At 70.5% G+C, this 56,017-nt stretch carries 57 protein-coding genes (1 of these 57 cut by a window edge); 35 read left to right on the top strand and 22 right to left on the bottom strand.

Translation table 11 applies throughout. From position 1 onward, the window contains the following. Window positions 1-100: 100 nt before the first annotated feature. From ACFYQ5_RS31455 to ACFYQ5_RS31475, 5 genes are all read right to left on the bottom strand, one after another. Entirely contained in the window at window positions 101-1,357 is a 1,257-nt protein-coding gene (locus ACFYQ5_RS31455) for an ROK family protein (protein WP_389202490.1), read from the bottom strand. A gap of 58 nt (window positions 1,358-1,415) precedes the next feature. Next, window positions 1,416-2,714, bottom strand: coding sequence for a phytase (locus tag ACFYQ5_RS31460; protein WP_389202492.1), 1,299 nt, complete (start codon window positions 2,712-2,714; stop codon window positions 1,416-1,418). A gap of 181 nt (window positions 2,715-2,895) precedes the next feature. Next, window positions 2,896-3,483, bottom strand: a complete 588-nt coding sequence (locus tag ACFYQ5_RS31465; protein WP_389202646.1) for a DUF305 domain-containing protein — start codon at window positions 3,481-3,483, stop codon at window positions 2,896-2,898. Between the two features lie 56 nt (window positions 3,484-3,539). Further along, complete coding sequence (locus ACFYQ5_RS31470; RefSeq protein ID WP_389202493.1) at window positions 3,540-4,190, bottom strand: DUF3105 domain-containing protein; 651 nt, start codon at window positions 4,188-4,190, stop codon at window positions 3,540-3,542. Between the two features lie 116 nt (window positions 4,191-4,306). Further along, window positions 4,307-4,726, bottom strand: coding sequence for a hypothetical protein (locus tag ACFYQ5_RS31475; RefSeq protein WP_389202494.1), 420 nt, complete (start codon window positions 4,724-4,726; stop codon window positions 4,307-4,309). Window positions 4,727-4,797: 71 nt separating this feature from the next. Between ACFYQ5_RS31475 and ACFYQ5_RS31480 the strand changes: the two genes are divergently transcribed. Continuing rightward, a complete protein-coding gene (locus ACFYQ5_RS31480; protein WP_389202496.1) occupies window positions 4,798-5,724 on the top strand; it encodes a phospholipid scramblase-related protein in 927 nt (308 codons plus the stop codon). Between the two features lie 59 nt (window positions 5,725-5,783). Here ACFYQ5_RS31480 and pcaD read toward each other — a convergent pair whose 3' ends face one another. The 4 genes from pcaD to pcaH are packed head-to-tail and all read right to left on the bottom strand — an operon-like array spanning window position 5,784 to window position 9,614. Further along, entirely contained in the window at window positions 5,784-6,926 is a 1,143-nt protein-coding gene (gene pcaD / locus ACFYQ5_RS31485) for a 3-oxoadipate enol-lactonase (protein ID WP_389202498.1), read from the bottom strand. Then, a complete protein-coding gene (pcaB, locus tag ACFYQ5_RS31490) occupies window positions 6,923-8,251 on the bottom strand; it encodes a 3-carboxy-cis,cis-muconate cycloisomerase (RefSeq protein ID WP_389202501.1) in 1,329 nt (442 codons plus the stop codon). The genes pcaD and pcaB overlap by 4 nt, the downstream gene beginning before the upstream one ends. Beyond that, on the bottom strand, window positions 8,251-8,829 hold the full coding sequence (pcaG, locus tag ACFYQ5_RS31495; protein ID WP_389202502.1) for a protocatechuate 3,4-dioxygenase subunit alpha: 579 nt from the start codon (window positions 8,827-8,829) through the stop codon (window positions 8,251-8,253). The genes pcaB and pcaG overlap by 1 nt, the downstream gene beginning before the upstream one ends. Then, a complete protein-coding gene (pcaH, locus tag ACFYQ5_RS31500) occupies window positions 8,829-9,614 on the bottom strand; it encodes a protocatechuate 3,4-dioxygenase subunit beta (RefSeq protein ID WP_389202504.1) in 786 nt (261 codons plus the stop codon). The genes pcaG and pcaH overlap by 1 nt, the downstream gene beginning before the upstream one ends. A 172-nt stretch (window positions 9,615-9,786) precedes the next feature. On the opposite strand from pcaH, the gene ACFYQ5_RS31505 reads away from it, so the two are divergent. Further along, window positions 9,787-10,254: a MarR family winged helix-turn-helix transcriptional regulator gene (locus ACFYQ5_RS31505; RefSeq protein WP_389202648.1), complete on the top strand. Its 468-nt coding sequence runs from the start codon at window positions 9,787-9,789 to the stop codon at window positions 10,252-10,254. Between the two features lie 10 nt (window positions 10,255-10,264). Here ACFYQ5_RS31505 and ACFYQ5_RS31510 read toward each other — a convergent pair whose 3' ends face one another. Continuing rightward, entirely contained in the window at window positions 10,265-11,017 is a 753-nt protein-coding gene (locus ACFYQ5_RS31510) for a VOC family protein (RefSeq protein ID WP_389202506.1), read from the bottom strand. A gap of 159 nt (window positions 11,018-11,176) precedes the next feature. On the opposite strand from ACFYQ5_RS31510, the gene ACFYQ5_RS31515 reads away from it, so the two are divergent. From ACFYQ5_RS31515 to ACFYQ5_RS31550, 8 genes are all read left to right on the top strand, one after another. Next, window positions 11,177-12,865, top strand: coding sequence for an FUSC family protein (locus ACFYQ5_RS31515; RefSeq protein ID WP_389202649.1), 1,689 nt, complete (start codon window positions 11,177-11,179; stop codon window positions 12,863-12,865). Then, complete coding sequence (locus ACFYQ5_RS31520) at window positions 12,862-13,365, top strand: MarR family winged helix-turn-helix transcriptional regulator (protein ID WP_389202507.1); 504 nt, start codon at window positions 12,862-12,864, stop codon at window positions 13,363-13,365. The genes ACFYQ5_RS31515 and ACFYQ5_RS31520 overlap by 4 nt, the downstream gene beginning before the upstream one ends. Window positions 13,366-13,978: 613 nt before the next feature. Then, complete coding sequence (locus tag ACFYQ5_RS31525) at window positions 13,979-15,604, top strand: sensor histidine kinase (protein ID WP_389202508.1); 1,626 nt, start codon at window positions 13,979-13,981, stop codon at window positions 15,602-15,604. Continuing rightward, entirely contained in the window at window positions 15,601-16,008 is a 408-nt protein-coding gene (locus ACFYQ5_RS31530; protein WP_014049573.1) for a roadblock/LC7 domain-containing protein, read from the top strand. The genes ACFYQ5_RS31525 and ACFYQ5_RS31530 overlap by 4 nt, the downstream gene beginning before the upstream one ends. Then, window positions 16,005-16,373 carry a DUF742 domain-containing protein gene (locus ACFYQ5_RS31535; RefSeq protein WP_351280604.1) on the top strand — a complete coding sequence of 123 codons (369 nt, stop codon included), beginning with the start codon at window positions 16,005-16,007 and terminating at the stop codon, window positions 16,371-16,373. The genes ACFYQ5_RS31530 and ACFYQ5_RS31535 overlap by 4 nt, the downstream gene beginning before the upstream one ends. Beyond that, the gene (locus ACFYQ5_RS31540) at window positions 16,354-16,968 is read left to right on the top strand and encodes an ATP/GTP-binding protein (protein ID WP_389202509.1); all 615 of its coding nucleotides are present in this window, start codon (window positions 16,354-16,356) and stop codon (window positions 16,966-16,968) included. The genes ACFYQ5_RS31535 and ACFYQ5_RS31540 overlap by 20 nt, the downstream gene beginning before the upstream one ends. An 80-nt stretch (window positions 16,969-17,048) precedes the next feature. Next, on the top strand, window positions 17,049-18,548 hold the full coding sequence (locus tag ACFYQ5_RS31545; RefSeq protein WP_389202510.1) for a cytochrome P450: 1,500 nt from the start codon (window positions 17,049-17,051) through the stop codon (window positions 18,546-18,548). Window positions 18,549-18,630: 82 nt separating this feature from the next. Then, the gene (locus ACFYQ5_RS31550) at window positions 18,631-19,977 is read left to right on the top strand and encodes a 6-phospho-beta-glucosidase (RefSeq protein WP_389202511.1); all 1,347 of its coding nucleotides are present in this window, start codon (window positions 18,631-18,633) and stop codon (window positions 19,975-19,977) included. 85 nt (window positions 19,978-20,062) lie between these two features. On the opposite strand, the gene ACFYQ5_RS31555 is transcribed toward ACFYQ5_RS31550, so the two are convergent. Both ACFYQ5_RS31555 and ACFYQ5_RS31560 read right to left on the bottom strand, forming a co-directional pair. Beyond that, window positions 20,063-20,503: a hypothetical protein gene (locus ACFYQ5_RS31555; RefSeq protein ID WP_389202512.1), complete on the bottom strand. Its 441-nt coding sequence runs from the start codon at window positions 20,501-20,503 to the stop codon at window positions 20,063-20,065. Further along, window positions 20,497-20,955 (bottom strand): ATP-binding protein, encoded by a 459-nt coding sequence (locus ACFYQ5_RS31560; RefSeq protein WP_389202514.1) that lies wholly within the window; start codon window positions 20,953-20,955, stop codon window positions 20,497-20,499. Before ACFYQ5_RS31560 ends, ACFYQ5_RS31555 begins: the two co-directional genes overlap by 7 nt. A gap of 206 nt (window positions 20,956-21,161) precedes the next feature. On the opposite strand from ACFYQ5_RS31560, the gene ACFYQ5_RS31565 reads away from it, so the two are divergent. The 4 genes from ACFYQ5_RS31565 (at window position 21,162) to ACFYQ5_RS31580 (ending at window position 23,633) form a co-directional block, all read left to right on the top strand. Then, window positions 21,162-22,022, top strand: a complete 861-nt coding sequence (locus ACFYQ5_RS31565) for a helix-turn-helix domain-containing protein (protein ID WP_389202516.1) — start codon at window positions 21,162-21,164, stop codon at window positions 22,020-22,022. Beyond that, on the top strand, window positions 22,022-22,258 hold the full coding sequence (locus tag ACFYQ5_RS31570) for a DUF397 domain-containing protein (RefSeq protein WP_014049581.1): 237 nt from the start codon (window positions 22,022-22,024) through the stop codon (window positions 22,256-22,258). Before ACFYQ5_RS31565 ends, ACFYQ5_RS31570 begins: the two co-directional genes overlap by 1 nt. 63 nt (window positions 22,259-22,321) lie before the next feature. Then, the gene (locus ACFYQ5_RS31575; protein ID WP_389202518.1) at window positions 22,322-23,131 is read left to right on the top strand and encodes an SAM-dependent methyltransferase; all 810 of its coding nucleotides are present in this window, start codon (window positions 22,322-22,324) and stop codon (window positions 23,129-23,131) included. Between the two features lie 52 nt (window positions 23,132-23,183). Next, window positions 23,184-23,633 carry a YchJ family protein gene (locus ACFYQ5_RS31580; protein ID WP_389202519.1) on the top strand — a complete coding sequence of 150 codons (450 nt, stop codon included), beginning with the start codon at window positions 23,184-23,186 and terminating at the stop codon, window positions 23,631-23,633. Between the two features lie 12 nt (window positions 23,634-23,645). Here ACFYQ5_RS31580 and ACFYQ5_RS31585 read toward each other — a convergent pair whose 3' ends face one another. Beyond that, window positions 23,646-25,718, bottom strand: a complete 2,073-nt coding sequence (locus ACFYQ5_RS31585; protein WP_389202520.1) for an MDR family MFS transporter — start codon at window positions 25,716-25,718, stop codon at window positions 23,646-23,648. Window positions 25,719-25,773: 55 nt separating this feature from the next. Continuing rightward, window positions 25,774-26,610: a hypothetical protein gene (locus ACFYQ5_RS31590; protein WP_389202522.1), complete on the bottom strand. Its 837-nt coding sequence runs from the start codon at window positions 26,608-26,610 to the stop codon at window positions 25,774-25,776. 107 nt (window positions 26,611-26,717) lie between these two features. On the opposite strand from ACFYQ5_RS31590, the gene ACFYQ5_RS31595 reads away from it, so the two are divergent. After that, window positions 26,718-26,876: a hypothetical protein gene (locus ACFYQ5_RS31595; protein ID WP_389202524.1), complete on the top strand. Its 159-nt coding sequence runs from the start codon at window positions 26,718-26,720 to the stop codon at window positions 26,874-26,876. 17 nt (window positions 26,877-26,893) lie between these two features. Next, complete coding sequence (locus tag ACFYQ5_RS31600; protein ID WP_389202525.1) at window positions 26,894-27,421, top strand: DinB family protein; 528 nt, start codon at window positions 26,894-26,896, stop codon at window positions 27,419-27,421. A gap of 129 nt (window positions 27,422-27,550) precedes the next feature. Here the strand turns inward: ACFYQ5_RS31600 and ACFYQ5_RS31605 are convergent, their stop codons facing one another. From ACFYQ5_RS31605 to ACFYQ5_RS31625, 5 genes are all read right to left on the bottom strand, one after another. After that, a complete protein-coding gene (locus ACFYQ5_RS31605) occupies window positions 27,551-28,060 on the bottom strand; it encodes a hypothetical protein (RefSeq protein WP_389202527.1) in 510 nt (169 codons plus the stop codon). A gap of 94 nt (window positions 28,061-28,154) precedes the next feature. Beyond that, entirely contained in the window at window positions 28,155-29,369 is a 1,215-nt protein-coding gene (locus ACFYQ5_RS31610; RefSeq protein WP_389202529.1) for an acyl-CoA dehydrogenase family protein, read from the bottom strand. 4 nt (window positions 29,370-29,373) lie between these two features. Next, the gene (locus ACFYQ5_RS31615) at window positions 29,374-29,844 is read right to left on the bottom strand and encodes an SCP2 sterol-binding domain-containing protein (RefSeq protein ID WP_389202531.1); all 471 of its coding nucleotides are present in this window, start codon (window positions 29,842-29,844) and stop codon (window positions 29,374-29,376) included. 73 nt (window positions 29,845-29,917) lie between these two features. Continuing rightward, a complete protein-coding gene (locus tag ACFYQ5_RS31620) occupies window positions 29,918-30,181 on the bottom strand; it encodes a hypothetical protein (protein ID WP_389202533.1) in 264 nt (87 codons plus the stop codon). A 196-nt stretch (window positions 30,182-30,377) separates the two neighbouring features. Continuing rightward, complete coding sequence (locus ACFYQ5_RS31625) at window positions 30,378-31,592, bottom strand: helix-turn-helix domain-containing protein (RefSeq protein WP_389202534.1); 1,215 nt, start codon at window positions 31,590-31,592, stop codon at window positions 30,378-30,380. A 577-nt stretch (window positions 31,593-32,169) separates the two neighbouring features. Here ACFYQ5_RS31625 and ACFYQ5_RS31630 point away from each other — a divergent pair. From ACFYQ5_RS31630 to ACFYQ5_RS31710, 17 genes are all read left to right on the top strand, one after another. Beyond that, complete coding sequence (locus tag ACFYQ5_RS31630; protein ID WP_389202536.1) at window positions 32,170-32,808, top strand: hypothetical protein; 639 nt, start codon at window positions 32,170-32,172, stop codon at window positions 32,806-32,808. 249 nt (window positions 32,809-33,057) lie between these two features. Next, the gene (locus tag ACFYQ5_RS31635; protein ID WP_389202537.1) at window positions 33,058-34,536 is read left to right on the top strand and encodes a DUF6801 domain-containing protein; all 1,479 of its coding nucleotides are present in this window, start codon (window positions 33,058-33,060) and stop codon (window positions 34,534-34,536) included. A 72-nt stretch (window positions 34,537-34,608) separates the two neighbouring features. Next, window positions 34,609-35,562, top strand: coding sequence for a hypothetical protein (locus ACFYQ5_RS31640; RefSeq protein ID WP_389202539.1), 954 nt, complete (start codon window positions 34,609-34,611; stop codon window positions 35,560-35,562). Window positions 35,563-36,297: 735 nt separating this feature from the next. After that, window positions 36,298-37,281 carry an ABC transporter ATP-binding protein gene (locus ACFYQ5_RS31645; RefSeq protein ID WP_389202540.1) on the top strand — a complete coding sequence of 328 codons (984 nt, stop codon included), beginning with the start codon at window positions 36,298-36,300 and terminating at the stop codon, window positions 37,279-37,281. Then, a complete protein-coding gene (locus tag ACFYQ5_RS31650; protein WP_389202541.1) occupies window positions 37,278-38,126 on the top strand; it encodes an MlaE family ABC transporter permease in 849 nt (282 codons plus the stop codon). The genes ACFYQ5_RS31645 and ACFYQ5_RS31650 overlap by 4 nt, the downstream gene beginning before the upstream one ends. Window positions 38,127-38,129: 3 nt before the next feature. Beyond that, window positions 38,130-38,933, top strand: coding sequence for an MlaE family ABC transporter permease (locus tag ACFYQ5_RS31655; protein WP_389202543.1), 804 nt, complete (start codon window positions 38,130-38,132; stop codon window positions 38,931-38,933). Then, entirely contained in the window at window positions 38,933-40,246 is a 1,314-nt protein-coding gene (locus ACFYQ5_RS31660) for an MCE family protein (protein WP_389202544.1), read from the top strand. The genes ACFYQ5_RS31655 and ACFYQ5_RS31660 overlap by 1 nt, the downstream gene beginning before the upstream one ends. Then, entirely contained in the window at window positions 40,243-41,274 is a 1,032-nt protein-coding gene (locus tag ACFYQ5_RS31665; RefSeq protein ID WP_389202546.1) for an MCE family protein, read from the top strand. The genes ACFYQ5_RS31660 and ACFYQ5_RS31665 overlap by 4 nt, the downstream gene beginning before the upstream one ends. Next, window positions 41,271-42,287, top strand: a complete 1,017-nt coding sequence (locus ACFYQ5_RS31670; protein WP_389202547.1) for an MCE family protein — start codon at window positions 41,271-41,273, stop codon at window positions 42,285-42,287. Before ACFYQ5_RS31665 ends, ACFYQ5_RS31670 begins: the two co-directional genes overlap by 4 nt. Window position 42,288: 1 nt before the next feature. Beyond that, window positions 42,289-43,410 carry an MCE family protein gene (locus tag ACFYQ5_RS31675; protein ID WP_389202549.1) on the top strand — a complete coding sequence of 374 codons (1,122 nt, stop codon included), beginning with the start codon at window positions 42,289-42,291 and terminating at the stop codon, window positions 43,408-43,410. After that, a complete protein-coding gene (locus ACFYQ5_RS31680) occupies window positions 43,407-44,561 on the top strand; it encodes an MCE family protein (protein ID WP_389202550.1) in 1,155 nt (384 codons plus the stop codon). Before ACFYQ5_RS31675 ends, ACFYQ5_RS31680 begins: the two co-directional genes overlap by 4 nt. Beyond that, on the top strand, window positions 44,561-45,796 hold the full coding sequence (locus ACFYQ5_RS31685; RefSeq protein WP_389202552.1) for an MCE family protein: 1,236 nt from the start codon (window positions 44,561-44,563) through the stop codon (window positions 45,794-45,796). Before ACFYQ5_RS31680 ends, ACFYQ5_RS31685 begins: the two co-directional genes overlap by 1 nt. Then, the gene (locus ACFYQ5_RS31690) at window positions 45,793-46,314 is read left to right on the top strand and encodes a hypothetical protein (protein WP_389202554.1); all 522 of its coding nucleotides are present in this window, start codon (window positions 45,793-45,795) and stop codon (window positions 46,312-46,314) included. The genes ACFYQ5_RS31685 and ACFYQ5_RS31690 overlap by 4 nt, the downstream gene beginning before the upstream one ends. Continuing rightward, window positions 46,311-46,898: a hypothetical protein gene (locus ACFYQ5_RS31695; RefSeq protein WP_389202555.1), complete on the top strand. Its 588-nt coding sequence runs from the start codon at window positions 46,311-46,313 to the stop codon at window positions 46,896-46,898. The genes ACFYQ5_RS31690 and ACFYQ5_RS31695 overlap by 4 nt, the downstream gene beginning before the upstream one ends. A 13-nt stretch (window positions 46,899-46,911) precedes the next feature. After that, window positions 46,912-47,442 carry a nuclear transport factor 2 family protein gene (locus ACFYQ5_RS31700; protein WP_389202556.1) on the top strand — a complete coding sequence of 177 codons (531 nt, stop codon included), beginning with the start codon at window positions 46,912-46,914 and terminating at the stop codon, window positions 47,440-47,442. 38 nt (window positions 47,443-47,480) lie between these two features. Continuing rightward, entirely contained in the window at window positions 47,481-48,215 is a 735-nt protein-coding gene (locus ACFYQ5_RS31705) for a hypothetical protein (RefSeq protein WP_389202558.1), read from the top strand. Between the two features lie 19 nt (window positions 48,216-48,234). Further along, a complete protein-coding gene (locus ACFYQ5_RS31710; protein ID WP_389202559.1) occupies window positions 48,235-49,467 on the top strand; it encodes a lytic transglycosylase domain-containing protein in 1,233 nt (410 codons plus the stop codon). Between the two features lie 4 nt (window positions 49,468-49,471). On the opposite strand, the gene ACFYQ5_RS31715 is transcribed toward ACFYQ5_RS31710, so the two are convergent. Continuing rightward, the gene (locus tag ACFYQ5_RS31715; protein ID WP_389202561.1) at window positions 49,472-50,533 is read right to left on the bottom strand and encodes an ATP-dependent DNA ligase; all 1,062 of its coding nucleotides are present in this window, start codon (window positions 50,531-50,533) and stop codon (window positions 49,472-49,474) included. A gap of 95 nt (window positions 50,534-50,628) precedes the next feature. On the opposite strand from ACFYQ5_RS31715, the gene ligD reads away from it, so the two are divergent. Both ligD and ACFYQ5_RS31725 read left to right on the top strand, forming a co-directional pair. Next, window positions 50,629-51,639 carry a non-homologous end-joining DNA ligase gene (gene ligD / locus ACFYQ5_RS31720; RefSeq protein WP_389202651.1) on the top strand — a complete coding sequence of 337 codons (1,011 nt, stop codon included), beginning with the start codon at window positions 50,629-50,631 and terminating at the stop codon, window positions 51,637-51,639. Then, window positions 51,636-52,715, top strand: a complete 1,080-nt coding sequence (locus tag ACFYQ5_RS31725; RefSeq protein ID WP_389202563.1) for an ABC transporter permease — start codon at window positions 51,636-51,638, stop codon at window positions 52,713-52,715. The genes ligD and ACFYQ5_RS31725 overlap by 4 nt, the downstream gene beginning before the upstream one ends. Before the next feature lie 14 nt (window positions 52,716-52,729). Here ACFYQ5_RS31725 and ACFYQ5_RS31730 read toward each other — a convergent pair whose 3' ends face one another. Together ACFYQ5_RS31730 and ACFYQ5_RS31735 are read right to left on the bottom strand one after the other, a co-directional pair. After that, window positions 52,730-54,967 (bottom strand): OmpL47-type beta-barrel domain-containing protein, encoded by a 2,238-nt coding sequence (locus tag ACFYQ5_RS31730; RefSeq protein WP_389202564.1) that lies wholly within the window; start codon window positions 54,965-54,967, stop codon window positions 52,730-52,732. Next, window positions 54,964-56,017, bottom strand: partial view of a ThuA domain-containing protein gene (locus tag ACFYQ5_RS31735; protein WP_389202565.1) — the 3' end only. Its footprint extends 1,445 nt past the window's final position; only the last 1,054 of its 2,499 coding nucleotides appear in the window; the start codon falls outside the window, past its right edge — the gene reads right to left on this strand; its stop codon occupies window positions 54,964-54,966. Before ACFYQ5_RS31735 ends, ACFYQ5_RS31730 begins: the two co-directional genes overlap by 4 nt.

A 56,017-nucleotide genomic window follows, 5' to 3' on the forward strand; every position in this document is an offset into this window, starting at 1 on the left:
GGCCTTCGAAGCCCTCGACCAGCTCGCCATGGAACACCTCCTCAACGTCCGCTGACCCACCCCGGGACGCCCGGCCCACCACCACCGGGCGTCCCGGCCGTCAGGCGTCCACCGGCGCGGGCCGGGCGTACGCCACCGGATCGGCCAGCACGTCCTGCACCACCAGCGCCGCCGCGCCCCGTGCCGCGTCACCCGCGACGGACGAGGCGCGCAGCCGGCCGCCGCCCCGGGACCAGAGTCCGGACACCACGCGGCCGGTCAGCTCCGCGTCGGCGGGCGGCGAGAGCCACGGCATCAGGCCGCGGTATATCCCGCCGAGCACCACCGCGTCCGGGTCGAACAGATTCACCGCGCCGGACAGCACCTGTCCCAGCATCCGGCCCGCGTCGGCCACGGCGGCCAGCGTCACGGGGTCACCGGCCTGCGCCCGCCGCTCCAGCTCCATCACTCCCGCCGCCCCGCCCGCGGCCCCGTCGACGCCGGCCGCGCGCAGCAGGGCCGACTGGCCGGCGTACTGCTCCAGGCAGCCGCGCGAACCGCACCGGCACTCCGGGCCCGCCGGGTCCACCACCACATGCCCGATCTCCCCGGCGAAACCGTGGGCGCCGCGCAGCAGTTCGCCGTCGAGCACCAGGGCCCCGCCGACACCGATCTCGCCCGTCAGGTAGAGGAAGCTCCGGACCGTGCCGAGCCCGCCGAACCACAGCTCGGCCAGCGCCGCGAGATTCGCCTCGTTCTCCGAGCGCACGGGCAGCGGCGCGGTGCCGGGACGCAGACCGGCGAGTGCCTCCGCGAACAGTTCCTCGGCGGCGACCTGGTTCCAGCCCAGGTTCGGCGCCTGGCGCACCGAACCGCCCGAGACCAGCCCGGGCAGCGCGAGCGCCGTACCGACCGGGTACAGATCCTGCTCCCGCGCCGAGTCCAGGGTGCGGGCGGCGATCCCCGCCGCCCGGGCCAGGACCTCCTCGGGCGGGGCGCCGCGGTTGTCCAGGTGCTCCGTCTGCCGCACCCGGCCGGTGCCCGCCAGGTCCACGACGCACACCGACACGTAGTCGATGTTGATCTCCACACCCAGCCCGGCGGGCCCGGTGCGCGCCACCTTCAGAGCCGTCCCGGGCCGCCCGGCCTGCCCGCTGAACGTCTTGCCCGACTCGGTGACGAAGCCGCTGTCCAGCAACTGCTCGACCAGGGAGGACACCGCGGCCCGGGTGAGTCCGACCCGGGCCGACACCCCGGCCCGGGTCGCCTCACCGGTCTCGCCCTCGTCCCGTACGGCGCGCAGCACGAGGCTCAGGTTGTGGCGTCGTACGGTGTCCTTGTCGGCCTTGGACCCCAGGGGCGTGAGGTAGCTCTTCATATCGTCGACGAGCCTATGTGATGCCCGCCGGGGCAGAGCTCGCGGTGGTACCCGCGGATTACAGGTCCGCCGCGTCCTTCACCGCGCCGAGGTCGACGAACTTGAAGCCGGTCGCCTCCCGGCCCTCCTCGCCGCCCGCCGCGGAGGTCTCGTGTCCGTCCTGGACCACCAGCAGGCCACGCGGGTAGCGCGAGCCCAGCGGCTCGTCGAGCACGGCGGCACCGTCGCACTCCTCGCTGCCGTCGAGGTCGGCCGATACGGCGGTGACGCGGAAGCCGCCCTCGTACTCGTTGTCCTCGGACACCTCGCGGTCGTACAGCGCGAAGGAGTTGTCCCCCTGGCCGGACGCGAAGAGGTAGCCGTCACCGCCGGACTCCGGGAGCAGGGTCAGCCCCTCCACGTCGGCCGCCAGCCGCTTGCCGCCGAAGCCCGGGTCGGCGCCGGGCGCGCACTCCTCGGTCTCCGGGTCGTACGTCCCCGGGACGCCGTACTCCTTGACCTTGTCCACGAGGACCGGGCGCCCGGTCAGCGCGGCGGGCAGCCGCCAGATGCCGACGTCCTCCTGGCCCGCGTAGAGCGTGCCGTTCTCCGGGTCGACGACCATGCCCTCGACCTGCGGCAGCTCACCCGGCTCGCCGCACGGCGTCCACGAGGTGCCGTCCGGGAGCCGGAAGGACGACGGGAGCGAGAGGGTGCGCACCAGGCGGTAGCCCACCGTGCCCGCCGCCGTCGGCCGCAGCTCCAGCAGCGCGAGGTCCGTGGTGTTGCGCCGGCTGACCAACGCGTACGAACGCCCGCTGGAAGGGTCCTGCCAGGTGGCGAGACCGTACGCGGTCCGCTGCTCGTTGACCTCGGCCTGGCCGGACGAGAAGACCGGGGCGGCGGCGGGATCGGTGACGTCCTTCAGCGGTCCGCCCGGCTGCGAGGGGTCGACACGGTAGATGCGGAGACGGTCGTTGCCCCGGTCGCTCACCACGGCCACATCGGCGCGTCCGGCCGGGGTGCGGAGCCCGGTCACGAGGTCGACGTTGTTGAACCTGCCCGGGGCGTCGTCCTCCGCCGCGGGTGACGGGGCGGGGATCGACTGGACCAGGGACGCGTCCAGACCGTAGACCCGCAGGCCGCCCTCCTTGGCGGTGGCGACGACCAGGCTGCGCCCGGGGTCGGCGTCGTTGCGCCAGATCGCCGGGTCGTCGGCGTCGGCGTTGCCGCCCGCCTCGTCGTCGTACAGCGCGGCCGTCTCGGCCGTCGCGCCGACGGACGGCAGCGACCGTGCGTGCGCCGGGGAGAGCGGGACGAGAGTGATCAGTGCCGTACCGAGGAGGGCGGTGGCCGCCAGGCGAGGGGAGCGGTGCATGCGCACGGATGCTTCCTGTCGTGAGAGGGACATGTCCATGACTCGTCAGGAAGTGTCGGACGACGGGGCGCTGCCCTGGTGTCGCGTCCATGAGGGGGACGTGGGCACCAGGTGAATTCGCGGGGGCGGGCAGGTCCGGCGACGTCTGCCGCCGGACCCGGCCCGTCGCCCGCCCCGGGGCTCAGGGCCGCGCGCCCCGGGCCTTCAGCATGTCGGCCATCAGCGAGATCTCCGACTCCTGGGCGCGGTCCATGCCCGCCGCCAGGCTCCTGATCTCGTCCGTGCCCGCCGCGTCGGCCGCGGCCCGCGCCATGTCGGCCCCCGCACGGTGGTGGACGGTCATCAGCCGCAGGAACAGCACCTCCGCGTCCCTGCCCTCGGCCGCGCGCAGCTCGTCCAGCTGTGTGTCCGTCGCCATGCCCGGCATGAGGGAGCCGTCGGCCGGGGTGACCGGGTGGCCCATCCACTCCATCGGCGGCCGGTCCGAACTCTTGGGCCTCTCCCACGACTCCAGCCATCCCAGCATCATGCCCCGCTGGTTGGCCTGGGTGTTGATGATGTCGTAGGCGAGTCGCCGAACGGCCTCGTCATCCGTGCGGTCCCGGACGATGAACGCCATCTCCACCGCCTGCTGGTGGTGGACCGACATGTCCCGGGCGAACCCCACATCGGCCGAGCTCTCCGCGGGCACGGCACCGGGTGCTCCGGAGCCGGACGAGGAGGCCGCCGAGGGCCGTACGACCATGAGCAGCACGAGCCCCACGGCCATGACGAACACCACGGCCCCCGCCCACACCAGTGAACGGGGAACGCGTGCGGACGAGGTCACTTGGCGATCCCGCCCGAGCAGGCGGCGCCCGGCTCCGGGGTCTGCGCGCCCTGGACGTACTTGGTGAAGAACTGTGCGACGCGGGCGTCGGTGGCGCTCTTCACTGTGAGCTGCTTGCCCCAGGCGCTGAGCATCAGCGGATCCTTCTGGTCGGCGACGGGGCTCATCAGGGAGTAGGGAGTCCTGGCGACACGCTCGGAGAGCGCCTCGACGTCGGCATCCTTCGCCTTGTCGTTGTACGTGACCCAGACGGCGCCGTGTTCCAGGGAGTGGACGGCGTTCTCCTTCGGTATCGCCTCGGTGTAGACGTCGGCGTCGCAGTTCATCCAGACCGGGTCGTGGTTGCCGCCGACGGGCGGGTTCATCGGGTAGTCGACGGGCGTCCCGACGTGCTCCTGGGCCAGGTCGTCCCAGGACTTCTCGCCGGTGACGGGCGAGGTCCTGGCCTGTTCCTCGGCCCTGTCCTGCTCGTCGGCGGCCGACATCAGGTAGCCGCCCCCGGCGACGAGGCCGGTGAGCACGACGACGGCCGCGGCGATGGTGACGATGCGGCTGCGGCGCTCGCGGGCCCGCTCCTTGCGGCGGGCCTCGTCGAGTTTGGCGCGGCGCGCGGCGGATGAGCTGTTCTGGTTCTTGGCGGAAGCCATGTCAGGTCCTCGGGTTCGGTGGAGCGCGTGCGCGGAAGGCGCGCGACGCGGGGAAAAGGCACGCGGAAGTCCGCCTCCGGCGCATCGGCGGCGCGGAGGGCGGACCCGGGGGCCCTTTAAATCCGTTGGACCTGCAGACGCAGTTGGTCGACGGCGCCCACGCTGTCGTTGGACGGGCCCCGGATGGCCGCGGCGCCGGTGAGCGGGGCGGTTCCGGGTGCCGCCGAGGGGCAGGGCAGGGCGACCGGAGCGGGGTGGCAGGGCAGCACGGCGGCCGCGAAGTGGTCCGACGTGCCGTGACAGGAGCTGCCGATCCCGCGTTCGTCCGGGGCGTCGGCCACGACGACGGACGCGGCGGCCACGGGGGCCGGCGTGAACGCCATGACGGCGGTCGCGGAAGCGGCCTCGGTCCGGGGCGGGGCCGTGGCGGCCGGCGAGCAGCAGAAGAAGACGGCCACGAGCACCAGTGCCCAGACCGGCGCGAGGGGCAGGCCGCTGCCGCTCCGCCGGTCCGTCCACCTGCTCGCTCTGGTCATGGCCGCCATGGTAGATGGTGTGTGAAGTTTCAATGAGTTTGGCCCACAGCTTGGCGCGATAGTGTGCCCCGGTGACGACGCAATCGAACGTACCTGCGGGCTGGCACCCGGACCCTCACGGCGCACCCCAGCTGCTGCGCTACTGGGACGGCTCCCGGTGGACCGAGCACACGCACCCGGCCCAGGGGCAGGCGCAGGCCCAGGCGCAATCGCAGGTCACCCAGCCGTACGCGGGCCAGTCGCAGGCGTCGACGCCGCAGCAGGCCGCCCCTCAGCAGGCAGCCGGCCAGCAGTTCGCTCCCCAGCAGGCGGCCGCCCAGCAGTTCGCTCCCCAGCAGGCGGCCCCCGCGCAGGCCGTTCCTCAGCAGGCCGTTCCTCAGCAGGGCGCACCCGGCGCGGGCTCACTCTTCACCCAGCAGGTCCTGGTCGTGAACCAGAAGGCCAAGCTGCTCGAGCTCACGAACGAGTACAGCGTCTTCGACCAGCAGGGCACCACCGTCGGTTCGGTCGTCCAGGTCGGCCAGAGCGGCCTGCGCAAGGCGCTCAGGTTCGTCTCCAGCGTCGACCAGTACCTCACGCACCGCCTGGAGATCCGGGACGCCTACGGGCAGCCGCAACTGCTCCTGACCCGCCCGGCGAAGTTCATCAAGTCCCGGGTCGTCGTGCAGCGCCCGGACGGACAGCCCGTGGGCGAGATCGTCCAGCAGAACGCCATCGGCAAGATCAACTTCGCCATCATGGTCAACGGGCAGCAGGTCGGAGCGATCAAGGCCGAGAACTGGCGTGCGTGGAACTTCGCCATCGTCGACCACAACGACGCCGAGATCGCCAGGATCACCAAGACCTGGGAAGGCCTGGCGAAGACCATGTTCACCACGGCCGACAACTACGTGCTGCAGATCCACTACCAGCTGCCCGAGCCGCTGTTGAGTCTCGTCGTGGCGACGGCCCTGACCGTCGACACCGCGCTCAAGCAGGACTCCCGCGGCTTCGGCTGAGCCGACGTGGGGACGAGGGACGCCGTCCGGCCGGACCGTGCGTCTTCCCTCATCCACGTCTACTTCGTGCCCTCCGTCTCCATCTCCGCCAGCACCCTCTCGGCCACCGCGAAGGCCGAGTTCGCCGCAGGGACCCCGCAGTAGACCCCCGTCTGCAGCAGGGCCGCGCCGATCTCCTGCGGGCTGAGGCCGTTGCGTACCGCCGCGCGGACATGCATCGCCAGTTCGCCGTAGTGGCCGTGCGCGACCAGGGCGGTCAGTGTGATCAGGCTGCGCTCCCGCCGGGACAGGGCCGGGTCGGTCCAGATCTCGCCCCAGGCGTAGCGGGAGATGAAGTCCTGGAAGGGCGCGGTGAACTCCGTGGTCGCCGCCTGTGCCCGGTCCACGTGCGCATCGCCCAGGACCTCGCGGCGCACCACCGTCCCGCTCCCGCGCTCCCGGGGCGCGAAATGGGCGCGCAGGGCCTCCCGTACGGCCGCCGGACGTTCGGCGGGAGCGAGATGGGCGGCGCGCGGCAGCTCGGTCAGCGCGGCCCCCGGGATTCCGTCGGCGATCTCCCGGGCGTGCGCGGGCGGCGTCGCCGGGTCCTCGCGGCCCGCGATGACCAGCGTCGGCGCACGTACGCCGGACAGCCCGTCCCGCAGATCGCAGTCGGCGAGTGCGTCGCAGCACGCCGCGTACGCCGCGGGATCCGTGCCCAGCAGGTCGTCGAGCAGGCGGGGTTCGGTGAAACCGGGCGTGAACCAGCGGGTCGCCGCGCTCTCCGCGACCTTGCCGAGGCCCTCGGCGCGCACGAGCGAGGCCCGTTCCCGCCATGGCCCCGGGTCGCCGAAGTGGGCGGAGGAGCAGACGACCGCCAGGCGGTCGACGCGCTCCGGGTGGTGGACTGCGAGCCAGAGGCCGACCGCGCCGCCCAGCGAGACCCCGGCGTACGAGAACCGCTCCAGGGACAGCGAGTCGGCGAGTGCCAGGACCAGCGCGCCCAGATCGGCGATGTCCGCCCCCGGGCCGATCAGTCCGGCGGGCGAGCCCCCGTGTCCCGGCAGGTCCCACCGTACGACCCGATGGGCGGCCGACAGCTCGGGGGCGACTCCGTCCCAGAGCGCGGTGGAGGTGCCGAGCGACGGGCCGAGCAGCAGGGGGGGAGCGCTCGCCGCCCCTTCGGCGCGGTGGTGCAGGAGGCGGGCGGGTGTCGTGTTCATCGGCGCTCCAGAGCGCGGTCGGTGAGGGGCCCGGCGCAGCCGGTGTACCGGGCGGGGTCGGTCAGTTCTGCGAGATCCAGGCCGTCGAAGGCCGGCTCCCCGGCGAGGATCTCCGCGAGGGGCCTGCCCTCGTCACGTGCCCGGCCGGCGGCCTGGGTGAGGATCTCCTCGGCGCGGGGCCGGCCCACCCGGCCGGTGGCGACGGCAGCGAGCCGCTCCGACACGATCAGCCCGCCGGTCAGCCCCAGGTGGCTCCGCATGGCCGAGGGGAACACCTTGAGCCCCTCGGTGAGTTCCACCGCGTCCCGCGCCGCCCCGCCGACCAGGCGCAGCAGGTCGCGCAACGGCTCCCATTCGGCGTGCCAGGCCCCGGCGGGCCGTTCGTCCTCGGCTGCGAGCGAGCCGTACAGCGTGACCGCCGCTCCGGGCGCGCGGCGGGCCGCAGCGGCGATCAGGGTGGCGCGGACCGGATTGGCCTTGTGCGGCATCGCGGAGGATCCGCCGCCGGATCCTTCGGCGAGCTCGGCGATCTCCGTGCGGGACAGGGTGAGCACATCGACCGCCACCTTGCCGAGCGCGCCCGCCGTGAAGGCCAGCGCGCCGGCCAGGTCGGCGACCGGGGTGCGCAGGGTGTGCCAGGGCAGCTGCGGTTCGGCCAGGCCCAGTTCCCGGGCGTAGGCGGAGACGAGACCGAGCTCCGCCGCGTCTCCGGCGTCGGTGGTGAAGGCGGCCAGCGTGCCCGCCGCGCCGCCGAGCTGGACGGGGAGCGCACCGCGTACCGCCCGCAGCCGGTCCCGCGCGTCGAGCACCAGCGACCGCCAGCCCGCGGCCTTGAGCCCGAACGTCGTCGGCACGGCGTGCTGCGTCAGGGTGCGGCCGGGCATCGGCGTGTCGCGGTGCTCGGCCGCCAGTCGCTCCAGCGCGTCGGCGGTCCGGCCGAGGTCGTCGAGGACGAGCGCCAGGGTCCGGGACGCCACCAGCACGGCGGCGGTGTCGAGGATGTCCTGGCTGGTCGCGCCCCGGTGGACGAAGGGCCGTACGTCCTCGTCGACCGCCGCTGAGAGGGCGGCGACCAGCGGGATCACCGGATTGCCGCCGGACCGCGCCCGCAGCGCCAGCTCCCGTACGTCGAACCGGCCGGCGTCCGCCGCCGCGGTGACCGCCCGTCCCGCCTCGGCGGGGGCGAACCCGGAGACCGACTGGGCCCGGGTGAGCGCCGCCTCGGCGTCCAGCAGCGCCTGCAGGAAGGCGTGGTCGCCGGTGGCGGTCTCGGCGGCGGAGCCGGCCCGCCCGGGGGCGAGGAGGCCGGCATCGCTCTCGTGCATCAGCTGAACTCCAGGAAGACCGTCTCGTCGGCGCCCTGGAGACGGATGTCGAAGCGGTAGGTGCGGGGGTCCGTGCGTGTCGCGATCAGTGTGGCGCGCCGTTCCGCGTCCAGCGACCGCAGCAGCGGATCGCCCGCTTCCACACCCTCACCCTCGCTGAGTAGATCGGGGAGGTACACACGGGTGTAGAGGTGGTGGACCACGCCACGGGCGAACACGGCCGCGCAGAGGTAAGGGACACCGCCGGGTGGGAGCGTACGCACGAACCAGCGTCCGGCCGCGTCCGTCGACGCCCGTCCGAAGCCGGTGAAGTCCACCCCGTTGCGTCCGATCACCTTGCCCGTGGCGGGGTCGTGGCGCAGCGAACCGGGGAGGCCGGTGCGCGATCCGTCGGGTGCGGGCTGCCAGGTCTCGACGATCGCGTCGGGCACGGGGGCGCCCCGACCGTCGAGCACGTAGCCGTGCACCGTGATGCTGTCGGGATGCCCGGCCGGGGCGACCTCGCTGCCGCCGGGGAAGGGCAGCGCGTAGCCGTAGAAGGGGCCGACGGTCTGGGAGGGAGTCGGGGCGGGGGACATCAGGCGTCGCCTTCTTCCTCGGTCCAGGTGGCGCACGGTCCGTCGAGGACGATGTCCCAGCGGTAGCCGAGGGACCACTCGGGAACGGACAGGTCGTGGTCGTACGTCGATATGAGCCGCTCACGCGCCGCCCGGTCCGTGACCGAGCGGATCACCGGGTCGTAGGGGAGGAGCGGATCGCCGGGGAAGTACATCTGGGTGACGAGCCGCTGGCTGAACGACGTACCGAACAGCGAGAAGTGGATGTGCGCGGGGCGCCAGGCGTTGGTGTGGTTGCGCCACGGGTAGGCGCCCGGCTTGACGGTCGTGAACGAGTAGCCGCCGTCGTCGTCGGTCAGGCAGCGTCCGAAGCCGGTGAAGTTCGGGTCCAGCGGGGCCGGGTGCTGGTCGAGCTGGTGGGCGTACCGCCCCGAGGCGTTGGCCTGCCACACCTCGACGAGTTGCCCCCGCACCGGCCGGCCGGCCCGGTCCAGCACCCGGCCAGTGACGGTGATCCGCTCACCGAGCGGCTCGCCGTCGTGCTGGGCGGTGAGGTCCCGGTCCAGCGCGGTCACATCGGTGACGCCGAACGCCGGCCCGGACAGCTCGACCGCCTCCGGGTCGCGCACGGGGATGGGAGAGCGGTGCGGGTGGCGGAAGTGGCTGCTGCGGTAGGGGGGGTAGTCGCGCGGCGGATGGTGGGCCCCCGGCTCGGCTGCATCCTGGGCCCGCGCCACCTCGGAGTCGATCTCCTGCTGGCTCATTCCGTCGGGCAGTGGATGTGCGGGAAGGTCACGTGCGGTCATGTCACGGCTCCGTGAATGGCTGATAATGCTCAGTACACTGAGTAAATGCGATGCCCATGAAGCTATCCACGGCTTGCCGTTGCGGTCAAGACCCTCAGTACACTGTGTATCTTCGGCATCCCGGCCGATGTCCCAGCCGACGGCCGACGGCCGACAGAGAGAGGGCGGTGCCGTGCAGGCGGTCGACCTGAGCACCCACCCCGGGCACCTGGCCCGGCGTCTCCAGCAGGCACACCACCTGCTCTGGAACGCGATGGTCTCCCAGGAGATCACCTCGCCCCAGTTCGCCGTCCTCAACGCCCTGACCGCCGAACCGGGGCTCGACCAGCGGACGGTGGGGGAGCGGGTCGGTCTCGACCGGTCCACCGTCGCCGAGGTGATCGCACGGCTGCTGCGCAGGGAACTGCTGGACAAGGTGCGCGACCCGGACGACGGGCGGCGCTTCCAGCTGCGCCTCACCGATGACGGCGTCCGCACCCACCGGCGGCTCGCGCTCCTCACGGTCCGGATGAACCAGGTCTTCCTCGGCCCGCTCTCGGCGGACGAGCAGCAGACCCTCTTCGGCCTGATGCGCAGGGTGGCGGACGCCGCCGAGGCCTTCCGGGTGCCGGATGACGCCAGGCCGCCTGCGGGACGGTGAGGACGGGTCCTCAGGGCGTGTGGACGCCGAACCGTGCTCCCCGGGGATCGCGGAGCGTCGCGACCCAGGGCCCGCCCGGGATGTGCGTCGGGGGTGCGAGCGGCTCGCCGCCCGCGGTCAGGGCCCTGGCAGCGGTGGCCTCGGTGTCGGACACGGTGAAGTAGGGGAGCCAGTGCGGCGGCGCCTCGGTCCGCTCGTCGTCGTCCTGCTCCTTCATGCCGCCGAAGTCGGCCCCGTCCACACCCCAGTGGGTGAAGGGTCCGGTCGCGCTGACCGTCCAGCCGAACACGGCCGGGTAGAAGGCGAGCGCGCCCCGCGGATCAGGGGTGCGGAGTTCGGTCCAGCCCAGGGACCCCGGTTCGTTGAAGCGCCCGGCGCCCGGGAAGGCACGGGCCTGCCAGAGGGAGAACACCGCGCCGGACGGATCGGCGGCCGCCGCGAACCTGCCCTGGTCGAAGATGTCCATCGGCCCCGTCAGCACGGTCCCGCCCGCCTCCCGCACCGCATCGGCCGTGGCGTCCGCGTCCTCGGTGGCGAAGGAGACGGTCCAGGCCGGCTGCTGGTCCGGGCGGTAGAGGGGGCTGAAAGCCGCGACGGCGTCCTCACCGACGCGCGCCGTCGTGTATCCGCCTGCCTCGGGCCGCGGATCGGTCTCGGACCGCCAGCCGAAGAGCCCCGCGTAGAACGCCTGGGCGGCCGGCACGTCCGAGGTGCTCAGCTCGACCCAGCAGGGGCCGCCGGGCACCGGTTCCGTGAGCTTCATGCGGTTTCCTCCCGAGGCGCGCCACCAGTCACATTCCTACGCTGTTGTCCAGCACGCTATGACCGTGCGGAAGCGGCGGCTACCGGAGGCGGACGGCGCGTCCGGCAGATATTTTACGTGTGTAACACCTGTTAAGATAAATAGGTGAGTGATACAGCCATGCGATCCCGGAAGTCATCCGTCCACAAACTGCCGGTCACCGGTGTCCTGCGGCTGAAGAGCCCCGCGGAGATCTGGTACAAGCCCGCGCTGAGCGTCGTGGTCGCGTCGGCCGTCCCGAATCTGCTGCTGTACTCCCTCGACCGCCTCGACCTCGTCATGTACACCATGGCGGGATCGCTCTGCGCGCTCTACGGGCACAACCTGCCGTACGCCCGCAGGGCCCACACCGTCCTCCGGGTGATCCTGGGGATGGCCGCGGGCCTCGCCGTCGCCCTCGTCGCCGCCTCGCTCACCGACTCGACCGCCGTGCTGATCGCTGTCGGCGCGCTGCTCGCGGCCGTGCAGAAGACCTTCTGCGACGCGACCCGCATAGGCCCGCCCGGCAACGTGATCTTCGCTTTCGTCACCTCGGCCGCGCTCTTCGCCCCGCAGGAGATCGGTCAGATGCCGGGGCACATGGCGCTGATGCTGGCCGCGGGCGCCTTCTCCTGGCTGGTCACCGCGGGCCCGGCCCTGTGGCACCGGGAGGGACCCGAGCGTCTCGCCACCGCCCGCGCGCTCGACGCCGCCGCGGCATACGCGGCGGATCCCGACGCCCGGACCCGGCACGCCGCGGCCGCGGCCGTCCAGGCTGCCTGGCAGTCACTGCTGGCGGCCGGACGGCCCACTCCCGTACGCCAGGAACTGGAGCGGCTCGTCGTCCACGCCGAGCGGGCCCTCGCGACCACCGCGGCCGGCGGCCACGTCACCGGAGCGGACCCCGCCGAGCTGCGCCGATGGGCCACGGAGACCCGGGGCCGCGGCCCCGTCCCCAGCCCGCCTCCCGCACCCGGCACCGTCGAGCAGCTCTTCGGGATCGACGCCGAACGGGCCGGACTGCGGATGCGGCGGGGCCGGCGCGAGGCCCGGCGGAGGCTGCTGCGCGCACTCGGCCCCGGCTCCCCGGTGCTGCCCGTCGCCTTCCGTACCCTCGTCGGGTGCGCCCTGGCCGGCTACGTCTCCTCGGCGCTCGGGGTGGGCCACCCGTACTGGGCCATCGTCACCGCGGCCTCGGTCTACCAGCCCAATCTCGCCCTCTCCTGGAGCAGGGCGCTGCAGCGGACCGTCGGCAACCTGCTCGGTGTGCTGGTCTTCGCGGCCGTCATCCCGCTCGCCAGGGTCGGTCCGCTCGTCCTCGTCCTCTGCGTCCTGTTCTTCAACTTCGCCGCCGAGGCGCTGATCACCCGCAACTACTGGCTCGGCTCCGTCGCCGTCACCCCGATGGCCCTGCTGATCCTGGAGTTCGGCGGGTTCCAGCCGGCGGGTGAGCTCATCGCCGACCGTGCCCTGGACACCCTCGTGGGTGTCGCGGTCGGATTCCTCGCCGCGATCGCCGTCACCAACCGCCGGGCCTCCGGCCGCGTGGAACGGGCCCTCGCCGCGGCGGGGGAGGCCCGGGGCCGGGCCGAGCGGGCGGTCGCCGACCCGGCGGTCGACGCCTTGACGCTCGAAACGGCGCGCCGGAGGCTCACCGCCTCCCTCGTCGAGCTGCGCGACGCCGGCGACGTCGCATCGGGCGAATGGTGGCAGCGCGCCCTGCCCGAGGAAGAGCTGCTGGCGGCTGAGCAGGCAGGACACCGTACGCTCGCGGCGACAGCACAACGGCAGGGACTGATCACCCTGCCCCCGGCGAACGGAGCGGTGTGACCGACGACATCGTGGCCTCGGTGGTACGGCAGTGGCTTGCCGTCAACCCGGAGCTGGACACCGGGCCGATGGAACTCATCGGCCGCATCAACCGCTGCGCGGCCCTGCTCCAGCAGGCCGAGGACGCCCCCCTGCGGGCCGCCGGACTGACGCGAGCCGAATTCGATCTGCTCGGCGCGATGCGTCGCACCGACCGTGAGCTCACCCCGGGCGAGCTGGCCCGCGAGACCTTCTCGTCCGGAGCCGCAGTCACGAAGCGGCTGCGTGCCCTGCAGGAGTCCGGCCTGATCGGCCGCCGCAGCGATGCCAGGGACCGCAGGGTCGCCCACGTCGGGCTGACGGACGCGGGGCGGGACCTGGTCGACCGCCTGCTGCCCGAACAGCTCGCCTACGAGCGTTCGGTGCTCTCCGGGCTCGACGAGGAGACCCGCAGTGGGCTCAGCGGACAGCTCGGCGAGCTGCTGGTGCAACTGGAGGGCCGGCTCGGCGGCCGCCGCTGAGGGCCCGCCACTCCCGACAGGCGGACGCGACGGGACGTTCCCCCACGGTGGTCCTCACCGACGGTGAGGACCACCGTGGGGGAGGAACGACGCGTCATCCGGCGACAGGCGCATGGCGACCCGGCCGTGCGGCCTCCACAGGGCTCCCTCCACAGCGCTCGCACATGCGTCCGTCGCTCAAGGATCTGCTCCTTTCGATCCGATTCGATCACATGTGCCCTTGTCCCTCTCTGCGGTGCGTGAGGATTCGCATGTACGGGCGGATCTCGCCCGTCTGTGCGTCTTATTTCTTGTCTCTGCTGGAAACTCATCACCCTCAGTAAACGCCACGGCCCACCTCATGTCCCGCACACCAGGACACGAAGGTCCGCTTTCTCCTGATTCCCGAGTGGCGTCACTCCCTGCGCACGCTTGGCGCCGCTGAGTGCGAAAACTGGTGAGTGTATTACCGCAGGCGTGCTCGCGCAGGGGGTTGGGTGAATATGCCGAAGCACTGTTCTGATCTGGCTAGGCTCACGCGCAGTGAAGTCGAGTTGATATGAATTCGAGCACTTGCCCACAACTGTCCGTGCAAGTGTGTATACCTCCCGAATCAACCGCCAGAGGGTTTTAGATGGTCCGTGTTGAATCACCGCCGACCAACAGAGACATCCCCGTAGTCCGTGCCGCGTTCCTGCCCGTCGTGCTGATGGCCGGCGCCACGGCCGCCGGCGCGGTGCCGGTCACCGGGGCCACGCGGGCGGCAGTCGTCTGGTGCGGTGCGATCGCCACAGTCGTGGTCGCCACGCTCACCGTCGTACTGAAGCGCCGCCGCCGGGCGATGCGCGTCCAGCGCGCCGCGTACGAACAGCGCATCGCCTTCCTGGAACACCGCATCGCCTCGTACGACCATGAGACCGAACAGCTCAGCAAGGAACTCCTGCCCGCCGCGATCCGCCGACTGCGCGCGAGCAACTCGCCGCAGGAAGTGATGCGCGACATCGTCGACGCGGACGAGTCGTACCGCAACCTCCCCAAGGCGCAACGCGCCCTGGTCCTCCAGGTCCTCGACATCATCGACAACGAAGAGGCGATGCGTGACTCCGCGCAGCGCGCGTTCGTCAGTGTCGCCCGCCGCGTCCAGGCCATCGTCCACCGACAGGCCAGTGAACTCCGGGAGATGGAGGACCACCACGGACGCAACCCCGACGTCTTCGACGACCTGCTCCGCATCGACCACGGCACCGCGCTGATCGGGCGGCTCGCCGACTCCATCGCCGTGCTCGGCGGCGCCCGGCCCAGTCGCCAGTGGCCCAAGGCCGTACCGCTGTTCAGCGTGCTGCGCGGTGCGATGTCCCGGATCCTCGAGTACCAGCGCGTCGATCTGCACTCGATCGCCAAGGTCGCCATCGTCGGCACCGCGGTCGAACCGCTCATCCACGCCTGCGCCGAACTCCTCGACAACGCGACGCGCTACTCGCCGCCCCAGACCCGGGTGCACGTCACCGCGGTCGAGGTGCAGACCGGCATCGCCATCGAGATCGAGGACGGCGGCGTCAGCCTCAGCGAGGAGGCCCGTGGAAGGGCCGAGAACATGCTCGCCCAGGCCCAGGCCGGCATCAACATGAACGACCTGGGGGAGTCTCCGCGCCTCGGCATGGCCGTGGTCGGCCGTCTCGCCCGCATGTACCAACTCCAGGTCTCCTTGCGGCAGTCCGCGTACGGTGGGGTCCGCGCCGTACTCATCGTGCCGCGCGACATGATCACCACCGGTCCCGCCCCCGGCATCGCGCACGGCATCGGCGCCACCTCGCGGCCCCAGAGCTCGCTCGACATGTCGCAGATGCAGCACGTCGTCCCCCCGCGCGGCAAGCACAAGGCGCGCCCCGCCACGACCGGGCCCGCCCCGTCGCTCGCCACCCCGGCCCCCGCCTCGGCCCCGTCGGCCTCAGCCGCATGGACCGCGCCCACCGCGGCAGCCATGGACGACGACGAGATCGTCGTGACCGAGTGGACCGAAGGCGGCCTCCCGCAGCGCCGCAGCCGGGGGCGCGCCCCCCTCGGTTCGCACAACCTCCCGCAGCAGTCCGCCCCGGCTGCGGAGCCCGCCGCGCGCAACGGGCACACCGGAAACGGCGGCGGCTCGGCACCGCCCGGCCTCTGGCTGGAGGCCTTCACCCAGGCCGTCAACGGTGTGCCCCAGGAGCCGAAGAACGACAGAGACTCTGACGACGTGTGGGACAAGGGAGACGAGAAGTGATCCAGCAGCGGGGAAACATGGACTGGATGCTCAAGGAGCTGGCCGACGACGTCCCGAGCATCCACCAGATCGTGGTGCTCTCCGCCGACGGCCTCCGGATCGCACGGCACGGCGGCGACCCCGACGTCGCCGACCGTCTCGCCGCCGCCTGCGCCGGGCTGCAGAGCCTGGCCGCGGCCGTCGCCACCGAAATCCCCTACAGCGACGGCCTGATGAAGCTGGTCGTCATCGAGGTCACCGGAGGGTTCTTCTACCTGATGGCCGCGGGCACCGGGGCCTACCTCGCGGTCCTCGCCGGGGAGACGGTCGACGCCGGACTGGTGGGCGCACGCATGCGTGACATGGTCGTCCGCATCGGAGCGCACCTGACGAGCCCCCCGCGCCATGACGGGCAGGCCGGATGAGTCCTCCCCGACGAGAACGCCGAAAGGCCGACCCGGAGGTGAGCGACCCGGAACGGCTGTACGTGATCACAGGTGCCCCCGACGGCGAGAGAGCGGCACTCGACCTCGTCACGATGGTGGTGGCTCAGGCCGAGCCGTCGCCGACGGTCCAGCCCGAGCAGGCCGCGATCATGCGGCTCTGCAAGGCGCCGCTGTCCGTCGCCGAGATCTCGGCCTATCTGAGCCTCCCCTTCAGCGTGGTCACCTCGCTCCTGACAGAACTCCTGGCGACCGAACTGATCGAATCGCGCGCGCCCATCGTCCGCGCCGCGCTCCCGGACCGGTCCCTCCTCGAAGCGGTGATGCATGGACTTCAGAAGCTCTGACACGATCACGGGCCCCCGCAGCGAGGACGTCCTTCCCGACACGGCCACGGCCGCGGTGAAGGTCGTCGTCGTCGGTGGGTTCGGGGTCGGCAAGACGACCATGGTCGGCTCGGTGAGCGAGATCCGGCCCCTGACGACCGAAGAGACCATGACCCAGGCCGGTGTCGGCGTGGACGACAACGTGGGCGTGGAGACCAAGACCGCCACCACCGTCGCCATGGACTTCGGGCGGATCAGCCTCAGCGACGAACTGATCCTCTATCTGTTCGGCACCCCCGGCCAGGAACGCTTCTGGTTCCTGTGGAACGGACTCTTCGAAGGAGCGCTCGGAGCCGTCGTCCTCATCGACACCCGGCGGCTCCAGGTCAGTTTCGACGTCATCGGCAGGCTGGAGGAGCGCGGCGTGCCGTTCGTCGTCGCCGTCAACACCTTCCCCGGCGCACCGCACCACTCCGTCGAGGCCTTGCGCCGTGCGCTGGACCTGCCGGACGAGGTCCCGATGATCGACTGCGACGCCCGGCTGCGCGCCTCCAGCCGCGATGTGCTGATGACCCTGATGCGCTACCTGCACGACCTCGCCGTACCGCTCGCCTGACGGCGGCCCGCACCTCTGCCCCTGACCGGGCCCTGTCCCCACTCCGCCCGGTCTCGGAACGCCTTATTCCTGGAGCCACTGTGACAACCCCCTTCCAGCACGAACCCGGATCGGCCACAGGTCCGGTGCCACCCCCGCAGTGCCCCGCGCACGGCATGGGCATCGGACCCGGCGGCCTACGCAGGCTGTACGGCTCCGAGGCCGAAGCGGACCCGGCGGGTCTGTACGAGAAGCTGCGTGCCGAACACGGCACGGTCGCACCAGTCCTGATGCACGGGGACGTCCCCGCATGGCTGGTGCTCGGACACAGCGAGAACCTCCACATGACCCGCACCCCCTCGCAGTTCTCCCGCGACTCGCGCCGTTGGCGTGCCCTGCAGGAGGGCAGTGTGGCCGCTGACCACCCGCTCGCCCCGGTCTTCACCTGGCAGCCGGTGTGTTCGTTCGCCGAAGGCGCCACCCACGAACGCCTGCGCGGCGCGGTCACCGACAGCATGGCGCGCATCGACACCCGTGGCGTGCGCCGCCATATCAACCGTTACAGCAACCGGCTCGTCAACGACTTCTGCAAGGAAGGCCGGACCGAGCTGGTCAGTCAGTTCGCCGAGCGACTGCCGATGATGGTGATGTGCGCGATCATCGGCATGCCGGAGGAGTACAACGACCGCTTGGTACAGGCTGCCCGTGACATGACACGAGGCTCGGAGACCGCCGTAGCCAGCAACGCCTACATCATCGGCGCGCTGGACCGGCTGGTCCAACGCCGCCGGGAGGCGCCCGCCGAGGACTTCGCCACCTGGCTGGTCGAACACCCCGCCGAACTCACCGACAAGGAGGTCAGCGAGCACCTGCGGGTGGTTCTCGTCGTCGCCTACGAGACGACCACCAACCTGATCGCCAACGTGCTGCGCATGGTTCTCACGGACCCGAGGTTCCGGGCCAGGCTCAGCGGCGGGCACATGACCGTACCCGAGGCGGTCGAGCAGACGCTGTGGGACGAGCCGCCGTTCACCTCGATCCTGGGGCGCTGGGCGGTGGGCGACACCGAGCTCGGCGGGCAGCAGATCAAGGCCGGCGACGCCCTCATCGTCGGTATCGCGCCGGCCAACACGGATCCCGTGGTGCGCCCCGACCTCACCGCCAGCATGGAGGGCAACCGCGCCCACCTGGCCTTCAGCAGCGGTCCTCACGAGTGCCCCGGCCAGGACATCGGACGCGCCATCGCCGACGTAGGCGTCGACGCCCTCCTGATGCGCCTTCCCGACCTGGAACTCAGCGTCGACGAGAGCAAGTTGAGCTGGACCGGGAACTTCGTGTCACGGCATCTGGTGGACCTCCCGGCGAGCTTCGCACCCACCACGGAGCAGGAGATCGACGCCGAACCGCTGCCGGCGGTGTCCCGGGCCCGGTCGCAAGCCGACTGGGAGGTGTCGTCGCCCGCCGTCCCCCGGCGGGTCCCCGCCGGAGCGCCCACCGCCGAGCCGTACGGGCCCTCCGGAGAGGGGGCCGTCGTCCCGGCGCAGCGGAGCGGGCCGACGAAGGTCTGGCACGCCGTCCTGCGGTGGTGGAACGGACACTGACAGCGGCACCGTCCGCCGTTCCGGGTGCCCCGGACCCCCGGGTCCGGGGCACCGGGCTTCCCGCCCCGTACCATCGAGCAGCGTGAAGCTGACAATTCTTGGCGGCGGCGGATTCCGGGTCCCTCTCGTGTACGGGGCGCTGCTCGGTGATCACGCCGAAGGCCGCGTCTCGCGGGTGACCCTGTACGACACGGACGCGGACCGGCTCACCGCTGTGGCACGGGTCCTGGCCGAACAGGCGGCCGGCATCGACGACGCGCCGGCCGTCCTCGCGACCGGCGATCTCGACGAGGCCCTGCGGGGCGCGGACTTCGTCTTCTCCGCGATCCGGGTCGGCGGCCTGGCAGGCCGCGCGGCCGACGAACGCGTCGCGCTCGACGAAGGTGTCCTGGGCCAGGAGACGGTCGGGGCCGGAGGCATCGCCTACGGGCTGCGCACCGTTCCCGTCGCGACGGACCTCGCCCGGCGTATCGCCCGGCTCGCGCCCGACGCGTGGGTCATCAACTTCACCAACCCGGCCGGCCTGGTCACCGAGGCCATGGCCCGGCACCTCGGCGACCGGGTCATCGGCATCTGCGACTCGCCGGTGGGACTCGGCCGCCGGATCGCCCGGGTCCTGGGCGCGGACCCGGACCGTGCCTGGATCGACTACGTCGGACTCAACCACCTCGGCTGGGTCCGCGGTCTGTGGGTCGGTGGCCGCGACGAGCTCCCGCGCCTGCTCGCGGACCCGGCGCTGCTCGGCTCGTTCGAGGAGGGCAGGCTCTTCGGCCCCGACTGGCTGAGCTCGCTCGGAGCGATCCCCAACGAATACCTGCACTACTACTACTTCAACCGGGAAGCGGTCCGCGCCTACCAGGACGCCGAACAGACCCGCGGCGCCTTCCTCCGCGACCAGCAGGAGGGCTTCTACGCCCGGATGAAGGACCCGGCCGCCCCGCCGCTGGCCACCTGGGACCGTACGCGTGCCGAACGCGAGGCGACGTACATGGCGGAGAACCGGGACGTGGCCGGGGCCGGTGAGCGCGAGGAGAGCGATCTCGAGTCCGGCGGCTACGAGCAGGTGGCCCTCGCCCTGATGCGGGCCGTCGCCCGCAACGAACGGACCTCCCTGATCCTCAACGTCCGGAACCGGGGCACCCTCTCGGTGCTCGACGCGGAGGCCGTCATCGAGGTGCCGTGCCTCGTCGACGCCAACGGTGCGCATCCCGTCGCCGTGGACCCGCTCCCGTACCACGCGGTCGGGCTGGTCACAGCGGTCAAGGCCGTGGAACGGGCGGTGCTCGAAGCCGCGGAGAGCGGATCACGGGCGGCGGCCGTACGGGCCTTCGCCCAGCACCCGCTGGTCGACTCGGTCTCCGTGGCCCGACGTCTGGTCGAGGGATACACCAGGGTCCACCCGGGGCTCGCCTATCTCGACCGGCCGTGAGCGGGGTCAGCCGTTTCCGGACGCCAGGAGTTCGCGGGCGGGTACGAACTCCCAGCGGCGCACAGGCCTGCTGCGGGGCGACGGGTCAGGAAGCGGGCACGGCCCTCGGCCGGCCGGGCGAATCCCAGGACGGCACGACACCCATGACCTGGCACACCATGAGGAAAAGAGGAATGGGCGGCGTGTAAGGCGTACGGCTGTCCGGCGCGTGGATCAGCCGGGGGCGCCCGGCGGGGACGTAGGCCCCGGTGGCGTACGACGCCTGCTCCGGCCAGTCCAGATCGAGATCCGAACCCGACGGGACGATCCACCACCACTGCTCGGCATCGGCGAACACGCATCCGGCGCGAGGCAGATGAGACATCAACCGGAATCCGTACTGTGCGGGCACACCCACCGCGTCGCAGCCGAGACTCGCCGACAGCGCGGGCGGGAGGGGCAGTCGGACCCGGCCGGGTTGGCCCTCCTCCTGCACGGGACGGGCGCGACGCGCGCCGAGCAGGTGGGAGAGGGCGTTCCTCAACATGCCTGCTCCGGGCCGTACGGCAGTTCCGCCCATACGATGCGCCCCGAGTGGTTCCCCGCGTCGTGGGATCCCCAGGCGGCACTCATGGAGTCGACGAGCAGCAGCCCGCGCCCGTGTTCGCCGTCGGCGGTCAGTGACAGCCGGGGGCCGCCGGGCTGATGGCCCTGGTCCTGTACGGAGACGCGCAACCGGCCGTCGCGGCACCGGAGCTCGCAGACGACCCGGGCGCTCGCGGTGTGCACCACCGCGTTCGTGACCAGCTCGGACACGATCAGCACCGCGGCGTCGTAGACGTCCCCGGTCAGTCGCCAGTCCGCCAGCCGGGCTCGCGTCAGGCTCCGGGCACCGGCGACCGACTCGGGGTGCGCCGGCAGCGCGAAGCAGTAACGGAGCGCTTCCGCCCCGGGGCTGAGGTCCATGAGCCGGGGGATGAGCGCACTGCCAGGTGCCACGACCGATTCCTCACAGTGGGGGCTGCGTCACGCTTCGCACCACGCCGAAATGGAGTGGACGCGACCACGCGAACTTGGTTCGGTCACCAACTCTCCCTCTGACATGAACACTTGGCAAGAGGCACTCTGAAAAATTCAGAGTGACTGTGTCCCTGGAGGCGTGCGCATGGCAGACTGCTGGCACACAGCGCATCGGGAGGTCTGAAGTGAGCGAACCGCGGTCCGCCCCGACCGTGGGCCAGGTCGTTCTCGGCAAGCGCCTGCAGGATCTGCGGGAGCGTGTCGGCCTGAGCCGCGACCAGGCGGCGAAGGTGCTCCGTGTCGCCCCGGGGACCATACGCAGGATGGAGACCGCCGAGGTCGGGCTGAAGATCCCGTACGTCCAGCTCCTCCTCAAGGCCTACGGAATCACCGACGCCGAGACCGACGCCTTCGTCGAACTCGCCGAAGAGGCCAACAAGCCCGGTTGGTGGCAGCGCTTCCACGACGTGCTGCCCGACTGGTTCAGCATGTACGTCAGCCTGGAAGGTGCCGCGAGCCTTCTGCGTACGTACGAGCCGCACTTCGTCCCCGGTCTGCTGCAGACCGAGGACTACGCGCGCTCCGTCCTGCGCACCGGTGCCGTCGGCCAGACCCGGCCGGCGGACATCGAGCGCCATGTGGCGCTGCGGATGGAGCGGCAGTCGCTGCTCACCAAGGCGGAGGCGCCGAAGCTGTGGGTGGTGATGGACGAGACGGTCCTGCGCCGCCCCGTCGGCAGCCCCGACGCCATGCGGGCCCAGATCGACCGGCTGCTCGAAGCGACCGACCTGCCCCATGTGACGCTGCAGATCGCGGAGTTCGCGACCGGCCACCACCCGGGCACCTACGGCCCGTTCGTCCTCTTCCGCTTCGCGGTCCCCGAACTCCCCGACATGGTCTACACCGAGTACCTGACAGGCGCCGTCTACTTCGACGCGCGCCCCGAGGTGGCTTCCTACCTCGAGGTCATGGACCGAATGGCGGCGCAGGCCGCAACTGCACAACGCACGAAGGAAATCCTCAGGGACTTCCGCGAGGAGCTGTGATGAACCACATATACAACGGCATGCCGGCCGCCGACCTCGGCACCGAAGGCTGGTACAAGCCGTGGAGCGGTGGTAACGGCGGCAATTGCATCGAGGCCATGAAGCTGGCCGACGGCAGGGTGGCGGTCCGGCAGTCCGCGGACCCCGACGGCCCCGCGCTCATCTACTCCAACGGCGAGATCGCCGCCTTCATCCAGGGCGCCAAGGCCGGGCAGGCCGACTTCCTTCTCACCTGACACCCCGTCACATACGCTCGCACCACGCGCTGTTCGCCGAATCAACGACCAACGGAGTGCGTCATGACCGGGCACGGATCCCAGGCAGTCGAGATCGACACGAGCAAGCCGCATCCGGCACGGATGTACGACTGGTTCCTCGGCGGCAAGGACAACTACCCGGTCGACGAACAGATGGCCCAGCAGCTGCTCGCCCTGGACACCCGAGGCCGTGACATGGCCCGGGTCAACCGGGCCTTCATGCACCGGGCCACCCGCTGGCTCGCCGAGAACGGCGTGCGCCAGTTCCTCGACATCGGCTCCGGCATACCCACCGAGCCGAATCTTCACCAGATCGCCCAGCAGACCGCCCCTGACGCGCGCGTCGTCTACTGCGACCACGACCCGATCGTGCTCGCGCACGCGGCGGCGCTGCTTCGTTCCACCCCCGAGGGCGCCACCGAGTACATCCAGGCCGACGCGCGACGGCCCGACGCCATCCTGGAAGCGGCCGGCGAGGTTCTCGACTTCGACCGGCCCATCGCGCTGTCCCTCCTCGCGCTGCTGCACTTCGTGGACGACGAGGACGGCGCCGCCGAGCTCGTCGACCGGCTCGTGGAGCGGCTCCCCTCCGGTAGCTACCTGGTGCTCTCGCACACCACAGGTGACTTCGACCCCGAGGGCGCGGCCAAGGCCCGTGCCATGTACCGGACGCGGGAGATGACCCTGCGCCCCCGCTCCCGCGCCGAACTCACCACCTTCTTCCACGGCCTCGAGCTCGTCGAGCCGGGCGTCTCGCTCTCGGCGGACTGGCGTCCGGAGCTCGGCGAGGTCATCGAGGTCCCCGGCGACGAGCCGATCCCCGGCTACGCGGGCGTGGCGCTCAAGCGCTGAACCGTACGGGGCGGGCCGGCTCCGCTCCCGGACGGCAGGTCACAATGGGCCCATGTCACGACGCACCTCACGCCCCCGCCGGACGGCCGCTCCCCAGCCGGGACCCCCGCGGATCAGCTCGGCGGCACCCTGCCCGTGCGGCCTGCAGGCGTCCTACGGGGACTGCTGCGGCCGGCTGCACGCCGGCACCGTCGCGGCCTCGACGTGCGAGGCGCTGATGCGCTCGCGGTACGCGGCCTTCGTCGTCCAGGACGCCGGGTACCTGCTGCGCACCTGGCACCCGGAGTCCCGCCCGCCGGCCATCGACTTCGACCCGGCGATGCGCTGGGAGCGGCTGGAGATCCTGGCGACCACCGAGGGCAGCGCCTTCCACACCACCGGTACGGTCACCTTCCGCGCCCACTACACCGACGGCGGCAGGCCCGGCTCGCTCCACGAACAGAGCCGCTTCGTCCGCGAGCAGGGCGCGTGGGTGTACCGGACGGCGGTCTTCGTCGAGTAGAGCTCCGCCCGGTCAGACCGCGGCCGTCGCACGCTCGGGCGGGGCCAGCTCCTGGGCCAGGTCCTCCGCGAGCAGCCGTTTGGCGATCATGTCGACCGCCGCCCGGAGCTGCCGGTCGTCGGGCCGGGCGCCGTCCTCGGCCAGCCGTTCGTTGAGCCAGCGTCCCCAGGCCTCCGAGATCGTCGCCGCTTCACGGCTGCCCGCCGCCGTATGGGTGAAGATCCGGCCGTCCCCGGTGAGATAGCCCTCCTCGATCATCCGGTCGAAGACGGGCACCAGCACCTCCGGCGGGATCCGGTGCCGTGCCGCGATCAGCCGGAGGCCCGCGTGGCCGACCATCCGGGTGAACAGGTCGACCTGCATCACGGCCCAGGCCCCCGCCATGTCGAGCCGGGTGTCCGACGCCGCGACGATCCGCCGGGCCGTATCGGGACCGGCCTGGTGCAGGATCCTGGCCACGGAGGATTCGAGCACCTTCGTCGCGTCCCCGGTGCTGGGCCGGGCGAAGCCGTCGCCCATGTCGGTCGAGCCCGCCCGGGCGCTGTCGCGTAGCTTCACCTGCTTCAGGAAGAGCGAGACGACGAATCCCAGCAGGGCCACCGGCACCGTCCAGAGGAACACGGTGTGCAGGGTGTCCGCGTACGCCTGGGCAAGGGGTGCGGTCTGTTCGGCGGGCAGCGCGTGTACGGCCTTCGGGTTCTCCGCGGCCCTGGCCAGCAACGCCGGGTCGCCGCCCGCCCGCGCCGCCTGCTCGACGCCCTGGGTGAGATTCGGCCGCAGCGCGTTGGCGTAGATCGTGCCGAACACCGCCGTGCCGAACGAGCTGCCCAGCGTGCGGAAGAACGTCACGCCGGACGTGGCGGTGCCGAGGTCCGAGTAGTCGACCGTGTTCTGTACGGCGATCGTCAGCACCTGCATCGACAGACCGATGCCGATGCCCAGCACCAGCATGTACAGCGACTCCAGCCAGACCCCGCTGCCCGGCCCCATCCGGGACAGCAGGTAGAGACCCGCCGCCATCACGAGTGAACCGATGACGGGGAAGAGACGGTAGTGGCCGGTCTTGCTCACCACGTTGCCGCTGAAGATCGAGGCGGCCAGCAGGCCCACCACCAGGGGCAGGGTCCGCACCCCGGACACGGTGGCCGAGTCCCCGTCGACGTACTGCAGATAGGTCGGCAGATAGATCATCGCGCCGAGCATGGCGAAACCCACGATGAAGCTCAGGACGGAGCACACCGTGAACACCGGATTACGGAACAGCCGCATGGGCAGCATCGGCTCCCTCGCCCGCGTCTCCACGACGCAGAAGAGCGCCAGGGCGACGAGGCCTCCGATGAACAGTCCGATGATGACCGGCGAGCCCCAGGCGTACTCGTTGCCGCCCCAGCTCGTGCCGAGGATCAACGCGCTCGCGCCGACGGCGACCAGCGCGATGCCCAGATAGTCGATGACAGGGCGTCCGGCCGCGCGCACGGAAGGGATGGTGCGGGCGGCGGCGATGACCACCACGATCGCGATCGGCACATTGACGTAGAACGCCCAGCGCCAGCTCAGATGGTCGGTGAACAGCCCGCCCAGCAGCGGTCCGACGACCGTGGCGACACCGAAGACCGCACCGATCGCCCCCTGGTACTTGCCCCGGTCGCGCAGCGGGATGACATCGGCGATCAGGGCCATGGCGGTGACCATGAGCCCGCCAGCGCCGATGCCCTGCAGACCCCGCCAGATGATCAGCAGCAGCATGTTCGACGCGAGGCCGCAGAGGAACGATCCGGTGACGAAGATGATCGCCGAGATCTGGAAGATCAGCTTCCGGCCGAAGAGGTCGCCGAACTTGCCGACCAGTACCGTAGCCACCGTCTCCGCCAGCAGATAGGCCGTGACGACCCACGACATGTGTTCCGCGCCGCCCAGGTCCGAGACGATCGTGGGGAGCGCCGTCCCCACGATCGTCTGGTCCAGCGCCGCGAGCAGAATGCCCATCACGATCGTGGCGAACACGACGTTCCGGCGCCTGCGGTCGAGGACGGGCGGCGCTGCGGCGCTCTGCGTGGCGGGGGCGGTCTCGCTGGCAGTGGTCACCCTCGCACCCTCACACCCGGCCCCGCCCCCCGCATGCCAGGTCGGGCCGGACGAGTCAGGCCAGCAGGTCCTGTACGGACGCCTTCATCCGGGCCACGAACGCCTCGCGGACCGCCTCCGGAACCCGGTCGAGCGACAGATACGGATTGAGGTCCTCCAGCTCGACGAGCAGCAGGCCGCCCTCCGGTGTCCGGCAGGCGTCCACCCGCTGGATGCCGTGCGTGAGGGAGTTCCACGCGACGAATCGGTGGGCGAAGTCCAGGTCCTCGGCGCTCGGTGCGTACGGTTCGAGCATCCAGCGCCTCTCCGTGTGCGGCGCGTGGAGCGCGTACTGGAAATCGTGGTCGACGAAGTAGAACGACACCTCGTAGCGGAAGTCGATCCGGGGCTGGACGAGCAGGGTGCCGTCGGCGCCCTCGGGAAGCTCCGGCTCCTCCGTGAACCGCAGCCCCACCGAGTCCGCACCCAGCTTGGGCTTGACCACATAGCCCGCCGACCGGGGGAGCAGCCCGAGATCCGCCGCACGGTCCACCGTCGGGATCACCGGGAAGCCGGCCCGGCTCAGGTCGACGAGATACTGCTTGCCCGCCATGTCCCCGCGCCCGTCGAGCGTGTTGTAGACCCGGGCCCCCGATTCCCGGGCGCGGGTCAGGAACGCGTCGTACGCCTCCTGGTGGTGCAGGACCGGACCGCTGTTGCGGACGACGACCGCGTCGAACCCGTCCAGCAGCGCCGCCGCGTCCCGGGGGTGGCAGAGCGCGATGTCGAAGGTGTCGCGCAGCCGGGACGTCAGGAAGATGTCCTCGTCGCAGTAGCGCCGCCCGCGCGCCTCGTAGGCGAGATCGGTGACGAACAGGACGGACGGGCGCGAGGCGTCGGACGTGGCGGTCAAGGAGACTCCCAGGGGGGTTCGACGGAGGGATATCGGTCAATGGCTCTGCCGGCGTGGCCCGTTCGACGTCGTGTACCACCTTGATTCCTGCCCCACAGGAGTCACACGTGTCCCAGGCGTCGCCACCGCCCGACATTCTCCCGCCTGCCTGCGCCGCCGATCACTACGGGGTCCACCTGCCGATGCGCGAGAGCGCACCCTTGAGGGCCACGGGGCTGGAGGACCACGAGCGCCGACTGGCCGAGCAGCCACCGGTCTTCTCCTGATGGTGCACAGTGGGTGCATGACGTGGACGGCACCGCAGATCGAGAGAACCACAGTCCTGAGCACTCTGGGCCTCCTGCCCGAGCGCCCGCTGCTGGAGGGCTGGCTGACCTGGCACAGGGAGACCCTGCTGGTCAAGTGCGCCGGCCTCGAAGCCGCCCGCCTGGCGACGGCGACCGTGGAGCCGTCGAACCTCACGCTTCTCGGTCTGGTCCGCCACATGGCGGAGATGGAGCGCTGGTGGTTCCGGCGCAGCTTCGCGGGCGAGCCCGTCGGCGAGGTCTTCGCCGGACCGTCGGACGGTGACGAGGGCTTCGACGGTGTGGACCCGGCGAACGCGGAGAGGGACTTCGAGCGATACCGGGCCGAGATATCGGCGTCCGACGCGGCGGTGGCCGGGCACGCCCTCGACGAGACCTTCTCGCTCACGTCCGGGGCAGGCCTCAGCCTCCGCGCGGTCCACCTGTTGATGATCCAGGAATACGCCCGGCACAACGGCCACGCCGACCTTCTGCGGGAGCGCGCCGACGGGACGACGGGCGACTGAACCGCTGCCCTGCACCGCCTGACAGCCGGCCCGGTTCGCCGACGCATCGCCTGCTACCGAAATGCCGCCCGCCCAAGGAAGACGCAGCAGTAACTGGCCGATGCGGCCGTTGCATCACCTGAGCCGGACTCAGGCGATGCGCGCGCACAGGTCGTCGGCGGACCCGTGAACCAGGTGCACCGACTTGTAGCCGGTGGCGCTGATGTCCATGGTGTACACGCCGTCCAGCACGTACAGACCCCGCGCCAGGTTTCCGGCGTCCTCGCCGACGCCCACCAGCACGGGGCCGGCGACGTACCACTTCTGCGAACCGTCCGTGTGGTGGTCGACGATCGCACTGCCGCCGACATCGGCGTCGTAGGAGGCGCCGGTGGCCGTATCGGTGACGCGGACGACGAGGTCACCGCGGTAGGCGACGCGGGAGGGCGAGCCGTCCGTGTGCCGGGCCAGGACCCGCTGCACCACCTCGTCCACCACGGGCTCGGTGTGCACGGGGACATCGCAGCGGGTACCCGCCGGCAGGTCGTACGGAGGAGTCGGGGCCGGCTCCCACCCGGCGGGCCCGGACGACGCGGACGCGGGGGACGTCCCCAGGGCCAGGGCTGCGAGAGCGGTCGCGGCAAGGAGTACGCGTCGCATGGAGCCTCCGTCGGGGAGGCACGACCGGCACGGCTGACCGCCTCCCCGTCCGGTCCGCCACACTGCACGATCGTGCCGCATCCGGCTCCTGATGTCAGCGGATGTGACGCCCCGAGATGGCCCGCGCGATGACCAGGCGCTGGATCTCGCTCGTGCCCTCGAAGATCGTGTAGATCTTGGCGTCGCGGTACATCCGCTCCACCGGGTGCTCCCTGCTGTAGCCCGCGCCGCCGAGCACCTGGACCGCCTTCTCCGTCGCGGAGACCGCGAGTTCACCCGCGCGGAGCTTGGACATCGAGCCCTGGCCGGCGTCGAAGGTGCGGTCGTTGCGGGCCATCCAGGCGGCCTGCCAGATCAGCAGGCGTACGGCCTCGATCTCCGTACGGATGTCGGCGAGGGCGAAGGCGATCGACTGGTTCTCGATGATCGGCCGGCCGAACGCCTCGCGCTCTCCGGCGTACTGCAGCGCGTACTCGTACGCGGCGCGGGCGATGCCCAGCGCCTGCGCGCCCACGGTGGGGCGGCTGACCTCGAAGGTGGCCATCGCCGCCTGGCCCTTGGCGGTGGTGCCCTCGCGGGCGCGGGCGAGGCGGGCGTCCAGCTTCTCCTTTCCGCCGAGCAGGCAGTGACCCGGCACGCGTACGTCGTCCAGGAAGACGTCCGCCGTGTGCGAGGCGCGCAGGCCGAGCTTCTTGATGGTGCGGCTCGCCGCCAGACCCTTCGTGCCCGGCGGGACGATGAACGCGGCCTGGCCGCGGGCGCCGAGCGCCGGATCGACGGAGGCGACCACCACGTGGATCTCGGCGATCCCGCCGTTGGTGATCCACGCCTTCTGGCCGGAGAGCACCCACTCGTCCTTGACCTCGTCGTACCGGGCCTTCGTCGTCATCGCGGAGACGTCGGAGCCTGCCTGGGGCTCGGAGACGCAGAAGGCGGCCACCTTGGGGTCGTCCTGGTCGCCGTAGCACTGCGGGACCCACTCGGCGAGCTGGTCGGGGGTGCCGGAGGCGAAGATACCGGCGACCGCGAGCGAGGTGCCGAACAGGGCCATGCCGATCCCGGCGTCACCCCAGAACAGTTCCTCGTTGGCGATCTGGAGGGAGAGGCCGCTGGGGTCCCCGTACATGTCGGCGAGCGATTCGAAGCCGTACAGGCCGATCCTGGCGGCCTCCTGGATGACCGGCCACGGGGTCTCCTCCCGGGCGTCCCATTCGGCTGCCGCGGGGCGCACCACCTGGGCGGCGAAGCCGTGCACCCAGTTGCGCAGGTCCTGTTGTTCCTCGGTCAGGGCGAGGGAGAAGTAGCTCATGGGCTCAGGCCTTCGGGATGTCGAAGTAGCGGGTCAGGCCCGAGGCCAGGCCGACGTCACCGGCGACCTTCAGCTTGCGCATCATGAACATCGTCACGGGATTGCCGTTGCCGGAGACCAGCTTGAGGAACTCGGCGTCGCTCATCACCAGCGTCGCACGGGGCTCGGCGTCGGAGCGGCCCGGACTGACCGTGCAGGTGCCGTCGGCTATGGAGGTCTCGTAGACCTCCTCGCTCTCGCCGGTGATCTTCCAGCGGATCAGGGCCTTGAGCGGGCCGGCCGCCTCGGGGCGGAACTGCTGCCGCATCCGGCCGAAGACCTCGCTCAGTACCCGGGCGCGCAGGTCGCCGCGCATGACCTCGCCGAGCTGCTGGGCGGACAGGCCCTTGACGATCCGTGCGAACTCCTCCGGGGAGACGGCGGTGAAGTCGAGCCCGGACAGTTCATCCGTGAGGTTGCCGCTGTTGTCGGCCACGCCAAATCCTTACTCAAGAGTAAACTTACTTCTGAGTAAGGTAAGGCGGCCGCTGCCGCTCCGCAAGCAGGTGTCACCAGGCGTCGTCCGGACGCACCGCGAGGTACGGGTGGTGGGCGGAGAGCAGCTTGTTGGCCCAGGCGAGCTCGGACAGTGCCTGCTCGCGGTCGGCCTGGTCCTCGATGTCGAGCCTCGGCCCCCGGAACCTGCGCACCTCGCGGGCGGCGCAGTCGGCGTCGAACTCCGCCTGGAGGATGTGAGGCGGGGTGCAGGACCCGATCAGTGCGGCGACCCGGTCGGGGATCGGCACGGGGACGAGGAGGTGCGAAGCGGTCATGTGGTTCCCTCTCGGATGGTCGGCCAGGAGGTGGTGCTCCGCGGCGACCGGTGGGCCACCGCTCCTCCCTATGTAACGGGACGCAGTTCCGGGTTTCTTGTTGAGAACGTCTCCGTGTCGCAACCGTTTGGGACTGACCGTCTATTTCGCGTTACCTGGCGGTAAGTTGACTCGGCTCGAAGCGTGTGAAGCGGATTCAGTTGAGGGATTGGCCGCTGCGGATCCTTAACTGCGTGGCGCGCAGGACGGCTTCGGTCGCGAAGCGGCTCTCGGGATCGGTGAGCTGCTCGCCGAAGATGGCTTCCAGACTGCGCATCCGGTAACGGACCGTCTGGGGATGGACGTCGAGCAGCTCGCCCATCTGGGCGGCGGTGCCGCGGGTGTCGAGCCAGATCCGCAGCGTCTCGATCAGCCGCTCGCGCCGGGTGGCGCTGATGTCCGCGACGGCGGCCAGTTCACGCTCGGCGAGCTGGTCGAGGAGGGCGAGGTCGGAGAGGAGCCACAACGTGACGAGGTGGTCCTCGCAGTGGATGACGGGCGCGTCGTCGATGACCCCGGCGTCGACCAGTTCGAGGACGCGGCGGGCCCAGCGGATCGAGTCGGCGGCGAGGGCGGTCGGCACGGTCAGTCCGATGGCCGCACCGCCACCGGGGACCGTCCGGCCGAGCATCTCGCTCCGTGCGTCGTCCATCGGGCCGGGGATCAGCAGGTGTGGCTGCGGATCCCCGGGGTCGATCAGGACGTCATGGTCCGCGCTGATCCGGTCGAGGCCCGCGGGGGCGCGTACGGCGACGAGCGTGACCTGTTCGGGGAGTGTCCATCCGGTCTGCTCGCAGAGCTCGGCGATCGCGCTGCGGGGCACCGGCCTGCCGGAGAGGATCAGATGCAGCAGCCGACGGCGTACCGCCTCGCTCTGCTGGTCGGACTGGGCCTGCACTTCCAGAAAACCTTCGCGGGACAGCGACTCGAGCTCGTCCACATAGGCGAACAGCGCGTCGGCGAAGCTGAGCATCAGAGCCGGCGAGAAGTTGTAACTCCGGCCCACCTTCTTCGCCCGCCGCAGCGCGACGCGTGCGCCCAGCCGGTACGCCCCTTGGAGCGCGTCCATGGTGCGGCCCTCGTACGCCTCGAATCTGCCGAATCTTCGGCACATGTCGTCGCGCAGCACCGTGGGGGCCGAGGGCTCGGCGACCAGGTCGACGAAGGAGGAAAGGCTCTGCTCGACACCCATGCGGATGGACGTGCCGTTCGGGCCGTTCAGCAGGCGCGCGTACTCCGGATAGGCGCGGGTCACTTCCATGCCTATCTCTTTGATCAGGCTCGGCAGTTCGGGCCGCATGATCGCGGCGAACTCCTGAGGGAGGGGCCCCAGCGGGTCTCCGGTGTCCAGCGGCTGGATAAGTCTCGGCATGACCATCCCCTTGCTTTCCTGGGCCCGGCGTGGATGGAACGTGTGGGGGGAAGCGCTCCCACGGACCGAGGTGTATACCAACATCGGCGCCGAAGATAGACCACGTCGGGCGGGGTGCACACCGTCTGGACGAGATCGACGTGCAAGGGGCGTGCAGGGTGGCCCTGTTGTGGGGCTTCGGCGCAGGTCGGGCGGGAAATGCTCACTTCCGGACAATGTTTTCGGCCGCGGACCGAGCCGTGGGTACCGACGAGTGTCCGGCGGCCGGACCGGACCGTCGAGCCGGCCGCACCGTGGCCGTCCCCAGAGATATTGCGCACCAAATGACAACTGCGCCACGTGAATTAGTGACCTGTTGACGAGGAAAAAAACTTGCCGAACCAATCTTGACCCACAGGATTGTGCTGGAAGTTTCCCGCAAGTAACGTCACGCCCTGTCACAGAATGTGTGTGGCTGAAAGAGCAGCACGGCCCCCCACGCAACGCGATTCATCGCGGCACTCCCTGCGCCTTTGCAGGAATTCGGGTGCTGTCCCCGCAACAGTGCACCCGCACTGTCGAATCGGAGGAAATCACTGTGCGCAACTCTCTGAGAAAGATCGCGCTGGCGGCCGGTGCCGCCGCCGCCGCTGTCACGCTCGGCGCCACCACCGCCAGCGCCGGCGTCGCCGCTCCGACCTGGACCGTCAGCCCCGCGCCCTCGCCGGTGCCGGTCTCGGCCACCTCCACCGGCACCGTCTCGCTCAGCCTCAACGGCATCCCGCTGACATGTACGTCATCGGCGGCCACGGCCGTTCTGCAGACCGCCTCCGGCACCTCGGACGTGACGGTCGGCACCATCGCCCCGCTGACCTGGAGCGGGTGCACCAGCCCGTTCGGCCCGGTGACGCCGACCGCGAACACCTCCCCGGCGTGGGCGCTGAAGGCGAACACCTACAGCGCCGGAACCACTGCCGGGTACATCTCCGGTGTGAAGGCCACGCTGTCGGTTCTCACCTGCACCTTCACGGTGACGGGCAACGTCACGGCCTCCTACAACAACAGCCTCGGCCAGCTCACGATCGGCAACAACGCCACCTACCAGCTGACCGTCGCGACCGCCTCCGCGGGCTGCGCCGGCATCGCGGCCGTGGGCCAGCACCCGACCTACACCGCCAAGTACAACGCGGTCAAGACGGGGACCACCATCAAGCCGACCATCGTGTACACCCCCTGATCCGGTCCCGATCCCGGTAAAGGGTGATCAGGGATCGCACGACGGGCCCGCCCGCCGTGCGATCCCCGGGCCGGGCAGGTGTGACGTTCGCCTGCAGGCGGCTCACCTGAGCCATCACTGTCGGGCCGACTCGTGGCGAAGTACGCCGACGCCACCGGCCGGCGGTGAGCGAGCGAGCGGCGGTCCGTCCATCGCGCGAGGCACGTCCGGTTGTCCGAGAAGGGGACATCGCCAGTGAAGGGGAGTCGTATGACGGCAACGCGCAGGCGCACGGCGCGTGGTGCGGCAGTGGCCACGGCTGTGCTGCTCGGGGGGATGATCCCCGGCGCGCAGGCTGCGTCCGGTATGCAGGAGATCGACGCGGAACTGGCCTACACGTGCGCCCTCCCGGAGGGCGAGCAGCCGGTGAAGGTTCGCATAGCCGTGAAGGTCCCCGAATCGGCTCAGGCCGGACAGGTGATCCAGCCCGAGGGGATGGCGCTGGACCTGACTCTGTCCGAGGCGGCGTCGGCCGGCCTGGCCGGCTCCGGAGCGGCGACCGTTGGCGCGGAAGCACAGCTCTCGGTCGAGGTCGCCCAGGGGGACCAGCACGCCCGGACGGAGTGGGTCGGGACGGCCGCCGAGCCGGCACCGGTTCCCGAGGCGGGCGAACTGACGCTGAGTACGGCGGGGAGTGTTCCCTACGTGAAACCCGGGGCGTCGGGCGACCTGTCGTTCAAGGTCTCCGCCCTCTCGGTGGAACTGGCCGTGAAGAAGGCTGACGGTGCTCCTGCGGAACCGCCGAGTCTCTCCGTGCAGTGCGCGGTGGACGCGGACCAGGAGACGACTGTGGCCACGGTGGGCGTCGATGGCGGTGCCGAAACGCCCACGCCCGGACCGTCCGCGTCCGATGAGTGGCCCGACGGCGACGAGGAGCAGGGAGAATCCGGCGCGCCTGAGGTCGGGGCGAGAGCGAAGGAGTCCGTGTCTGCTTCCGCGCCACCCTGCGTCGGGGACCCGATGAACGAGGACGGCCGTGACATGGTCGCCTACGTAGCCGGCTACGCGAACGTGACCAAGCTCGACGGCGCCACCAAGTTCCCCCCTGCCTGCGCACGGATCCATACGTATGACGGCGAGAACTATGTCGAGTATCCCTACGTACACGCGTACCTGAATGCGGCAATCGTGCTGGATTACAGGGGCAAGCCGCAACTGCCCCCCACTACGGGGACGTTCCTGACGTTCGGGTTCATGCCGACGACAGCGACGCTCGAGATGACGCAGATCCCTCCCGAGGCCGACTCGCCGGAGGACCGCAACGTGGTGTCCCACGGCATCACCGATCTTCTGAACGGTGGTTTCACCAAAACCACCACCACCGTCGATATGGACTTCGTCCTCAGGCTGTACGACGTGAAGGTCAACGGCGTTGCACTGGACGTGGGAAAGAGCTGCCGGACGGAGCGCCCGTTCCGGCTCGCCCTCGCCGGCCTGGGGACCTGGGACGCGGAGAAGGGCAACGAGGGCTACACCGTGGTGACAGGAGGGGAGCTGACGGGGTCGGTGACGATCCCGCCCTTCAAGGGATGCGGTGCGGATGAGGACCTGGACAGCGTCTTCACCGCGTCCCTCTCCGGATCTCCCGGATTCGTCAAGCAGATACAGGGGGCGCCTTGTGTCCCCTCGACCGGTTCTGCCTGTACGCCCGAGCACCAGCCACAGGACATCCCCAGGGCGACGCGCTGACCCTCGCGGTCACACCCGGCCATCATGCCGAGCACAGCAATCCCCGGAGCCTTCAACCGAAGTGAGGGAACAATGAGATCTGTCTCGAAGACCTGGATCAAGGCCGGCGGCGCCGTCGCCGCGTCCGCCGCTCTGGTCATGCCTCTGACCGCCACCCCGGCCGGCGCCGCCACGGCCTCCGCCCAGCTGAACGGCGCGTGGGCCCCGTTCGACCGCTGTCCGGTGGACGCCCCGGCCATGCTCGCCACGGACGGCGACACCGACGTCCCGTTGTGCGTGACATCCGCCTCGCCCAACGGGACGATCAAGCTGGGCGACGTCGAGGCGACGACCGGTTCCACGAACCTGCAGTTCGGTGTCATCCAGCACCCGGCCGAGGGGACCTACACGGTCGTTCCGCCGGCGGCCGGATCCCTCGTCAGTGGGAAGACCACCATCCCCGGTGGGCTCCTCGGCATCATGTGCCCCAACGGTGTACCGGTCGTCTCGGCCATCTGCGGGCAGATCACCGACGCCACCCTCAACAAGGTGACCGCCACGGTGGAGTCGGCCGGCACACCGACCGAGTTCAGCCTGGTCGCCGGGATCTCCTCGGGGCCGATCGTCAAGCTGCCCGTCAAGATCCGGCTGGAGAACCCGCTGCTCGGATCCAACTGCTCCATAGGGAGCAGCAGCAACCCGGTGCTCCTGCGGCCCGGGAACATCAGCGCCCCGGCCTTGGCGGCTTCCCGGTTCAACGGTGACGGGACGGCCAACCCGGACGAAGGCGCGATGATTCAGATGGCCCTGTCCGGAGCGGCCCAGGGCGACAGCCGGTTCTCCGTGCCGAAGGCGAGTGGCTGCGGTGTCGGCGGTCTTCTGAGCTGGGCGATCGACCTCAAGGTCGGCCTGCCCGCCGGGGCCGGTACGAGCAACCTCGTCCTGAACGACGCCAAGACCTACACGGCCGGTCTCACCGCTCCGGGTGTGTCGGTGCCCCATGCCGGCAAGGAGCTCTCCGAGGCCTGGCACTCCGCGGTGAAGTAGGTGAAGCAGGTGGGGCCGGCGAAGTAACCGGAGAGCGGCACGCAGGCGCCGCACTGCGCCTCTTGTCACTTCATGCGCCCCGACGGTCAATTGCTCCCTGAGCCCGTCCCGACCGAATGGACCCTGGTCGGGACGGGCTTCGGTGTGCCCGGAGGGACGTTCCAGGGCTCGCCGCCCGGCCTCCATGCCCTCACTTTTCGATAGGTTTCGCGCGCCGATTACTCATCGGGGCATAAGAAAAAGCTGCCGTGCGATTACCTCGGAGAAAGTTCGTGAAGCGCTATTGCGGACTTAGGTTACCGGCCCGTAGCGTCCCGCTTGGGCGGATCGGAAACACCTCCGTACCTGCTCGTTCGACGCACGTGGAGTCCTGGTCGCACCCCCTTGACCCGGGATTCCTTCGGGAGTTCCTCCAGCCCTGAACCCTCCACCGGGGCGGGGTTCTTCCGACTTCCGGTGTCCCGTGGCTCCGGCCCCCTGGGCCGGAGGACACCGGTGCACCCGGAGACCTTGCGCAGATATCGACAAAGCCGCCGGGCGGGTTTGTCAATCGGTGACAAGTGATCCAGGCAGAGATCAACGTCCGACGATTTCCGCTGTTCAACGGCTTGTCCTCGCGGTTTCGACGGACATAACGTGCGCCTCCTGGTGCATGTGTGACGAGCCGCCATTGCATTTACCGGAGCCGGAGCGCTGACAGATGACGTCGTTCACCACCACTTCGAGGGAGGGTCGATGGGTATCGAAGTAGTCGTCGAAGGCCTGACGAAGTCCTTCGGTAAGCAGAACATCTGGCAGGACGTCGGTCTCACGCTGCCGGCCGGTGAGGTGAGTGTCATGCTCGGTCCTTCCGGTACCGGGAAGACCGTGTTCCTGAAATCCATCATCGGACTGCTGAAACCGGAAAAGGGCCGTGTTCTCATCAACGGCGTCGACATGGTGAACAGCCCCGAGCGTGAAGTCATGGAGACCCGCAAGCTGTTCGGGCTCATGTTCCAGGACGGCGCCCTCTTCGGCTCGATGTCGCTCTTCGACAACATCGCCTTTCCCTTGCGTGAACACACCCGCAAGAAGGAGTCCGAGATCCGCCGCATCGTCATGGAACGGATCGACATCGTCGGTCTGCTCGGCGCGGAGGGGAAGCTGCCCGGCGAGATATCCGGCGGTATGCGCAAGCGCGCCGGCCTGGCGCGTGCCCTCGTCCTGGACCCGCAGATCATCCTCTGCGACGAGCCGGACTCCGGGCTCGACCCGGTGCGCACCGCCTACCTCTCGCAGCTCCTCATCGATCTCAACGCGCAGATCGACGCGACGATGCTCATCGTCACCCACAACCTCGACATCGCGGCCACCGTCCCCGACAACATGGGGATGCTGTTCTGCCGCAACCTCGTCACCTTCGGACCGCGCGAGGTGCTGCTCACCAGTGACATGCCCGTCGTCTCGCAGTTCCTCGCCGGACGCCGGGAAGGCCCCATCGGCATGTCCGAGGAGAAGGACGCGGCCACCCTCGCCGCGGAGCAGACCAACGGCCCCACCTACTCCACCGGGCCCCGCACCGTCGTACCGCAGCTGGAGCCCTCACCCGGACTGCCCGTACGGCAGGCGGCCCTGCGCCGCCGGGAGCGGGTCATCTCCATGATGGGCCAGCTGCCGGAGGCCGCGCGTACGGCGATCCTGAACAGTTACACGCCGGCCTTGGACGGTGGGCGCCGATGACGGCACCACCGCCCGTACGCCCGCCCGAGCCGGCCACCGATGAGACGCGGGGAACGACACCGAGGCAGAGACCGCCCTCGCGGCTCCTCGCCCCGCTGCGCCAGACCGGCCAGCTGTTCGCCCTCGCTCTGGCCGTCGGCCGGGCCGTCTTCCGCCGGCCGTTCCAGGTACGGGAGTTCATCGAGCAGTTCTGGTTCGTCGCCGGCGTCACCATCCTGCCCGCCGCCCTCGTCTCCATCCCGTTCGGCGCGGTCATCGCCCTCCAGGTCGGCTCCCTCACCGAACAGCTCGGCGCCCAGTCCTTCACCGGCGGCGCCAGCGTCCTCGCGGTCATCCAGCAGGCCAGCCCGCTCATCGTGGCGCTGCTGATCGCCGGGGCCGCCGGGTCCGCCATCTGCGCCGACCTCGGATCCCGCAAGATCCGTGAGGAGCTCGACGCCATGGAGGTCATGGGTGTCTCGCCCATCCAGCGCCTCGTCGTCCCCCGCGTACTGGCCACCATGTTCGTCGCCGTCCTGCTCAACGGGCTGGTGTCCGTGGTCGGCACGCTCGGCGGGTACTTCTTCAACGTCATCCTGCAGGACGGCACGCCGGGCGCGTACCTCGCCAGCTTCTCCGCCCTCGCCCAGCTTCCCGACCTCTACATCGGTGAACTCAAGGCACTGATCTTCGGCTTCATCGCGGGCATCGTCGCCGCCTACCGGGGGCTCAACCCGCGAGGCGGGCCCAAGGGAGTGGGCGACGCGGTCAACCAGTCCGTCGTCATCACCTTCATGCTCCTGTTCGCGGTGAACATGATCCTCACGGCGATCTACCTCCAGATCGTCCCCCCGAAGGGGGGCTGACCGATGTCCGTGCTCGGCTGGCTCGACCGCTCGGGTGAGCAACTCACCTTCTACGTACGGGCGCTCATCTGGATTCCCCGTACCCTGCGCCGCTACCTCAAGGAGGTGCAGCGGCTGCTCGCCGAGGTCGCCTTCGGCAGCGGCGGCCTCGGGGTCATCGGCGGCACCATCGGCGTGATGATCGCGATGACCCTCGCCACCGGCTCGGTCGTCGGCCTCCAGGGATACGCGGCCCTCGACCAGATCGGCACCTCCGCCTTCACCGGCTTCATCTCCGCGTACTTCAACACCCGGGAGATCGCCCCGCTCGTCGCCGGGCTCGCCCTCTCCGCGACCGTCGGCGCGGGCTTCACGGCCCAGCTCGGCGCGATGCGGATCAACGAGGAGGTCGACGCCCTCGAAGCGATGGGCGTGCGCTCCATGCCCTACCTCGTCACCACGCGGATCATCGCCGGCGTCGTCGCCATCATCCCGCTCTACGCCATCGGGCTGCTCTCCTCCTACCTGGCGTCCCGCTACATCACCGTCCTGTTCAACGGGCAGTCGGCGGGCACCTACGACCACTACTTCAATCTCTTCCTCTCCCCGGACGACGTGCTCCTGTCGGTGCTCAAGGTGCTGATCTTCAGTGTGCTGGTGATCCTCGCCCACTGCTACCACGGCTTCCACGCCACCGGCGGCCCGGCCGGCGTGGGCGTGGCCGTGGGCCGTTCGGTGCGCAACGCCATCGTGCTCATCAGCGTCACCGACTTCTTCCTCTCGCTCGCCATCTGGGGCGCGACGACAACGGTGAAGGTGGCCGGCTGATGCATTCCTCCACAGCGCAGACGGTGCGCCGCAGACTCGCCGGTGCGGCCTTCGTGCTCGTGCCCGCCGTGCTCGTATGGCTGTCGGTCTCCGTGTACGAGAAGGACTTCACGGACGACGCCACCGTGACCGTACGCACCGGCAGCGTCGGCAACGAGATGCACGACAACGCCGAGGTCAAGCTGCGCGGTGTCGTGATCGGAGAGGTGCGCGACATCGAGGCGGACGGCGACGGGGCGCGCCTGACCCTGGCCATCCAGCCCGACCGGCTCGGGCAGATACCCGCCGACGTCTCCGCCCAGATGCTGCCCACCACCCTCTTCGGCGAACGGTTCGTCGCCCTCGTGCCGCCGTCCGTCCCGTCCGCGCGGGCCCTCCAGGCCGGTGCCGTGATCCCGCAGGACCGCTCCAGCAACGCCATCGAGCTGGAGGAGGTCCTCGACAACGTCCTGCCGATGCTGACCGCGGTCAAGCCGGAGAAACTCGCCGCCACTCTCAACGCCGTGTCCCAGGCGCTCGAAGGGCGCGGCGACAAGCTCGGCGACACCCTGGTCACCCTCGACGCCCACCTCAAGGAGTTCAACCCACAACTCCCCACGCTCAACGCGGACATCAAGGAACTCGTCAAGGTGAGTCATCTCTACGCCGACGCGGCCCCCGACGTCCTGGACGCGCTCACCGACTTCACCACCACCAGCGGCACCCTCGCCGAACAGCAGGCGGAACTCGCCGATCTGTACGGCTCCACCACCGCCTCCGCCCAGGACGTCACCTCCTTCCTGCGCAAGAACAAGGACAACCTCATCCGGCTCTCGGCCTCGGGCCGGCCGACGCTGGAGCTCCTCGCGGAGTACTCGGACGCCTTCCCCTGCACCCTGCGTACGATGGCGGGCTTCGTGCCGGCCATGGACAAGGCGCTCGGCAAGGGCACCGATCGGCCCGGCCTCCACGTCACGCTCAGGCCCGTGGAGTCGAAGGGGAAGTACGTGGCCGGCAAGGACACTCCGGCGTACGGCGCGACCGGCGGCCCGCACTGCTACGCGGTGCCGTACACCGGGAGATCGGTGCCGACCGCCGACGCACGGACCGCTGCCGCCACGGACAGCGGCCCCGCCACGGACGCCCCCGGAGCGAAGGCCGGGGAACCCGGCGCCGCCGGCACCGCTCTCGGCATGCCCAACTCGCCCGAGGAGAGCCGGCTCGTCAACGAGCTGGTCGCCTCTTCCCTGAAGGTCCAGCCGCAGGCCCTGCCCGACTGGAGCAGCGTGCTCATCGGTCCGGCCTTCCGCGGTGCGGAGGTGAAGCTCAAGTGAAGCGCCGCTCCCTCACGGGCCCCCTCGTGAAGTCGATCGCCTTCGTCGTGGTGACCGTCCTGGCGACCACGGTCCTCGGGCTGTCCATCGCCGACACGGGCGTCGGCGACACGACGTCGTACAAGGCGAGGTTCACCGACGCGACCGGACTGGTCGTCGGCGACAGCGTCCGGATCGCCGGCGTGAAGGTCGGCCAGGTCGAGTCCATCGAGGTCGCCGACAGACGGCTGGCCGAGGTCGGCTTCGCCGTCCGCAAGGGCCGCGACCTGCCCGCCTCGGTGACCGCCTCGATCAAATACCTCAACATGGTCGGCCAGCGCTACATCGACCTCGACCAGGGCGCAGGCCCCGTCGGCGAGAGCTTCAGGCCGGGAGCGACCATCCCGCTCGCGCGCACCACACCCGCGCTGGACCTCACCCAGCTCTTCAACGGCTTCCAGCCGCTCTTCGAGGGGCTGTCGCCACCGGACGTCAACCAGCTCGCCGGATCGATCGTCCAGGTCCTCCAGGGTGAGGGCGGAACCGTCGACAGCATCCTCTCCCACGTCGGCTCGCTGACCGGCACCGTCGCGGCCAAGGACAAGGTGATCGGCGAGGTGATCAAGAACCTCAACACGGTCCTGAAGACCGTCAACGACCGGGAGGCGGGCTTCGACGACCTGGTCGTCACCCTGCAGAAGCTCGTCACGGGCTTCTCCGACGACCGCGAACCGCTCGGCGAGGCGGTCACGGCGATGGGCGCGCTCACCACCGTCACCGCGGACCTCCTCCAGGACGGGCGCAAGCCGCTCAAGGACGACATCGCCCAGCTCGGACGTCTCACCGGTCAGCTGGACAAGAACGCCCCCGAGATCGAGAGCTTCCTGCAGAAGACCCCCGCCAAGATGGAGGCGATCACCCGTCTCACCTCGTACGGGTCATGGCTCAACCTCTACCTCTGCGAAGCCAGGGTCAGCGGTGTGACGACCGAGGACGGCAGCGCGCCGCCCACCGGCATCACCATCGGCCGACCGAGGTGCCAGGCATGAGAATCAAGCCCGTACGGGAACGCGACCCCGTCACCGTCAGCATCGTCGGACTCCTCGTCCTGGCCCTCCTCGGCCTCGCCGCCTACCGCGCCGACGCACTGCCCTTCATCGGCGGCGGCACCACCTACAGCGCCGACTTCACCGAGTCGGCCGGCCTCGACGAGGGGGACGAGGTACGGATCGCCGGCGTCAAGGTCGGCGAGGTCACCGCCGTGTCGCTCGACGGCGCCAAGGTGAAGGTGGACTTCCAGGTCAAGGACGCCTGGATCGGCGACTCCTCCACCGTCGGCATCGCCATCAAGACCCTCCTGGGCGAGAAGTACCTCGCCGTCGACCCGCTGGGCAACGCTCCCCAGGATCCGGACTCCCGCATCACCGCGGGCCGCACCACCTCCCCGTACGACGTCACCCAGGCGTTCAACGGACTCGGCGAGACGATCGACGAGATCGACACCGCCCAGCTCGCCCGGAGCTTCGAGACGATCTCCGAGACCTTCAAGGACTCGCCGCCCGACGTACGCAGCGCGGCGAACGGGCTGTCCGCGCTGTCCAGGACGGTGTCCGAACGGGACGCCCAGCTCGCCACCCTCCTCAAGGGCAGCAAGCAGCTCACCGGAACGCTCGCGAGCAAGAAGAGCAGCTTCGAGACCCTCCTGGAGGACGGCAACCTGCTCCTCGGCGAGATCCAGGCGCGCCGCGACTCCATCCACCAGCTGCTCACCGGCACCCGGAACCTCGGGACCCAGCTCACCGGCCTCGTCACGGACAACAACAAGCAGCTGGGGCCCACCCTCGAATCGCTCGGACGGGTCACCGCGGTCCTGGTGAAGAACCGTAAGAGCCTCGACAAGGTGCTCTCCCTGGCCGGCTCCTACAACCGCCTCGTCGGCAACACCCTCGGCAACGGCCGCTGGTTCGACAACTACGTCTGCGGGGTCGTCCCGAAGAACTACCTGCCCGCCGGCACGCCCCCCAAGGACGACTGCATGCCACCGAAGCAGGGAGGGCGCTGACATGAGACGCACACGCGTCATCGGTATCGGCGCCGGACTCGCCGTCGTGGCGGTCGCCGCCACCTCGGGGGTGATGGCGATGGAGGACCGGGGGAAGACCACCGTCACCGCCTACTTCGACCGGGCCACAGGCGTGTACGCCGGATCGGATCTGCGGATCCTCGGCGTGAAGGTGGGAACCGTCCAGTCCGTGGAACCACGCGGAGAGGAGGTCAGGGTCACCCTGGAGCTCGACAAGGGCGTCAAGGTCCCCAAGGAGGCACACGCCGTCGTCGTCGCCCCCAGCCTGGTCGCCGACCGGTACGTACAGCTCGCCCCGGCCTACACCGGGGGAGCACGGCTCGAGGAGGACGCCGTACTCCCGGCCGCGGACAACGCCACCCCCATCGAGGTCGACCAGCTGTACGAATCGATCACCGAGCTCTCCACGGCCCTCGGCCCGGACGGAGCCAACACGGACGGGGCGCTCGCGGAACTCCTCGAGACCGGGGCGAAGAACCTCGACGGCAACGGAAAGGCCATCGGGGATTCCGTCGAACAGTTCGGCAAGGCGACGAAGACCCTCGACAAGAGCAGCGGCAACCTCTTCGACACGCTGTCCTACCTGCAGACTTTCACCACGATGCTGAAGGACAACGACGGCGACGTGCGGGCGGCCGAGCAGCAGCTGAACTCCGTCACCGGCTTCCTCGCCGACGACAAGAAGAACCTCAGCGCGGCCCTGAAGGAACTGGGCAAGGCGCTCGGCCAGGTCAAGGGCTTCATCCAGAAGAACCGCGGCGCCCTCAAGGACAACGTGGACCTCCTGGTGCCGCTCACCCAGACCCTGGTCGACCAGCGCGCCTCGCTCGCCGAGTCCCTCGACACACTGCCCCTCGCGGCGGGCAACGTACTGAACGCCTACGACCCGGCGAACCGCACCCTCAACGGCCGCACCAACCTCAACGAACTGTCGATGGGCGGGCCGCTCACCGAACCCGAAGCCACCGGCCTGGAAGGGCTGGCACCGGTGGACGCGACCCGGCAGAAGGCACTTCCCGCGCTGCCGCTGCCCGCCGTCGGCACCGTCTACGGCACCCCGGAGAAGTCCGGGACGCAGAAGAAGAAGGAGGCGACCCCATGAGCCCCGCCCTGCGCAGACCCGGCACCCGCACGGTCACGGGCCTCGGCGCCCTGGTCGCCGCCGGCGTCGGCTTCGCGCTCGTCGCCGCGACCGTCGGCCTGCCGTCGTTCGTAGGCATCGACCAGGTACCGCTGCCCGGCGGAGCGGATCTCGGCGACCACCCGTACGAGATCACCGCCGAGTTCGGGGACGTCCTCAGCCTCGCCCCGCAGTCGTCCGTCAAGGTCAACGACGTGGCCGTCGGCAGGGTCACCGGGATCACCCTCACCCCGGGCAGCTGGACCGCCAAGGTCACCATGCGCGTCAACGGGAAGGTCGACCTGCCCGGCAACGCCTACGCCCACCTCGAACAGTCCAGCCTCCTCGGCGAGAAGTTCGTCCAGCTCTCGCCCCCGAGCACCGGCACCGCCCACGGCGCGCTCGCGGACGGTGACCGGATCCCGCTCGCCCGCACCAACCGCAACCCGGAGGTCGAAGAGGTCTTCGGCGCCCTGTCGATGCTCCTCAACGGAGGCGGGGTCAGTCAGCTCAAGACCATCACCACCGAGCTCAACAAGGCGCTCTCCGGACAGGAACCACAGATCCGCTCGATGCTGAAGCGCGTCGACACACTCGTCACGAACCTGGACACCCACAAGGAGGACATCACCCAGGCACTCGACGGCGTCAACCGGCTCGCCGCCACCCTCGCCACCCGCAAGCAGGACGTCGGTACGGTCCTCACCGGCCTCAGCCCCGGCCTCAAGGTCCTGGAGAAGCAGCGCGGCTCGCTGCTCACCATGCTGCGTTCGCTCGACACGCTCTCCACCGTCGCCGTCGACACGATCGACAAGAGCAAGGCCGACATGATCGCCGACCTCAAGGCCCTCGCACCCACGCTCGCCGCACTCGCGGACTCCGGCAACGATCTGCCGGACTCCCTCCAGGTGCTGCTCACCTACCCGTTCACCGACGAGGTGCTCCGCGGGGTGAAGGGTGACTACCTCAACGTCTACCTGGACGTGACGGCCCTGCCCGGCACCCAGATCATCCCCGCACTCACCCCGCCCACCACGCCGCCCACGGCGTCCGGAGCCCAGCAGAAGCCGGGCGCGGCACTTCCCCTGCCGCTCCCCTCGGTCACCACGTCGGAAACGGAGGGCACCCGCTGATGATCACCCTCGCCATCCGGCTGAAGAACGTCGCCTTCCTCGTCATCGCCGTACTCGTCCTCGGCTTCCTGGGGGTGCGGTACGCCGACCTCGGCCACTACGTCGGGCTGCGCGACTACTACACCGTCACGGTGCAACTACCGCAGACGGGCGGTCTTTTCACCCACTCCAACGTCAGCTACCGAGGCGTGTCCGTAGGCAGGGTCGGGCCGATCGAGCTCACCGACGACGGGGTCGAGGCCGAACTGCGCATCGAGGACGACGCGCCGCGCATCCCCGACAGCCTCCGGGCCGTCGTCGCCAACCTCTCCGCGGTCGGCGAGCAGTACATCGACCTCCGGCCCACCCGCGCGGACGGCCCCTTCCTGGAGAACGGCTCAGTCATCGACCAGGCCGACACCACCATCCCGGCACCCGTCACCGACGTCCTCACCAGCGTCAACGACCTGACGGCCTCCGTCGACGCGGAAGCCCTGCGCACGGTCGTCGACGAATTCGGCACCGCGTTCAGCGGTCGCGGCGACGACCTCCAGGTCCTGCTGGACACCAGCGGCGAATTCATCGAGGCCGCCGACGAGGCCCTGCCGACCACCACGAAGCTGATGGCCGACGGCGAGACCGTGCTGCGTACCCAGAACGAACAGGGCGAAGCACTCAAGGGCTTCGCCTCCGGCGCCGGGGAACTCGCCGCCGAACTCAAGGGATCCGACACCGACCTGCGCCGGCTCATCGCCGCGGCGCCCGACGCCACCGAACAGATCAGCGGACTGCTGCGCGACCTCGACCCCGCCTTCGGAGTGGTCGTCGCCAACCTCCTCACCACCTCCGAGGTAGCCGTCACACGACAGCGCGGACTGGAGGAACTGCTGGTGAAGGTACCCGCGGTCGCGGCGGCCGGCGCGAGCGCCATCGACCAGGACGGGGCCAGGTTCGGCATGTCGGTCACCTTCTTCGAGCCGTTGCCCTGCACCACCGGATACGGCTCCACCACCTACCGCCCCGGCACCGACGTCTCGGCCGCCCCCGCCACCGACACCAAGGCCCGCTGCGCGTCCTCGCCCGGCAGCGGCATCAACGTCCGGGGCAGCGCCAACGCCCCGAAGGGCGGCCCCGTGCCGGAACCGTTCACGCCGGGCTCGGGCCTCCTGCCGGACGCGACCGGCACCACCGGGGACACCTCCGCGCCACCGGCCGGTGGCATGGCCGGGCTGCTCGGCCTGGGAGGCGGCTCATGAGCGACCGCACGAGGACGGCGCTCGGCCCGGCCGCACTGCTCGCCGCCCTGCTGGTCTGCGCGCTCGGCGCCTGGTCGTACGCCCAGGCACGGGGTGACGACACGCTGGCGTACGCGAAGAGCCGCGACGCCGCCCTCGAGGACGGCAAACGGCACCTCACCCGGCTGACCAGCATGGACGGCAAGAACGCCGCGAGCGTGGAGTCCGGTCTCACCGCCTGGCTCACCGCCTCGACCGGACCGCTGCACGACCGGCTGGAGAGCACCCGGAAGAAGGACGCGGGCGAGCTCGCCGAGTCCGGCGCCACCGCACGCGGCAAGGTCACCGACGCGGCGCTCACCGCGCTCGACGACCGGGCCGGCACGGCGGCGCTCATCGCGACCGTCGACGTCCACGTCACCCCGCGCACCGGCAAGGGCGGTACGGAGCGCAAACGCTTCGAGGCGACACTCGCCCGGACCGGGGACGGCTGGAAGGTCAAGGCACTGGACGCGCTACCGGTCGGGAGCGGCTCATGAAGCAGAGCACGGGAACAGCGACGATCCCGCCGGACCTCGGTCCCGTACCGGACGCGGAGCCCGTGCCGGACGTGCCCGCCGCCCCCGGACGGTGGACCCACGCGGTCGCCGCGTCGCTGGCCGTCGCCCTGCTGGGCATGGGCGGCACGCTGTTCGTCCAGGGACAACAGCTGCGCGACACCCCGGCCACCTCCAACCGGGCCCTGACGGACTCCGCCGCGACCACCCGCGTCGCCGGCGATGTGAGCAGCGCGCTGGGCAAGGTCTTCTCGTACAGCCCGCAGGCCACCGCCGCCACCAGGGAATCGGCGAAGGAACTGCTCGCGGGCCGGGCGCTCCAGCAGTACGCGGCCCTGTTCGGCCAGGTCGAGAAGCAGGCCGCGGACCAGAAGCTGACGCTCACCAGCCAGGCCGTACGTGCCGGAGTCACCCGGCTCACCGGGAGCAGCGCCCACCTCCTGGTCTTCCTCGACCAGGTCTACGAGCGACAGGGGAAGGCCGCCACCACGGCGGCGGCCCAGCTGTCCGTCACCGCGGAACTGCGCGGCGGGCACTGGCGGATCGTCGACATCACCTCCAGGTAGGGGAGAGCACCACATGGCACGGGTACCCATGACAACCGATCCGCTGGTGGCGGCAGCGGTCGCGCTGACGGTCGCGGCCGCCGTCGCCGCGGGCTGGGGAGGCTGGTCCCGCTACGACGCCGCGCACGACGACTCGGCGGCCTACGCACAGGCCCGCGACGACGCCCTGGCGGCGGGGGAGCAGGCCGTGCAGAACATGAACACGCTCGACCACGGCCGGCTCGCCGAAGGGCTCGACAGCTGGGAGGACTCCACCACCGGCGATCTGCACAAGCAACTCGTCGACGGCCGGGACGCGTTCGTCAAGCAGATCGAGGCGGCCAGGACGGTCAGCACCGCCAGGATCCTGTCCGGCGCGGTGACGGAGCTGGACGAGCGGGCGGGGAAGGCCGGCGTGATGGTGGCCCTGCGGGTCACCGTCACCGCCTCCGAGGGCAAACCCGCGGTCAAGGAGAGCCGGATGCTGGGGCAGCTCACCCGCACCTCCGAGGGGTGGAAGCTCAGCGCCCTCGGCCAGGCGCCCGTCGGTAACACCGCCGGCTGACCCCGCCCGGCAGCCCCGCCTTCGAGAGGACCACCGACATGCCGACGACCCGACACCTCGTCAACCGCCGCCGCCGGCTCGCCACCGTCGCCGCCGCGACGACCGCCGCCTCTGAACCGGCCCCCGAGACGACTGGGACGACCGAGACGCTCGCATCCCCCGAGACGCGAGAGTCGCCTGAATCGCCGGAGCCCCCGCAGGCACCGGAGGACGCGGCCGGCGCCGAGGAGGACGGTCCCCCGCGCGGACGGCTGCCCCGTCCGCGCATCCGGCTGCCCGCCGTCCTCTGCGCCGCGACGCTGCTCCTCGGTGCCTTCGCCGCCTGGTCGTTCACCTCGGCCGGGGCACTGCGCGACGACCCGAGCCGGCAGAACACGGCCCTCACCGACATCGGCCGGACCAGCGAGGTCAAGGGACAGATCACCGAGGCCGTCGGCGCGGTCTTCTCCTACACCTACGCCGCGCCCGAGAAGTCCGATCTGGCCGCGCGGAAGCATCTGACGGGCAAGGCGGTCCAGCAGCACGAGGACATGCTCGCCGAGGTACGCGCTCAGGCGCCGAAGCAGAAGCTCGTCCTCACCACGACCGTCACCCAGAGCGGTGTCGAGCTGCTCGACGGTGACCGGGCCCGGCTGCTGGTCTTCGCCGACCAGAGCAACACCCGCACCGACAAGGAGGAGGAGACGACGTACGCGGCAGCCATGTTCGCCGTGGACGCCGTTCGCCGCGGTGACTCCTGGCGGATCGCGGCCATCGACACGTTCACGCGATGACCCGGAAGAGGGAGGACTCATGAGGTTCAACGGAACCATGCGCCGCGGACTCACCGGTACGGCCACCGCGGTGGCCGCCATGGCGGCGCTCACCGCGTCCCAGGCCCCGGGACTCGCGGGCGGCGGTGCCGCCGACGACATGAAGAACGTGGCATCGGACGACGTCGTCTGGACCGAGGTGCCGAACGACGACAGCTACCACACCGAGCTGCCGCCGCTGGAGTCACCGGAGCCGCCGAAGAGCACCGGGAAGAAGCCCGGCACGGCCGTCGCGCAGTCCTGGGCCGAGGCGGGCATCCCCGCCACCGTCCTGACCGCCTACCGCGACGCGCAGAGCGCCCTCGGCCGCAGTGACCCCGACTGCCGTCTCTCCTGGCAGTTACTCGCGGCCATCGGCAAGGTGGAGTCCGGCCACGCGAGAGGGGGACGCGTGGACTCCGCGGGCACCACGCTCACGCCGGTCCTGGGCCCCGTCCTCAACGGCGCCGGATTCGCCGATATCCGGGACACCGACGGCGGGGCGTACGACGGCGACACCCGCTACGACCGGGCGGTCGGCCCGATGCAGTTCATCCCCTCCACGTGGGCGCACTGGGGGAAGGACGGCAACGGCGACGGCCGCAAGGATCCGAACAACGTCGTCGACGCCGCCCTCGCCGCAGGCCACTACCTCTGCGCCGGGACGCGCGACCTGTCCGTGCGGGGCGACCTCGACCGGGCGATCCTCAGCTACAACCGCTCGGACACCTACCTGCGTACGGTCCTGTCCTGGCTGGAGTTCTACCGCAAGGGTGCCCATCCCGTCGCCGACGGCGAGGGCGTGATCCCGAAGAGCCCGGGTGCGGGCAGCCCGCACGCGCCGAAAGCCCCGGTCGGAGGCCCTGGAAGCCCGAGTGACCCCGGCACGGGCGGCGGTGGCATCGTCGTCGGCCCGCAGCCCAGCGGCACACCGCGCCCGTCCACCTCACCCACCGCCACCCCCGCGCCCACCCCCACGGACTCCGGCAGCCCCGACCCCGGCGGATCCCCGAGCCCCACGGACCCGGGCCCCGGCCCCGACCCCACCGACAGCGGTTCCCCGGATCCGACGACGACACCGGACCCGACCACGACGCCCGACCCCACCACGACGCCGGACCCGACCACTTCCCCGGACCCGACCCCCTCGGACCCGGGCTGCCCCACGCCCTCCACGGAGACGACCCCCGCCGGCACACCGTCCGACGAACCCTGCGCCACTCCCACCGCCTGACGGCTCAGCGGGCGTCGAGCACCTCGGACAGGTCGTACCGCACCACTTCCTCCAACTGCGCATAGGTGCAGCCCGAGGGGGTGCGGTCCGGCCGCCACCGCCGGAACTGGGTGGTGTGGCGGAAACGGTCGCCCTCCATGTGGTCGTACGCCACCTCGCAGACCCGTTCCGGCGCGAGCGCCACCCAGGACAGGTCCTTCTTGCCCGACCACCGGCTCGGCGCGCCCGGCAGCCGTGACCCTTCGTGCGCCGCCGCGTCCGCCCAGGCCGCCCACGGATGACCGGCGGGGTCGACGCGCAACGGGTCCAGCTCCTCCAGGAGCTCGGTTCGCCGTTTCATCGAGAAGGCCGCGCACACGCCCACATGCTGGAGGGCGCCCTCCGTGTCGTACAGACCGAGCAGCAGGGAGCCGACCACCGGGCCGCTCTTGTGGAAGCGGTAGCCCGCCACCACGCAGTCGGCGGTCCGTTCGTGCTTGATCTTGTACATGACGCGCGCGTCCGGCCGGTAGGGCAGATCGAGCGGTTTGGCGACCACCCCGTCGAGCCCTGCCCCCTCGTACCGCTCGAACCAGTCCCGCGCGAGGGCCGGGTCCGTGGTGGACGGGGCGAGATGTACGGGTGCCGAGGCGTCGGCCAGGGCCTCCTCCAGGACCGTGCGCCGTTCGGTCTGCGGCGTGGCGAGCAACGACGTGTCGTCCAGGGCGAGGATGTCGAAGGCGACGAAACTCGCCGGCGTCCGCTCGGCCAGCATCCGCACCCGGGAGTCGGCGGGATGGATGCGCTCGCTCAGCCGGTCGAAGTCCAGCCGTCCCTCGTACGGCAGGACGATCTCACCGTCGATGACGCAGCGCGGCGGCAGATTCTCCCGCACGGCGGTGACCACCTCGGGGAAGTAACGGGTGAGGGGCTTCCCCGTCCGGCTGCCGATCACCACCTCGTCGCCGTCCCGGTGCACGATCGCCCGGAATCCGTCCCACTTCGCCTCGTACTGCATGCCGGGGGGAATCGCGGACACGGACTTGGCGAGCATCGGTTTCACAGGAGGCATCACCGGCAGGTCCATGGCCCCGATTCTCACGCACCGCACGGAGCACGTCTTCCGATATGCGGCATATGTGGGACCGGCCTACGGTGTCCGACATGGGAGCAGGAACAGCGGTGGAGCTGGACGCGGACGGACGGGCCGTACGGCTGTCCAACCCGGACAAGGTGTACTTCCCGGAGAAGGGCTACACCAAGAAGGACGTGGCCGACTACTTCCAGGCCGTGGGGCCGGGCATCCTCCGCTCCCTGCGCGAGCGGCCCACCACCCTGCAGCGCTTCGTCGACGGGGTCGAGGGCGACTTCTTCTACCAGAAGCGCGCGCCGAAGAACCTCCCCGACTGGACCCCCACCGCCCGGATCGAGTTCCCCAGCGGCCGGCACGCCGACGAGATGTGCCCCACCGAACTGGGAGCCGTCCTCTGGGCGGTCAACCTCGGCACCCTGACCTTCCACCCCTGGCCGGTGCGCAGGGCGGACACCGACCACCCCGACGAGCTGCGCATCGACCTCGACCCGCAGCCCGGCACCGATTACGCCGACGCGGTGCGGGCGGCCCACGAACTACGCGCGGTCCTGGACGAGCAGGGGCTGCGCGGCTGGCCCAAGACATCCGGCGGGCGCGGCATCCACGTCTTCGTCCCCCTCGTCCCGGAGTGGACCTTCACCCAGGTCAGGCGGGCGGCCATCGCGGTGGGGCGCGAACTGGAGCGCAGGATGCCGGACCGGGTGACCACGGCCTGGTGGAAGGAGGAACGAGGCGAGCGGATCTTCGTCGACTACAACCAGACGGCCCGCGACCGCACGATCGCCTCCGCCTACTCCGTGCGCCCCTTCCCCCACGCCCCGGTCTCCGCCCCGCTCCGCTGGGAGGAGGTCGACGACGCCGAGCCGCGCGACTTCGACCTCCGGACGATGCCCGTGCGCTATGCCGAGGTGGGCGACCTGCACGCCGACATGGACGACCACGCCTTCCGCCTCGACCAGGTGCTGGAGCTGGCGAGGCGTGACGAACACGAGCACAGGCTCGGCGACCTGCCCTATCCGCCGGAGTACCCGAAGATGCCGGGTGAGCCGAAACGGGTGCAGCCCAGCCGCGCCCGGCACGACACCGGTGACGACGCGTGAGTGCGGACGACGGGACGGAGCGCCCCGCACACGGCGCGCACGGCAGGCCCCCGACCCGGGCCGAGAAATGGACGTCGTACAAACAGTCGCCCTACGTTCCCGCGTTCGTACTGCTCTTCATCCTCGCCGCTGCGGCCGGGCTCTTCGCCGGCTCCTACACCTACACGATGGCCGATCCGACGCCGCGCCGGATCCCGGCCGCTGTGGTCGGCGATGTCGCGGCACGGGGCGGGAAGGAGTTCATCGCGGGGATGGAGAAGGCCCTCGACGCCTCCCTCCACCTGCGTCCGTACGCCACCCGGGCCGAGGCGCGCCAGGCCATGGAGGAGCAGAAGGTCTTCGTGACGCTGCGGCCGGGTGAGCGTGGGGTGGCCATGGACATCGCGGGGGCCGCCGGGGCCACGGTCGCCCAACTGCTCGCCGAGACCGGCGCGAAGGTCGCGAAGACCACCGGAGTCCCCGTGACGGTCACGGACGTCAAGCCGCTCCAGAAGGGGGACCCGCGCGGGCTGGCACTCTTCTACATCTCGCTGGCCGCCGTCATCATCGGCTTCGTCGGGGCCATCCAGCTCAGCGTGCACGCCCGGGCACTCAATCCGCTCGAGCGCATCGGTTTCACCGCAGCCTACGCCCTGCTCGGCGGCTTCGCGATCGCCGCGGTGGTGGACTGGCTGCTGGGCGCGCTGAATCTGCCGTTCGTCGAGTCCTGGCTGATCCTGTCGCTCACGATGTTCACCTCGGGCATGGTCTTCACCCTGTTCAACACCATCATGGGGCGCTGGGCGATGCTCCCCACCTGGGGACTCATGGTGCTGCTGGGCAATCCGTCGTCCGGGGGAGCGGTGTCCTGGCCTCTGCTGCCCTCGGCGCTCGGAGAGATCGGGCGCTGGCTGCCGCCGGGCGCCTCGGTCAACGCCCAGCACACGGCGGTCTACTACCAAGGCCACCAGTACGCCTTCCCGTTCCTGGTGCTGGCGGCCTGGTCGCTGGTCTCCTGCACGGTCTTCTGGGTGTGGCGCCACCGGCACCCGGGCGGCCGTGCCCGCGTGCCGGAGCACGCGGCCACGGCCGCCTGAGTGTGCGCTCGTCCCTACAACTCCTGGATGCGGATGTCGCGGTACGAGATCACGTCCGTGGTGCTGTGGACCTGGAGCCCGATGTAGCCGGAGGCGTACCGCCGGCCGTCGGTGCCCGGGTCGTCACCGCGCGGCGGCTCGAAGAGCTGTCCGCCGTTGTTGTCGAACTCGTTCAGCAGGACACCGTTGCGGTAGATCTCGTAGTGCTGGTCCACCACCCGGATCTCGTAGTCGTTCCAGGTGCCCTTGGGCGTGACCCCGGCGCCGCCGAGACCGACCCGGTCGAACCCGTAGACGGAGCCGGTCTTGTACATGTCGCCGTCCGGCCGGTCGTTGACCTGGATCTCATGACCGTACTTGATGGCGACCCACTCCGGACGGGACTCCTCCGGGTGGTCGTCGACGTCCGGGAAGCGGACGAACACTCCGCCGTTGGCGTTACCCGCTGCCGGGGCGTCGTCCCGCCACTGGAGCTTCAGCGAGAAGTCCTCGTACTGCCGGGCCGGGAACCACAGCATCCCCATGCCGTCCACCGTGGTGGAGCTGGTGATCGAGCCCTCCTCCTCGTTCAGCCCGAACTGTCCGCCGCCGACGTGCCGCCACCTGGCGAGGGACTCGGCGGTGCCGTCGAAGAGCTTGCGGTAGCCCTCGTCCTGGCCAGGCTTGCCGATGCCGGACTGCTTGGCCGCCCGGTAGATCTTCTTGTGCTCACGGGCGTCGACGACCCCGTCGGTGAGCAGCTTGTCCAGGACCTTGTCGACGTGCTTGAGGAACAGCGCGTGCGAGGACCAGTCCTTCTCGTCCTCGATGAGCTCGTTGATCGTGCAGCGGTTACCGGTGAGCCTGTTGGGGACACCGGAGTCCACCGTGCCGACGATGACGGTGAGCCGTTCGTCGAACTCGGGGCAGTTCGGCGCCGGGACGCCGCCGCTCTGCGCGACGGTGAACGAGCTCTGCTTCGCCTCGGAGGTGTTGCCGGCCTTGTCCGTCGCCCGGTGGGCGACGGTGTGGTGGCCCACGCGGTCGACGATCACGGGCGTGGTGTACGCGAGGTACGGGCCGCCGTCGAGGGAGTACTCGACCTTGTCCACGCCTGAGTCGGCGTCGGTCGCGGTGACCGTGGCCTTGGCGCTCGTGATGAACGCGCCGTCCGAATTCTTGTCGCCCGTCACCACCACGGAGGTCTCCGGCGGGGTCTTGTCCTGAGACGGCGGTTCGACGACGGTGAAGTCGACGGACTTCTCCGCCGCGGCGTTGCCGGACCTGTCGGTGGCCCGGTAGCGCACGCTGTGGGTGCCCACCTCGTGCACCATCACGGGAGCGGTGTACGCCTGCCAGGCGCCGTCCGCCCCGATCGCGTACTCGATGGTGTTGACCCCGGACCCGGTGTCGGACGCGGTCACGGTGACCGTGGCCATGCTGAGGTAGGCGCCGGCCTCGTCCTTCTCGCCCGAGACGGTCGCCGAGGTCTCCGGTGGGGTCTCGTCGTCCGTGGGCGGTGCCGCGACCGCGAAGTCGACGGACTTCTCCGCCGAGACGTTGCGCGACTTGTCCGTCGCGCGGTAGCGGACGGTGTGCGTGCCCACCTCGTTCACCACGACGGGCGTGGTGTACGGCTGCCAGGCGCCGTCGGCCCCGACCGCGTACTCGACGGTGTCCACGCCCGAATCCGCGTCGGTCGCCGCCAGGGTGACGGTGGCCTGACCGATGTACGCGCCGTCGTTGTTCTTGTCGCCCTCCACCGTCGCCGAGGTCTCGGGGGCGGTGGTGTCCTCGCCGCCGCCGTCCTCGGTCACGGTGAGGATGCCCTGCATGGACGCGTGGCCGGGAATGGTGCAGTGGTAGAAGTACCGGCCGGGAGTGAGGGTGACCTCGACGCTGTGCTTGCCGCCCTCGCTGTCACTGGGGTTGGCCAGGATGTTCAGCGGGACGTCGTTGTTGAACTCCATGTTCGAGACGCTGAAGGTCAGTGTGTGCGGCATGCCCGTGGTGTTGCCGGTGGCCGCGCTGTTCTCGAAGACGATCGTCGCCGGGCCGGCCACCGCGGTCGTGGGCGCCGACAGGTAGCGGTCGATGGGGTCGCCCGCGGTCCAGGTGAGGACCTGGTCGGCGGCGGTCGCCGGACGGTCGTCCTCCCGTCCGTACGCGGCCGTCGACGTCAGTCCCAGGACCATCAGGAACGAGCCGAGCAGGGCGAGCCACACCCGTGCCGGTCCGTACCGCTGTCGCGCGAGGAGCGAAGGGTGTCTCACTGCGCTGCCGCCTTCCTTGCCAGGTCCGTGGCGGCCGGGGTCGGACCGCCGCCCTTGTACGTCACGCGCCACAGCGCGGACTTGGAGTCGGAGGTGAAGAAGCCGCGCCCGTAGTCCAGGACGTAGAGCGAACCGTCCGGGGCGAACTTCCAGTCCATGAGGTTGCGGATGCCGTCCGCACCGCCCGGAATGATCTTCTTCAGGGACTCGGCATGGGTGGGCAGTCCGCCCTTGCCGACCGTCTTCGGGTCGGTCAGCACGGCGTGACGCGGCTGGGTGCCGTCGTAGAAGTCACCGACGAACCACTTCCCGTCCCAGTACGCAGGCCACTTGGCCTCGCTCGTGCTCGACGCGTCGTAGCGGTAGACCGGGCCGTTCATGGTCGCCTGGCCGCCGCCCTTGAGCCAGGGCAGGAGCTGCTTCTGGTCCTCCACCTTGTAGCTGGGGACGCCCTCGGCGTTGCGCGGGTAGTCCACGCCGCCCCCTTGGGGCGAGTACCAGATGGTGTTGCCGGTCACCGGCGGCAGCTTGACCAGGCCGTCGTTGTTCGGCGACTCGTTCTTCGGCGCGTCGCAGTCGTACCAGTCCAGCGGCTTGGTGGGATCGGGAAGGTTGCGGTCCCGGTAGGGCTGCTTGTTGCCCATGCAGTACGGCCAGCCGTGGTTGCCGGCCTGGGTGATCGCCGCGAACGTGTCGTACTTGGCGGGACCCCAGGTGGTGCTGGGGGCACCGGCGTCGGGGCCGACCCAGCCCGCGTACAGGGTGTCGGTCGACGTGTCGACGGAGATGCGTGCCGGGTTGCGTACGCCCATCACATAGATCTCGCCGCGGGTCTTGCCGCCGCCCTCGTCCGGCTCCTCGCCGGTGAAGAGATTGTTCGCGGGCAGGGTGTAGGTGCCGTCGTCCTCGGGGTGGATCCGCAGGATCTTGCCGTTGAGGTTGTTGGTGTTGCCCGCGGTGCGGCGGGCGTCGGCGAACGAGACGCCCTTGTAGTTCGGCTGGGGGTTGTTGCCCGAGTAACCGTCGCTGAAGCCCGAGGAGTTGTTGTCA

Source organism: Streptomyces sp. NPDC005794 (genome assembly GCF_042871445.1).
Lineage (GTDB): Bacteria > Actinomycetota > Actinomycetes > Streptomycetales > Streptomycetaceae > Streptomyces.

Bases quoted from the DNA above. Each gene is read 5' to 3' on its own strand.
- ACFYQ5_RS31455 (WP_389202490.1), bottom strand. From the start codon at position 1,357: ATGAAGAGCTACCTCACGCCCCTGGGGTCCAAGGCCGACAAGGACACC.
- ACFYQ5_RS31460 (WP_389202492.1), bottom strand. From the start codon at position 2,714: ATGCACCGCTCCCCTCGCCTGGCGGCCACCGCCCTCCTCGGTACGGCA.
- ACFYQ5_RS31465 (WP_389202646.1), bottom strand. From the start codon at position 3,483: ATGGCCGTGGGGCTCGTGCTGCTCATGGTCGTACGGCCCTCGGCGGCC.
- ACFYQ5_RS31470 (WP_389202493.1), bottom strand. From the start codon at position 4,190: ATGGCTTCCGCCAAGAACCAGAACAGCTCATCCGCCGCGCGCCGCGCC.
- ACFYQ5_RS31475 (WP_389202494.1), bottom strand. From the start codon at position 4,726: ATGACCAGAGCGAGCAGGTGGACGGACCGGCGGAGCGGCAGCGGCCTG.
- pcaD (WP_389202498.1), bottom strand. From the start codon at position 6,926: ATGAACACGACACCCGCCCGCCTCCTGCACCACCGCGCCGAAGGGGCG.
- pcaB (WP_389202501.1), bottom strand. From the start codon at position 8,251: ATGCACGAGAGCGATGCCGGCCTCCTCGCCCCCGGGCGGGCCGGCTCC.
- pcaG (WP_389202502.1), bottom strand. From the start codon at position 8,829: ATGTCCCCCGCCCCGACTCCCTCCCAGACCGTCGGCCCCTTCTACGGC.
- pcaH (WP_389202504.1), bottom strand. From the start codon at position 9,614: ATGACCGCACGTGACCTTCCCGCACATCCACTGCCCGACGGAATGAGC.
- ACFYQ5_RS31510 (WP_389202506.1), bottom strand. From the start codon at position 11,017: ATGAAGCTCACGGAACCGGTGCCCGGCGGCCCCTGCTGGGTCGAGCTG.
- ACFYQ5_RS31515 (WP_389202649.1), top strand. From the start codon at position 11,177: ATGCGATCCCGGAAGTCATCCGTCCACAAACTGCCGGTCACCGGTGTC.
- ACFYQ5_RS31525 (WP_389202508.1), top strand. From the start codon at position 13,979: ATGGTCCGTGTTGAATCACCGCCGACCAACAGAGACATCCCCGTAGTC.
- ACFYQ5_RS31535 (WP_351280604.1), top strand. From the start codon at position 16,005: ATGAGTCCTCCCCGACGAGAACGCCGAAAGGCCGACCCGGAGGTGAGC.
- ACFYQ5_RS31540 (WP_389202509.1), top strand. From the start codon at position 16,354: ATGGACTTCAGAAGCTCTGACACGATCACGGGCCCCCGCAGCGAGGAC.
- ACFYQ5_RS31555 (WP_389202512.1), bottom strand. From the start codon at position 20,503: ATGTTGAGGAACGCCCTCTCCCACCTGCTCGGCGCGCGTCGCGCCCGT.
- ACFYQ5_RS31570 (WP_014049581.1), top strand. From the start codon at position 22,022: ATGAACCACATATACAACGGCATGCCGGCCGCCGACCTCGGCACCGAA.
- ACFYQ5_RS31575 (WP_389202518.1), top strand. From the start codon at position 22,322: ATGACCGGGCACGGATCCCAGGCAGTCGAGATCGACACGAGCAAGCCG.
- ACFYQ5_RS31580 (WP_389202519.1), top strand. From the start codon at position 23,184: ATGTCACGACGCACCTCACGCCCCCGCCGGACGGCCGCTCCCCAGCCG.
- ACFYQ5_RS31600 (WP_389202525.1), top strand. From the start codon at position 26,894: ATGACGTGGACGGCACCGCAGATCGAGAGAACCACAGTCCTGAGCACT.
- ACFYQ5_RS31605 (WP_389202527.1), bottom strand. From the start codon at position 28,060: ATGCGACGCGTACTCCTTGCCGCGACCGCTCTCGCAGCCCTGGCCCTG.
- ACFYQ5_RS31610 (WP_389202529.1), bottom strand. From the start codon at position 29,369: ATGAGCTACTTCTCCCTCGCCCTGACCGAGGAACAACAGGACCTGCGC.
- ACFYQ5_RS31620 (WP_389202533.1), bottom strand. From the start codon at position 30,181: ATGACCGCTTCGCACCTCCTCGTCCCCGTGCCGATCCCCGACCGGGTC.
- ACFYQ5_RS31625 (WP_389202534.1), bottom strand. From the start codon at position 31,592: ATGCCGAGACTTATCCAGCCGCTGGACACCGGAGACCCGCTGGGGCCC.
- ACFYQ5_RS31635 (WP_389202537.1), top strand. From the start codon at position 33,058: ATGACGGCAACGCGCAGGCGCACGGCGCGTGGTGCGGCAGTGGCCACG.
- ACFYQ5_RS31640 (WP_389202539.1), top strand. From the start codon at position 34,609: ATGAGATCTGTCTCGAAGACCTGGATCAAGGCCGGCGGCGCCGTCGCC.
- ACFYQ5_RS31645 (WP_389202540.1), top strand. From the start codon at position 36,298: ATGGGTATCGAAGTAGTCGTCGAAGGCCTGACGAAGTCCTTCGGTAAG.
- ACFYQ5_RS31650 (WP_389202541.1), top strand. From the start codon at position 37,278: ATGACGGCACCACCGCCCGTACGCCCGCCCGAGCCGGCCACCGATGAG.
- ACFYQ5_RS31655 (WP_389202543.1), top strand. From the start codon at position 38,130: ATGTCCGTGCTCGGCTGGCTCGACCGCTCGGGTGAGCAACTCACCTTC.
- ACFYQ5_RS31660 (WP_389202544.1), top strand. From the start codon at position 38,933: ATGCATTCCTCCACAGCGCAGACGGTGCGCCGCAGACTCGCCGGTGCG.
- ACFYQ5_RS31670 (WP_389202547.1), top strand. From the start codon at position 41,271: ATGAGAATCAAGCCCGTACGGGAACGCGACCCCGTCACCGTCAGCATC.
- ACFYQ5_RS31675 (WP_389202549.1), top strand. From the start codon at position 42,289: ATGAGACGCACACGCGTCATCGGTATCGGCGCCGGACTCGCCGTCGTG.
- ACFYQ5_RS31680 (WP_389202550.1), top strand. From the start codon at position 43,407: ATGAGCCCCGCCCTGCGCAGACCCGGCACCCGCACGGTCACGGGCCTC.
- ACFYQ5_RS31685 (WP_389202552.1), top strand. From the start codon at position 44,561: ATGATCACCCTCGCCATCCGGCTGAAGAACGTCGCCTTCCTCGTCATC.
- ACFYQ5_RS31690 (WP_389202554.1), top strand. From the start codon at position 45,793: ATGAGCGACCGCACGAGGACGGCGCTCGGCCCGGCCGCACTGCTCGCC.
- ACFYQ5_RS31695 (WP_389202555.1), top strand. From the start codon at position 46,311: ATGAAGCAGAGCACGGGAACAGCGACGATCCCGCCGGACCTCGGTCCC.
- ACFYQ5_RS31700 (WP_389202556.1), top strand. From the start codon at position 46,912: ATGGCACGGGTACCCATGACAACCGATCCGCTGGTGGCGGCAGCGGTC.
- ACFYQ5_RS31705 (WP_389202558.1), top strand. From the start codon at position 47,481: ATGCCGACGACCCGACACCTCGTCAACCGCCGCCGCCGGCTCGCCACC.
- ACFYQ5_RS31710 (WP_389202559.1), top strand. From the start codon at position 48,235: ATGAGGTTCAACGGAACCATGCGCCGCGGACTCACCGGTACGGCCACC.
- ACFYQ5_RS31715 (WP_389202561.1), bottom strand. From the start codon at position 50,533: ATGGACCTGCCGGTGATGCCTCCTGTGAAACCGATGCTCGCCAAGTCC.